Below are 55,882 nucleotides of genomic sequence, written 5' to 3' on the forward strand. Positions count from 1 at the left end.
AGGCCATGGGCCGGGTTCCTGTGCGGTTGCGACGACTCGCCTCAGTCGGCCCACGCCTCGACAAGCCCCGAACGCAGAGAAAACCAAACAGACGCGGCACTCATTCACCACGCAGTGTCGTGCCCATAGCGTGCTCTCCTAAGCGGACAACCACGGTCAACAGCGGTGCCACCAGACCCTCAGGCCTGCCACAGATCAACCGATACACCCAGGTCAGCAGCCGTACAGCCGCGCAAGCGCCGTCGCTTCCCGAGTTGAGGGCGCGAGTTCGGTTCTCGTCACCCGCTCCGTGATGGAACCCCCGGGTCAGTGGCCTGGGGGTTCCTCTCCTGTGCTTGCGTGGGAGTGGTCGTCTCCGCACAGCGGCGGTCCGCGGAGCCGCCACCGTCCCCGTCGCCGGCGGGGGGGCGGTGGCGGCTCCTGCGGCGTCAGCGAGAGCGTGGGCGTTGCCCCGGCAGTGAGGGCGGGGCCGGGCCGGCCGCCGCCCTCACCCGAGGTGTCAGGGGTTTTCGATGGTGATGAAGGGGTCCCATTGGAAGTACCCCTTCAACTGCCGGTGGCGGTCCAGGATCTGGAAGGAGAAGTGGTACACGACCTTGCCGGCCCTTTTGACGGTCGTCCGCCAGTAGTGATCCTGGTAATTCTGCGTCACGAACTCCGGCCTGCCCTCGGCTCCCTCCTGCGGCATCGGATAGACGCCGTCGATCACCTCGATCTCCGGCGTCCTGATGAGCACGTGACTGCTGTCGCTGCTCACGTACTTGTACAGCAGTGCCTTGTAGTCGCTGCCGAGCGACAGCGTCGTCTCCCGCCACCTGACGCTGTCCCCGGGTTCGGCCCGGAGGTTCAACTCGGCCCCCGACGTGCCGATGATGTGGTCCTGACGCGTCGTCATGTAGATCAGGCGGTGGTCGACGTACGTCGGCGCGTCGGGGTTCCTCGACGCGTTGGGATTCTGCTCGAGGATCGTGGCCGCGTCGAACGCGATCAGTACGTTGAGATCAGCCATTTCCTGCCCCTTCGAACACGAGCGAACACGAGAACTACCTGAGACGCGCCGTCTTGACGCGCCTTTTCCCTCTCACCTCTCCGGCCCCTCAGGCCGTCGCGGTGGGCTTCGGCACCTTGTACGCCATCACTCGCGGGTAGTCGTGCCGGCGCAGGCGGACGCGGACCAGCAGCGGTCCGGCGTTGACCGGGTCGGCCGGGTCGGCGAGGCGGGCCAGCAGGGCGTCCATCTCGGAGGTGTCCGCGACGACGACCCCGTTCGCCGGGGTGTCCTTGCCGGCGAAGAGGGCCGCGAGGCGGTCGTAGTGCCACGGATGGAGGACGTTGTAGAAGTCCGGGCCGGTGGGTCCCGGCTCGGTGTAGTAGGACGGGTGGACCAGCATCTGCTCGATGCCGTAGAAGTGTCCGTTGTCCATGACGAACACCACCGACCGCAGTCCGAGCCGGGTGTGGGTGGAGATCTCCTGGCAGGTCTCCTGGAAGGCGCCGTCGCCGACGAAGCGGCCGGCGACGAGGCCGGTGATGCCGGCGCCGATGACGAGGATCTTCTTGCGCGGGTGCCGGGTGGGGCCGAGGTGGCCCGTGTCGATCAGGGTGTGGAGACAGCCGAGCTTGAGGTCCTCGTCGCCCGGCCCGACGAGAAGGAGTTCGCGGGCAAGCCTGAGACAGGTCTGCCAGCGGGCACGGATGGCCGAGTTCTCCCGTGGAATGTCGGTCATGACTTGCGATCGTAGAGACGGAGAAACGGTTTTCCGGTTTTCCCGGCAGATAAAGTCCAAAAAACGCCGATCGCACCGTCCGACGAAAATTCGGCTTTCTCGGGTCCCTCTTGACGGACGACAGATCCAGCAGGGACGGATGAGGAAAGAGAAAAGAAGCCGAATCGATAATTCACTTACGGAGTGCAGAAATACCGGTGCCTCAATGAGGGCGGCCTCGCCGGCCGGCAGGGTCGGAAAGGACGCCAGGACGGCGATTTTCCGCCCGGCCGTCGCCGCTGCGGCCGTGCTCGGCGCCGCCGACGCCCCGGAGCCGTGGATCCGGGCCGCCCGGCGGATGACGGAACCCCTGCGTCCGCCGGGGACCGGTCAGCGGTGCTCGGGGTTGTCCGCGTCCGGGCGGCAGCCGGCGTCCCACTGCGAGCGCTGGTTGCCGTGGGCGGGGACGCCTCCGGCGCGCTTCAGCAGGGCGGCGAGGTGCATCAGGTTCCAGGTCATGAAGGAGGTGTTGCGGTTGGTGAAGTCGTTCTCCGGGCCGCCCGAGCCCGGGTCGAGGTACGACGGCCCGGGGCCGGCCGCGCCGATCCAGCCGGCGTCCGCCTGGGGCGGGATCGTGTAGCCGAGGTGCTGGAGGCTGTAGAGGACGTTCATGGCGCAGTGCTTCACGCCGTCCTCGTTGCCGGTGATCAGACAGCCGCCGACGCGGCCGTAGTAGGCGTACTGCCCCTGGGAGTTGAGCAGCGAGGAGCAGGCGTAGAGACGCTCGACGACCCGCTTGGTGACGGAGCTGTTGTCGCCCAGCCAGATCGGGCCGGCGAGCACGAGGACGTCGGCGGCCATCACCTTCTCGTACAGTCCGGGCCAGGCGTCGGTGGCGAAGCCGTGCTCGGTCATGTCCGGGTACACGCCGGGGGCGATGTCGTGGTCCACGGCGCGGATCAGGTCCGTGGTCACGCCGGCGGCGTCCATGACGGCCCGGCTCCTGTCGATCAGGCCCTGGGTGTGACTGAGCTGCGGGGACGGTTTGAGGCTGCAGTTGACGTAGAGGGCGGTCAGGTCGTCGTAGCGGTACGGGGTGTCGGTGGAGGGTGAGGCCGTCATGGGTGACAGCCTCTCGCACGGCTTCCGGTTTGCCCTGGTTTGACGCACCCGCGTACGCCTTGCGGAGTCGTGGCGTACGGGCGCGCTCCCGTGATGCGGCGCCGGTTCGGGCCTAGCGTGGCCGTATGCGCGTACTGGTCACCGGCGGTGCCGGGTTCATCGGGTCCCGTGTCGTCGCCGCGCTCCGGGAACGCGGACACGAGCCGCTCGTGTTCGACGTGCGGGAGGATCCCGGAGCCGACGTGCGGGACCCGGCAGCCGTCGGCCGCGCCCTGTCCGGTGTGGACGCCGTGTGCCACCAGGCCGCGATGGTCGGGCTCGGCAACGGGGTCGCCGACGCGGCGGATTACGTCTCGCACAACGACCTGGGCACCGCCGTGCTGCTCGCCGCCATGGCGGAGGCCGACGTCGGGCGCCTCGTGCTGGCCGGGTCGATGGTCGTCTACGGGGAGGGGCGGCACGAGTGCCCGCGGCACGGGACCGTACGGCCCGGGCCGCGGGCCGTCGCCGACCTCGACGCGGGCCGGTTCGAGCCCGCCTGCCCGGCGTGCGGGGACGACCTCTCCCCCGGCCCGGTCGGCGAGGACGCCCCGGTCGATCCCCGGAACGTGTACGCGGCGACCAAGCTCGCCCAGGAGCACCTGGCCGCCGCCTGGGCCCGCTGCACCGGCGGATCGGCGGTGTCGCTGCGCTACCACAACGTGTACGGCCCCGGAATGCCCCGCGACACCCCGTACGCCGGTGTCGCCTCCTTATTCCGCTCGGCGCTCGCCCGGGGTGAGGCACCACGCGTGTTCGAGGACGGGCGGCAGCTGAGGGATTTCGTGCACGTCCGGGACGTGGCGGCGGCCAACGCGGTGGCGCTGGAGGCGGAGGCCGCCCGGGGTGTGCTCACGGCGTACAACACCGGCAGCGGTGAACCGCGCACCGTCGGCGAGATGGCACGGGCGCTGGCCGCCGCGTACGGCGGGCCCGAACCGGTCGTCACCGGTGAGTACCGGCTCGGGGACGTACGGCACATCACCGCGGACTCGTCGCGGCTGCGGGCCGGGCTGGGGTGGAGGCCGGAGGTCGGTTTCGAGGAGGGCATGGCGGAGTTCGCGCGGGCCGGAACGCGGGGGGCGTAGGACCGCGGTGGACCGGTGGTGCCGCCCGCGCCCGGGAAGCGGCGGCAGGCGGCACCACCTCGACACGGCGATCGCCGGGAGCGTTGCGTACGGCGGCCCGGCCCTGATGCGCCTGCACGATCCCCCGAACGCCACCCTGGCTCCGGCGGCCCGCGTTCCACAAGGAGCGGAAGTCCGGTATGCACCGGTTCGCGCTCGTAGGGTACGACCGTGACAACGACTCCTTCGGACGTCGACGTGGTGCTGCCCTGCCTGAACGAGGCCGAGGCCCTTCCCTGGGTGCTCGAACGGATCCCGCAGGGCTGGCGCGCGCTCGTCGTCGACAACGGTTCCACCGACGGATCGACCGAGGTCGCCCGCGCGTGCGGTGCGACCGTCGTGCACGAGTCGCGCCGGGGCTTCGGCGCCGCCTGCCACGCCGGGCTGACCGCCGCCACCGCCGACGTGGTGTGCTTCTGCGACGGCGACGCCTCCCTCGACCCGTCGCTCCTCGTCCCCTTCGTCCGTGAAGTTCGCAGTGGCGAGGCCGACCTGGTGCTCGGCCGGCGGCGTCCGCGGGGCCGGGGCGCGTGGCCCGCACACGCCCGCGCCGGCAACCTGGCGCTCACGCGGATGCTGCGCCGCCGCACCGGGCTGCACCTGCACGACCTCGGTCCCCTGCGCGCCACCCGCCGCGAGCCCCTGCTCGCTCTCGGCCTCACCGACCGGCGCAGCGGCTATCCGCTCCAGATGGTCGTCCGCGCGGCCGACGCCGGCTGGCGGATCGCCGAGCACGACGTGCCGTACCTGCCGCGCACCGGAGCCTCGAAGGTCACGGGCACCTGGCGCGGCACCTGGCAGGCCGTACGGGACATGAGCCGCGTGTTGAACGAACCCCCCGTGCACGGGGAACCCGCCGCGCCCGGAGGAGGAACCGTCCGTTGACCACGCTCCTCGTCATCGCCAAGGAGCCGCGGCCGGGCCGGGTCAAGACCCGGCTCACCCCGCCGTTCACGCCCCGCCAGGCGGCTCAGCTGGCCGAGGCCGCCCTCGTGGACACGCTGCACGCCGTGGCGGCCACGCCCGCCTCCCGGCGCGTCCTCGTCCTCGACGGCACCCCCGGCCCCTGGCTGCCGCCCGGCTTCGACGTCGTACCGCAGTGCGCGGGCGGGCTGGACGAGCGGCTGGCGGACGCCTTCGCGCGCTGCGACGGCCCGGCCCTGCTCATCGGCATGGACACCCCGCAGGTGACGCCGGAGCTGCTCACCGTGGACTTCGCCGGCTGCGACGCCCACTTCGGCCCGGCCGAGGACGGCGGCTTCTGGGCCCTCGGCCTGGCGCACCCCGATCCCGCCCTGCTGCGGGGCGTGCCCATGTCGACCTCGGTGACGGGAGCGGCCCAACGGGACCGGCTCCTCGCCGCCGGCCTGCGGGTACGCGACCTGCCGCCCCTGCGTGACGTCGACACCGCCTCCGACGCCCACGCCGTCGCCGCCCTGGCCCCGCACGGCCGCTTCGCGGCACGGCTGGCCCGGTGCACGGCGGTCGCGGGGCCGGATGCGCGGCCGGGCACGGGGGACGACCCACCGAACGACTGACCGGCCCACCACCGCCCTCGCCCGGGCGACTGCCGGCCCCTACGCCGCCGCCCTGCGCAGCCGCAGCAGCCGCAGCGTCAGCAGCAGTGCCGAGCCGCCGAAGAGGACGGCGGTGATCAGCAGCCAGCGGGCGAGGAACACGTCCACCGACAGCCCGGTGCCGAGCCGGTAACGCCACTCCACCCTCCCGCTGATCAGCGGGAACCACACGAGGAGGAGCAGCCCGGAGAGGGCCGCCGGTACGCGCACGTACGGCACCCACTCCCGGCGCCGGACCGCACCGAGCCCCCGCACCACCGCCCGGTCCGCGACCGCGTACAGGGGCAGCAGCACGAGGTCGTGCAGCAGCGCCGCCCCCACGAACCACAGCGCCACGCCGAACCAGTCGTCCGCGAGCAGTCGCACGCCCGCGTAGGCGGCGAGCGCGAACGAGCAAGCGAGCAGCAGGAGTTGCAGGGGGCTGCCGACCGGAACGCGCACAAGCCGAGGAAGCCGCGGACGCATCACAGGTCTCCGAACGTCATCCGGGCCACCCATTTGGTGTTGAGCACCCCGGGTGCGGCGGGCACGATGATCCGCGCCGGGTGGCCGTGGTCGGGGGACAGCTCCTCGCCGTTGACGTACAGGGCGAGCAGGGAGCGCGGGTCGGCCACCTGGTTGGCGCGCAGGGCGGCTTCCCGGAAGGCGCCGCTGCGCTGGAGGGACTCGACGAACGCGTCCGGCGGGTCGTCGTCGTACCCGACGAGCGCCGCGAGGTCGCGCAGCCGCACCCCGCGCCACCACTGGTCCGACGTCGACCAGCCCTCCACGCAGGCGATGGGCAACGCCGCGCTGTACTGGGGGAGCCGGAGCAGCTCGTTCCGGCTCAGGCGGACGGTGCCCGTACGTCCCCTGACGACGAGCCGCCACGCGTCCTCGCCCGTCTCCGCCGCGTCGATCCCGGCGTACGCGGCGGTCTTGTTGATCTGGAAGCCGTTCGGGCCACTGCCGGGATCGCCGCCGCCGTGCGGTGCGAGGAGGGCGGTGCGCCGCAGCGGACCGTCGAAGTTCTGCCCCGCCGTGGTGGCGAACAGCAGCAGCGAGCCGCCCCCGACGAACCACAGGGCACCCCGCCGGGAAAAGGTCGGCTCGGCGGGACGCGGAGACACCAGGTCGTCCTTCTCCTCCCGCAGGTGCCGCAGATTGCGCAGCGCCGTGGGCAGCCTCAGCAGCACGTGGACGACGAACGCGGCGAAGAACACCCACGCCCCGTAGAAGTGCAGCGGGTAGAAGGAGCCGGGGAAGACGTAGTCGAGCTGGATGTTGAGCACACCGGTCACGAACTGGAACAGTGCGCCGCCCACCAGGAGCAGCAGCGAGACCCGCTCCAGGGCGTGCGCGAGCGAGCGGGCCGGCGGCAGCGTGAACAGCCTCGGCACCACGGACCACAGCTTGGCGAGCAGGACGGGGATCAGGGTGATGCCGAGGGTGACGTGGACGCCCTGGTTGAGCCGGTACAGCCAGTGCGGGTCCGTCGGCCAGGCGAAGAGGTAGAAGCCGAGGATCCCCTTGTCCGGTGTCTTGTCGTTCACGGGCGACAGGTCGGGGTTGTAAGCGGCGTACGAGACCAGGCCCGTCACGAACAGCACGGTGATGCCGACGAGCAGGACGAGGCCCAGCACCGAGGTGAACCAGGGACCGCGCAGGGGGCTGCGCCAGAAACCGGGCGAGGAGGGAAGCCGTGGGGCATCGGGGTCGCGCATGTCCCGACGGTAGGCCGCAACCACCCCGCGAAAGGGTGAGCGACCCATGACGAAACGCTGGCATGGGGCCCGGACGGCGGTCCGGGACCGGCCGGGCGGCCTAGCGTTCCGGTGTGATCCGCCCCCTGCCCTCCACCGAGCCCGGCACCGAGCACTCCGGCGTGCCCCGTGGCCCGAGCCGTGACCTGTGCGCGGCCGGGGCCGCCGTGCTGCTCGTGACGACGGCCGTGCTGGTCGGCCGCCACATCCAGGGGACCAGCCGTACGCTGTTCGCCGACTGGCCCCCACTGCTGGCGTCCTGGGAACCCCACCTCGGCCCCGGCACTCCGGCGGCCGTCCTGGTGGCGGTCGCCACCGTGGCGTACGGCCCCGCCCTCGCGGCCCGTCTCCCCTGGCGGGCCCTGGTTCCCCTGACGTGGGGCACGGCCACGGCGTGGACCTCCTCCCTCGCCCTGGTCGACGGCTGGCAACGGGGCATCGCCGGCCGGCTCACCACCCCCCACGAGTACCTCCGGGCCATCGACCGCTTCCACGACGTCCCGGCGGCACTGCGAGGCTTCACCGGGCACATCCTGCTCGGCTCCCCCGACCACTGGCCCGCCCACACCGCCGGCCACCCGCCCGCGGCCACGCTCACCTTCGTCCTGCTCGACCGGATCGGACTGCGGGGCGGGGGCTGGGCCGGGGTGTGGTGCATCACCGTCGGGGCGACGGCCTGCGTGGCCGTGCTGGTCGCGGTCCGCGCCCTGGCCGGCGAGGGACTCGCGCGCGGGGCGGCGCCCTTCGTCGTCCTGGCGCCGGCCGCCGTGTGGATGGGCACCTCGGCCGACGCGTACTTCGCGGCGGTGGCCGCGTGGGCGGTGGCGCTGCTCGCACTGGCGGTCACCGGACGGTCCCTGTGGTGGGCGGGGGTGTCCGGGCTGCTGTTCGGCCTGACCTGCTACCTGTCGTACGGCCTCACGCTCGTCGCGCTGATCGCGGCGGCGGTCCTGGTGCTCGGCCGGCACGGGATCCGGGGGCGTCCCGCCCTGCTGGTGCCCCTGCTCGCCGGGCTGGCGGTGGTCCCGACGGTGTTCACGCTCGCCGGGTTCAACTGGTGGGAGGCGTACCACCTGTTGGTCACGCGCTACCACCAGGGCGTGGGCGGCGTCCGCCCCTACGGCTACTGGGTGTGGGCCAACCTCGCCTGCACGGTACTCGTCACGGGCCTGGCGACGGCGGCGGGCCTGCGACGGACCGGCGCGGTGCTCGTCCGGCACCGCGGCGACGTGCTCTCCCGCCCCGGGGCCGCCGCTGCCGAGGCCCGTCTCGCACTCCTCGTGTCCGCGGCGCTCCTCGCCCTGCTGGTCGCCGACCTGTCCGGCATGAGCAAGGCGGAGACGGAACGCATCTGGCTTCCCTTCGCACTGTGGCTGCTTCCGGCGTGCGCGTTCCTCACCCCCGCCCCGGCTCTCGGCTCCTCCCTCAAGTTCTCGACTTCGCTCGAACAGGGGGGACCCCCACGAGCAGGGAGGACCCCCGTCCGCGCTTGGCTCACCGCCCAGGCGCTGCTCGCCCTGCTCCTCAACCACCTGCTGCTCACCCGGTGGTGACCGCACCCGAGGAGGCGGAAGCCTGAGAGCATGACGGTCGCCGTGACGGCCGGGGGGGGCGACTGTCGACGTGCCGCCGGCACAGCTCTCCACCGGCAAGAGGGGAATGCCGAACGGCACAGTTCGAGGCCGTGTCCCATCCGTGCCCGTAAGCGCGGACAACCAGCTCGACAGCGGTGCGGCCAGATCCATGAAACAGCGGCAGCGCGGCCGAGGCCGGTGAGGGCACGGCGAGGCACCCCGCATGCACAGCGTCCCTCACCGGCACCTGAGACAGCCGACGTGCTCCACGCCCGGACCGACCTCGACGACACCCGCAGCCACGCCGCGCGACTCCCCCAAACGCTGCAAGGCGCTCACCGGGAAGAGTGGCGCGGACAGCCCACCGCACCCGGGGGCCAGGGGCGGCGCGTCGCACGACACGACGGCGCGGGGCAGGTGCACAGGGCCACGGGAGACGGGCCTTCACTTCATTTCCAAGGGACCGTCAGATGACGTCCACCGCGAGCCCGTTACGCCTTTAGGGGTAAATCGTCCCGGGATGCGGCGCGCCTCACCCCGGAAAAAACTGTGGGCGTGGTTCCCCCTCCGGCTGTCTCCCGCTTGTGCGATCGAGGTTCCCGATGAATCCGAGTCATGCTGCCCGTCCACCCCACGGAACGGAGCACCAGCCTGTCCCGCCCGGCCCGAGCGGACACGACAAGGCCTGCGCGCGGCGGGAGCGGATACGGCTGGTGCTGGCGTGTTCGGCAGCGGGCATGCTGCTCACGGGCTGCTTCGCCGCCGGTCACACCACAACCGGTGACCGGGCCGGACGCCCCCCGGCACAGAACCAGGCACCTGTGACGCCGGCGAACAGCAAGCCGGCCCAAGCACCGCCAGGCCTCCCCGGCACGCGGACGCCGGCCCCGACGGAGGTGAACAAGGCGCTCACCCGTCTGCTCGAACCGATCCGAACACAGAGCGGCACTCAGGTGTCGGTCGCGGTTCTGGAGCCCAAGACCGGCCGCCGGGCGGTGTACGGCTCACGAACGCACATCACCGCGAGCGTGGTGAAGGTGAACATCCTGGCGGCACTGCTGCTGCGCGCCCAGCACGAAGGACGGTCGCTCACCCCGTGGGAGACGTCCACCGCCGCCTCGATGATCCAGAGCAGTGACAACGACTCCGCAGGTGCCCTGTGGCGACGTATCGGCGGCGGCCCAGGACTCGCTGACGCCAACAAGGCCCTGGGGCTGACCTCCACCCGATCAGGACCAGGTACCCACTGGGGCCTCACCCGCACCACCGCGGCGGACCAACTGGCCCTGTTGACCGACGTGTTCGCCGACTCTTCACCGCTCAGCGAAGCCTCACGCCACCTGATCCAGACCTTCATGGGCCGGATCGACGCCGACCAGGACTGGGGAGTGTCCGCGGAAGGCAGCCGTTGGCAACTCAAGAACGGCTGGCTGCAGCGCTCCCACTCGCAACGCTGGGTCATCAACAGCATGGGGCGAGTCGAAGCACACGGGAGCACGTTCTACGTGGTCATCCTCTCGCACGGCAGCCCGAGCATGTCTCACGGCATCTCCACGGTGGAGCGAGCAGCGCGAACAGCCGTACACGCCCTTCGCAGCACCGCCCCTCCCGTGTCCCCGATCATCCACTGACCTCTTTCCTGCCGGCCCGAGGCCGCATCCACCGCCCGGGGAGATCTGCTGCCCAGGGAGAAGGAGGGCCCGGTGGGCGACGGTCGTCCGATGACGACCACTCGGTCGCTCATGAGCACCACCCTGAGCAGCCGAAACCCGGCTCACCACGATCCCCGGCAGGAACCGGGGCAGGAAGTCGGCGTTCTGATCGCGCCCACCGCCTACGACCCGCCGTGGAAGAAGCCTGACTTCAGGTCCCCGATGACGGCGTCGAGTGGATGCCCGCTGACGATCAGCGGCCCGCTCCAGGGCGCACTGAGTGCGAAGAGCAACGCCAGGCTCAGCCCGACCACACTCGCCACACCCACGATGAGCAGGGAGGTGCGCAGGCTGCTGCGGAAGACCAGTGCGCCGGAGTTCACGATCAGGGCCAGTCCACTGACCACGAGCGTGACGACGTAGAGCGTGGGAACGTCACGCGAGGCGGCCGCGATGCGGGCGCGACGACTGTTGGTGACACCGTCCAGGGAAACCACCAGCTCCGTGCCTGTCGTGCTTCCCACCTCGGGCCGGGCCGCCTCGGTGCGCACGCTCCGCTCCAGCCCCGCGATCGCGCGAGCGGTGGCCGGTTCGTCACCGGACGCCGCTGCCGGGCTCTTCCATTCCTTGGCACGCGTGGCCTGCAAGTAGTCCAGCAGCGCCGCGTGGATCGGCTCCGACCGGACTCGCGGACTCGTCGCCGCCCATGCCAGGCGGGAGGCCGCGGCCGCCTCGTCGCTCACCAGGCCCTCGGCTGCGCGCAGGTAGCCGGCCTCGCTGGCCAGTGAGAGTGCCGCGAAGATCGCGAAGGCAGCGCCGAGTGTCGGCATCAGGGGTGTGGCGATCTGCGGCACCCGGTCCCGTTCCTCGACCGGTACGAGCATCCGGACGCCGATCCGCGCCACGGCCGCGACCAGTAAGGCGAGCAGGAGCCCGCCCACAACCAGCACCACCGCCGGCAGCGAGGTCAACCAGTCCACCACATCACCCACAGTGCGTTTACACGAGCACCCCGCGGCGGCGACACATCGGCCCCGTGGCCTGGAGCTCCTCGGCGATCACTTTCAATGAGCGCTCCATGGTCACAGGTCGAAGGCTTTTGACGCTCGCGACGCCCGGCACGGCATCTCGCTTCGTCGACCGAACAGCCGAGTACGGCCCGGTACGAGGCCGTACCGGCGACGACCGCCGCGCCCGTCTCGCTCTCCGTCTCGTTCCGCCCGGTTCACCGTCGTTCGGCCGAGACCGGAAGCCGGTCCCCATCCGGTGGCGAGCCGCCCGTGAACGCAGGTGAACGCCCCGTACGCACCCGTGGCGCACCAGACCGAGCGGGCCGGCCACTGGTCACAACACCGGCCGCGGACCTGGAGTCGCCGGAAGAAGCCCCTGGCGCGATGCCGGCCCGAGAGGCGGAGGCCATGCGGTGAGCGGCCCCCACCGACCGTCCGGGGGAGTGCGGGAGTCCGCAGGACGGGCTTCGCACCTGACGGGCCGTCGACATGGACGTGTACCGACGACGGTCCATGTACCGGGTTGCCGTACGTCCGTCACGCGAAGCGGCCGGCAACCCGGTGCACCGCGGTTCAGATCGGTTCCGGTTGCGGTTCCGGTTGCGGTTCCGGTTGTCGTGCTGGTGTGTCCCTCGGTTCCCACGCCCCGGTGGTCCGTACGTAGCCGTGGACCACGGAGGCCATCGCCAGCACGAGCAGGGGTCCGGACACCCACGGATGCTCGGCCATCTGCGACGGCAGGAAGCGGTAGGACAGCAGCAGCGCGGCGAAGACCGTCGCTCCGTGAGCGACCAGCCGGATCCCCGCCCGGTCCCAGCCGCGGTCGAACGACCGCAGAGCCGCCTCGACCGTGAGCACGAACACCACGCCGGCGATGAGGTCCACGCCGTAGTGGTAGCCGAATCCCAGTGTCGCGGCGAGCGTGGCGATCAGCCAGAACGTTCCTGCGTACCGCAGGAGGCGTGGGCCCTTCCGGGTGTGGATGAAGAGCGCGACGGCCCACGCCGTGTGCAGGCTGGGCATGCAGTTCCGCGGGGTGATCCCGTCGAACGGCATGGGGTGCGGGGTACTGATCGGCGGCGGCGTCCGCGGCCACAGGTCGGCCACCGCCCAGTGCTCGCTGGACGGAATGTCCGGCGCCCACAGGCTGACCGTCGCCCAGTACTCGGTGCCGGTGCCATAGGCGAAGAGCGGTCCGACCACCGGGAAGACCATGTAGAAGGCCGGCCCGAGGAGGCCGATCACCAGGAAGGTGCGCACCAGGTGATGGCCCGGGAAGCGGCGCTCGACCGCCACGCCGCGCAGTTGGTACAGCGCGACGACGACCGCGGCCACCGCGAGCTGGCCGTAGACGATGTCGAGGACGTTGAAGCCGATGGGGCCGGTGGCGGTGACGACCCGGCCCACCAGCCACGACGGATCGCCCAGCGCGTGATCGGCTGTCGCCACGTACTGGTCGAGCACCACCGGGCGGGTCTTCGAGGTGATGAGCAGCCAGGTGTCGCCGGTCTTGCGGCCGGCCACCAGCAGCAGGCCCAGCCCGACGCCCTTCAGCAGCAGGACACGTTCCCGGCCGGTGCGGCGGGTGACCGCGATGACCGCGTGGCCCAGGATCACCCACAACGCGCCGTTGCCGAAGGGGTGGCCGCCGGTCGTCCCGGCGTCCACCGCCCACCGGACCAGCGAGAAGACGATGTCGATACCGATCGCCGCACCCACCGCGACGAACCGTTGCCGCCAGGTGAGGACCACCGTCATCAACGCCATGGCGGCGTACAGCAGGCCGCCCGACTTGGGGGCGGCCACCAGCTCTCGCACCTGGCCGGCGATCGGCCCCGGCAGGCCGTGACGACGCGCGGCGAACTCCAGCAGGATGAGGAATCCGAGGGCCGCGACACCCGCCACGGCCCAGAGTCTCGCCCGTGGTCGACGCTCCGCGGAGAACGCGGCCCTCCGGTTTATTCGCGAAAAGTCCCGCGGTGGCATGTGTCTCACTTCTTGGCTGCTTCGTCAGATGTCGGTCATGTCAGGGCGGGTTTCGCTCGTCACCTTCCGGACGGAACCGCTTTCCCTTCATGAAGAGTCGCCCTTCGAAGCAAGACGGAAAGACCACGGCCAGGGTTGCGGCGGGCCCGTCGTCACCGCCGCCTCGCCCTTCAGGCCGGCGTGATCTCGTCGACCAGGTCCTCGACGAGGGCCCTGATCTCGTCCCGGATCGGGCGGACGGCCTCGACACCCCGGCCGGCCGGGTCGTCGAGCTTCCAGTCGAGGTAGCGCTTGCCGGGGAAGACGGGGCAGGTGTCGCCGCAGCCCATGGTGATGACGACATCCGAGGCCTGGACCGCTTCGGTGGTCAGGATCTTCGGGGTCTCGGCGGAGATGTCGATGCCGACCTCGTCCATCGCCTGCACGACGGCGGGGTTGACCGCGTCGGCGGGAGCGGAGCCGGCCGAGCGGACCTCGACGCGGTCGCCGGCGCGATGGGTGAGGAAGGCAGCGGCCATCTGGGAGCGGCCGGCGTTGTGGACGCAGACGAACAGCACGGACGGGCGCTGGACGGCAGAACTCATGAGCAGGGGCTTTCTCGGGAGAACGGACCGGTCAGGAGGCGGCGGATTCCGCTTCGCGGTGCGGGAGGACGACCGCGTCCGCGGAGGGAGCGGGCCGGCCGTAGACCACTGCGAGGGCCCCCAGACCCAGCACGGCTCCGAGCACTTGGGCGACCAGGAAGGGGGCGACGGAGGCGGGGGCGATGCCGGCGAAGGTGTCCGTGAAGGCGCGGCCGACGGTCACCGCCGGATTCGCGAACGACGTGGAGGAGGTGAACCAGTAGGCGGCCCCGATGTAGGAGGCCACTGCGGCCGGGGCGAGCGAGGCTCGGCCGATCCGGTCGAGACCGAGGACCAGCAGGATCAGCCCGGCCGTGGCCACGACCTCACCCAGCCACAGATGGCCGGCGGACCGGTCGTGGGTGGAGAACTTCACCAGCGGCTCGGCGAACATCGCGTCGGCCAGGACCGCGCCCGCGACGGCGCCGACGATCTGGGCGGGTACGTACGCGGTGACGTCCCGCAGGGTGGGGCCGTGCGGATCACGGCGGCCGGTGAACCAGGCGGCGAGGGTGACGGCGGGGTTGAAGTGCGCGCCGGAGACCGGCCCGAGCAGGGCGATCAGCACGCCCAGGCCGAAGACGGTGGCGAGGGAGTTGGCGAGCAGTTGCACGCCGACGTCGCGGGAGAGTTCCGTCGCCTGGATGCCGGAGCCGACCACGACCGCCACCAGCAGTCCGGTTCCGATCGCCTCGGCCGCGATCCGGCGGCCGAGCGGCGCGTTCACGCGCCGACTCCGGCGGGCCGCCCGGTGGTCAGGAACGCGGCGAGCTTGTCCAGGACTCCGGGCAGCACCCAGTAGTACACCCAGGTCCCGCGCCGCTCGCAGTCGACGAGTCCGGCCTGCCGCAGGAGCTTCAGGTGGTGGGAGATCGTCGGTTGGGACAGGTCGAAGGCCGGGGTCAGCTCGCACACGCAGACCCCACCGCCCTCACCGCCCTCACCGCCCTCACCGCGTGAGGCAATCATCGACATCAGGCGCAGCCGGACCGGGTCGCCCAGGGCCTTGAAGACCTTCGCCAGGTCGGCCGCCTGGTCCTCGTCCAGCGGTGCGGTGGACAGGCCGGGGCAGCAGGCGGCGTCCCGGCCGATCACCTCGAGCTCTTGTTTCGACATGCCCCTATGTTGACGTTTTTCGAATCAAGGCGCAAGGTTGAATCAATGAACGTCAATACAAGCCGTTCCGGGGCCTTGCCGCGCCCCGTCACCAGGGAGTGAGTCATGAGCGAGCAGCCCACCGACCTGCGGGAAACCGTCCGCCGACGGTACGCGGCGGCGGCCGTGAAGGTCAGCGAGGGCGGTACCGCCTGTTGCGGGCCCGAGCCGGTCGAGGTCGACGAGAACTTCGGCTCCACCCGCTACGCCGCCGACGAGCGCGACGGACTGCCCGCCGAGGCTGTCGCCGCCTCCCTCGGCTGCGGCAACCCCACCGCCGTCGCCGAACTCCGCGAGGGCGAGCGCGTCCTCGACCTCGGCTCCGGCGGCGGCATCGACGTCCTGCTCTCCGCCCGCCGCGTCGGCCCGACCGGCAAGGCCTACGGGCTGGACATGACCGAGGAGATGCTCGCCCTCGCGCTCGACAACGCGAGGAGGGCGGGCGCCACCGACGTCGAGTTCCTCAAGGGCACCATGGAGGCCGTCCCGCTGCCCGCGAACACGATCGACGTCGTCATCTCCAACTGCGTCATCAACCTGTCCACCGACAAGCCCGCCGTCTTCGCCGAGGCCTTCCGCGTCCTCAAGCCCGGCGGCCGTATCGGAGTCTCGGACGTCGTCGCCGAGGACGGCCTCTCACCCGAGGAGCGGGCCGAACGCGGCGACCACGTCGGCTGCATCGCCGGCGCGCTGTCCTTCGCCGAATACCGGGAGGGGCTCGAAGCCGCCGGGTTCACCGGCGTCGAGATCACCCCGACCCACCCGGTCGCCGACGGCATGCACTCCGCCGTGGTCCGCGCGGTCAAGCCCTCCGCCGCCGGTGAGCCCGGCGGCTCGAACGCGGCAACGGACGCGTGCTGCGGCGTCACCGCCTGCTGCACTCCAAACGAGCGGGCCGCCGACCCCTCCACCACGGTGGTGGCAGCCAAGACCGCCTCGGGCTGCGGCTGCCGGGGCTGACCGACCCAGCAGTTCCCCACCCCTGCCGGACGGCGCGTCAGCGGACCACGGGCAACCGCGGGCGGCGGGTTCTCCTGGGCGGGTGCGGGCGCGGCCGGGCACCTGGCCCGGCCCCCTGCATCCATGACCGGCACAGGCCGGCCCCTGGGCCCGACGTCCTCGTCAGGAAGCGAGACGGGTGGAAGACGCACCGCCCGATGGGCTGTCGGCCGGTCGCCCTTCACCGCACCCCTTCCCTTGTCTGGCCCGCCCCACAGGGTTCCCGCACCCGGTGCCCCGCGGGTCGGCGTACCCAAGTGGAAAGGAGGCAAAGAAAGTTCACGGAACGTCACTCTTCCGTTGCGGTGAATCGAAGATACGATCTTCAAACAACCTCTGGTGCAGAAGTGGTTCCTCCATGAAGACGATGACCGACCCGGGCCATGCCGACGGTGCGTCCGGGGCTTCACGCCCCCGTACCGCCGCTCCCCCGGTCCTCCCTCCATCGCACAGCTCTTGACGTCCTACGCCTCGCGTCCACCGGACACCGACCCACCGCCGACTCAAAGGTTTTCCATGGCTCGTTCCCCCGCGTCCACTCTCGAACCCCGAGGGAGCAGAGCCCTTTGGGCAGTGGCTCTCGTGCTCACGTTCCTCGCGTTCTCGGCGGCCGTGGTGCCCGTCGCCCGCATCGGCGTGGCCGCGGCCGTGATCCATGCGGCCGTTTCCCTTCTGGTCCTCGGCTGCCTGGCCCGCCTGAGCGGGCAGCACCGGGCAAGCGTGGCGGAGGCGGCACGCCTGCACACCGGGATACGTGAGCGGGAGGCGGAGGCCGCGCGCCGCGATGCCCACTGGCACACGTATGTGCGCAAGCAATCCGGTGCGGCCCTCCAGGAAGCGGAGTTCCTCGTGACGAAGCGGCTTCCCGCCGCTCTTGCCAGGGACGAGGTCCCCTCGCCCCCCAAGAGCGAGGAGCCGCTGGCGGTGGAGCTCTCCCAGTGGTTCGACAAGCTGCTCTCGGATGTGTCCGAGGCGATCGACGACCGTGAGGAGTCGCAGCGCGTCGCGCTGGTGGAGCTGGCGAGCCGGATTCAGACCTCGGCGCACCGGATCCAGGCCACGATCACGGGTGTGGCGGAGCGTCACCCCGGCGACTCGGGCCTGCTCGAGGCCACGATGCAGGTGGACCACGCGGCGACGCAGCAGGCCAGGCACGCCCAGAGTCTCAAGGTGCTGTGCGGGGAGTGGCCCGGCCAGCAGTGGCAGAAGCCGCTGGCGCTGGTCGACGTGGTGCGCGCCGCTTCGGGCCGGATCGTCTCGTTCAAGCGTGTCGAGGTGACCGGCGATCCCGACGTCGGCATCACCGCGTCGGTGGTCGAACCCCTGATCCACCTCGTCGCGGAACTGCTCGCCAACGCGACCGAGTACTCACCGCCGAGGACCAGCGTGGCGGTCACCGTGCGCACGGTGCAGCGCGGCGCGGTCATCGAGGTGGACGACGGCGGCCTGGGCCTGGACGAGTACCGGCTGACCGAGGCGCGCGAGATCGTCTCGGGCCGCCGTCTTCTGGGCGTCGGAGACGTCGGCGAGATCCCGCAGACCGGTTTCGCGGTGGTCGGCCGCTTCGCGCACCGTCACGGCTTCGGCGTCGACCTCGGTCCGTCACCGTACGGTGGCGTCCGTGCGGTGATCCTGGTGCCTCTCGAACTCCTGAAGACCCTCGAACCCGCCGGGGCGCCCGGCGGGCGTGTGCTCCCCGCACAGCCCCCCGCTCCACCGGTGCCGACGCCGCCGGCCGCCGCGCCCTCCCCCGAGCCCCCGCCGGCCGCCGCCTCCGATCACGCCGTTCCCGTACGGGCCCCGGAGTCCGCCGCCGAGCCCGCCCCGCCGGCCGAGCCGCCCCCGCCCGCCACGCGCGCTCCGGGCGCCCGTCCCCGCCGGCTGCCCCAGCGCCGCTCGCGGCGTGACGGGTACGTCCCCGCGGTGGAGGAGGCGCCGACCGCCGTCACTCCGCCGGGTTCGCCGGAGGACGCGGGCGACTGGATGGAGCAGTTCTTCGAGGGCGGCCGGACCACGCCCCCCTCGACCGGAGCCGCACCCCCGCCGTCCGGAGCCGTGCCTCCGCACCCCACCTCGTACGGCCCCCCATACAACACCTCCCCCGACACAGATTCCTCGGAAGGACAGAAGTGAGCACGAATTACGTGGAGAACCCCGAGCAGCGCGGCTGGATGATCTCCGAGGTCACCGCGGTGCCCGGCGTCCGGCTGGCGATCGTCTTCAGTTCCGACGGTCTGCTGCTGGCCAACTCGGAGGGGGTGGACCGTGACCTGGCCGACCGGCTGTCGGCCAGCTGTTCGGGTCTTCAGTCGCTCGGCCGTGGTCTCGGGCGGGAGTTCGGTGAGGACGGCGGCACCGTGCACCAGCAGATGGTGGAGTTCAACGGGGGTTTCCTGTTCATGCGCAGTGCCAGCGGCGCGCATCTCGCCGTGGTGACGGGACCGGTGGTCGACCCCAAGCTCGTCGCGCGGCAGATGCAGGCGCAGGTGATGAAGATCGGCGCGCACAACCTCAGCAGCCCGCCGCGCCAGGACTCCGCGTGAGCGGGTCGGGAGCGGGCTTCACGAACGGCGCATTACGCCCGTACGTGATCACCAAGGGACGCTCCCGGCCCTCCCGCAACACCATCGGCGTCGAAACACTCCTGATCGCGGTCGACCCTCCTCGGGCCCTCCCCCTCTCCGCCACCAGGGAGGAGATCGCCCTCGTACGGATGTGCGAGCGGCTCCTGTCGCTGGTGGAGGCCGCCGCCCATCTCCAACTGCCCGTCAGTCTGGTGAAGGTGCTGGCGTCCGACCTCGTCGACAGCGGACACCTGTCCGCGCGCTCCGGTGTTCCACGGGCCGCACAGCCCGACAAGCAACTGCTACAGGAGGTACTGGATGGTCTCCGCCGGCTCCGCTGACCGTTACTTGCCCGACACGGTGCAGCAGGCCGTCAAGATCCTCGTCGTGGGCGCGTTCGGTGTGGGCAAGACGACGTTCGTCGGGTCCGTCAGCGAGATCGAACCGCTGCGCACCGAGGAGGTCATGACGGAAGCGAGTGTGGGCGTCGACGAACTGGCCGGTCTGGAAGGCAAGACGACCACCACCGTCGCCATGGACTTCGGCCGTGTCACGCTCAGCTCCCGGCTGGTCATGTATCTGTTCGGGACCCCGGGGCAGCGGCGGTTCTGGGATCTCTGGGAGGGACTGGCCGAAGGCGCACTGGGGGTGCTCGTGCTGATCGACACCCGCAGACTGGAGGACAGCTTCGACGTCCTGGAGCAACTGGAGATCCGGGGACTGCCGTTCGCGGTGGCGGTCAATCAGTTCCCGGACAGTGAGCTGTACTCCGACGAGGAGCTGCGCGGCGCACTCGATCTGCTCCCGGAGACACCCATCGTGACCTGCGACGCCCGCCAGCAGACCTCATCGGTCGATGCCCTGATCACCCTGGTGCAACACGTGTCGGGCATGGGTGCGGCGGGGGCCGCCTCGTGAGCATGCTGCCGCCGCCGGGGTGCCCGGCGCACGCACACCACGGCACCGGTCCGGTCCCGCTCGCCGCCGTGGTCGGGTCCTCCGATCCGCGTGCGGTGTACCGCGACCTCCGCGAGAAGTGGGGCAGCCTCGCGAAGGTCGAGCTGGAGCCGGGTGTCCCCGCCTGGCTGGTGATGGGGTACCGGGAGATGCTGACCATCACCCGGCAGGAGCAGTTGTACTCCCGCGACGCCCGCAACTGGCGCGATCTCGACGAGGGGGTCGTCCCGCCGCATTCGGGGCTCCTGCCGATGATGGGCTGGCGTGCCAACGTCATCGGGGCCGACGGCCCCGAGCACCGGCGCCTGCGCAAGCCTCTCGACGACGGCATCGCGCGGATGGACCAGCGCAGGGTGCGTCGTGAGGTGGAGGCGCTGTGCACGGATCTGATCGCGGCGTTCTCCGAGCGCGGCAGCGCCGACCTGGTCAACGAGTACGCCACGATCGTCCCGATGCTCTCCCTCGCCTCGCTGTTCGGCCTGGACGGTGAGGAGGGCCGCGAGCTGCTCGACGCGCTCATCGCCCTGTTCGGCAGCGCGGACGACTCCCAGGCGGGTAACCGCACCTTCGAACAGATCCTTCTCGACACGGTGCGCGAGCGTCGGCGGAATCCGGCCGACGACATGACGACGGTCTTCATCAACCACCCGAATCTGCGCAACGAGGCGGAGCGGCTGCAGTCGATCGTCGTGATGATCTCCGCGGGCAACGAGACGGTCACGGCGTGGATATCCCACACGCTCCGTCTCATGCTCACGGATCCGCGGTTCGCCGCCCGGCTGCACGGCGGACAGCTCGGTGTGGACGACGCCCTCGACGAGGCGCTGTGGCGCGATCCGCCCATGAACAACATGCCCGCCCGGTACGCGCTCCACGACACCGAGCTGGGAGGCCGGCTCATCCGCCGCGGCGACTGCCTGGTCCTCGGGCTCGCCGCCGCGAACGACGACCCGGAGGTCCGGCAGGACGGTCCGGACGACGGGTGGGGCAACCGCTCTCATCTGGCCTTCTCCGCGGGCCCGCACATGTGTCCCGCACAGGTGCCGGCACGGCTGATCACCCGTACCGCGGTGCAGACCGCTCTGCATCTGCTGCCGGACATGAGGCTCGCCGTCTCCGCGGACGAGCTGGCCTGGCGCCCCTCTCCCTGGACCAGGGTGCCGGTGGCACTGCCCACGGCGTTCTCCGCGGCCCGCGTATCGGCCCGCGTGCCGACCGGCACGGGGCTGTGAATCCTCGCATCCTCGAACCCCCACATCCGAAGAGGCCCCCGCACGGCGGCGGGTCCTCAAGACCCCAAGACCCCAAAACCTCGAGACCTCGAGACCTCGAGACCTCAAGCCAAGGAGCAGCCCAGCATGACGTCGTCCACGAACTCCTCCGCCGAGGGGCACGTACCTGTCATCACCCTGGATCCGCACGGAAAGGACCATCACGGCGAGGCCGCCAGGCTCCGCGAGCTGGGCCCCGTGGTGCGGGTCCGGCTGCCCGGGGAGGTGCTGGCCTGGTCGGTGACCGACCACGCCCTGCTGAACGACATGGTCACCGACGCTCGTTTCAGCAAGGACTGGCGCAACTGGAACGCCATCATCCGGGGTGAGATAGCGGACGGCTGGCCGCTCATCGGCATGGTGAAGGTCACCAACATGGTGACCTCGGACGGCCAGGAGCACCGCCGCCTGCGCAAACTCGTCACCCAGACGTTCACCCCGCGCCGGGTGCAGGACCTGCGTCCCCGTATCCAGCAGATCGTGGGGCAGTTGCTGGACGACCTGCCGTCGCACGCCGCGGCCGACGGCAGCGTCGACCTCCGCCGGTACTTCGCGCACCCCGTGCCCATGCAGGTCATCTGCGAACTGTTCGGGGTGCCGGTCGACGAGCGTCCCCGTCTGCAGGAGCTGATGGACAACATCTTCCGCTCCGATCTGCGGCCCGAGGAGGTCCAGGCGAGCCAGATCGAGCAGTACGAGCTGCTGGCGCGGGTGGTCGAGAGCCGTAGGCGTGAGCCGGGCGACGACCTCACCAGCGCGCTGATCGCGGCCCGTGCCGCCGACCCGGACGCGCTGAGCGAGGAGGAGCTGGTCGGCACGCTGCTGCTCATGCTCTCGGCGGGACAGGAAACCACGCTGAGCCTGATCACCAACGCGGTCCGCGCGCTGCTGACCCATCCCGACCAGCGGGAGCTCGCCGTACGGGGGGACGCGGAAACCTGGGCGAACGTGGTGGAGGAGACGCTGCGCTGGGACGCTCCGATCGGCAACTTCCCGTTCCGCTACCCCCTGGAGGATGTCAAGATCGCCGGAGTCCGCATCCCGAAGGGCGAGGCGATCATGGCTCCGTTCAGCGCTGTCGGACGTGACACGGTTCAGCACGGCGAGGACGCCGACCGCTTCGACATCACCCGGGAGCAGCGCAGGCACCTGGCCTTCAGCAACGGTCCGCACTTCTGCCTCGGCGCACCACTGGCGCGGCTGGAGGCGGCACTGGCCCTTCCCGCGGTGTTCGAGCGGTATCCGGATCTGTCGTTGGCCGTCGATCCGGACGCCCTCGTGCCGGTGCCGTCCCTGTTCTCGAACAGTTCCTCGACGCTGCCGGTGCGGCTCGGGGGCTGAGCCGCCGCGCGGCCCGGCGGACGGGGGGTCCGCCGGGCCGCGCGTGGATCGCGGGCGGCCACCGGGGCTCCGTCGATCAGATCAGGGCGGCCCAGGTCCGAGGCCCGACCGAGCCGTCGACGGCGAGCTTCTCGCTGCTCTGGAAATCGGTGACGGCCTTCTCGGTCAGCGGACCGAACTGGCCGTCGACCGTGAGCTGGTAACCGTGTGCCACCAGTTGGGTCTGCAGCGCCCGGACGGCGTCGCCCTGCGAACCGCTCTTGACGTCGACCACCAGGCGGGGCCAGGTCCTGGACCCGATCTCGCCGTCCGCCACGAGTCCGTCGGCGTTCTGGAACGCCTTGGCCTGCGCAGCGGTCTTCGGGCCGTAGGAGCCGTCCACGGCCGTGCCGTAGCCGCGGGCACGGAGCAGGTACTGCGCGGTGGTGACGTCCGTTCCCTGCGACCCGACCTTCAGCAGCGGCCAGTCCGCGGCCGGCGGTCCGGGATCGGGCGGGGTCTCACCGGACAGGTTGACCGGACGGTACGGCTTGTACTCGCTGCCCGAGTCGAGCCCGTAGGTGCGCACCCGGTGATCTGTGCCGTGGCCGCCGCGCTGCTCGAAGGCCCAGTAGGCGGTGTGCGAGGAGTCGGTCCACTTCTCGAAGATGACCACGTGCCGGGTCGTGTTGGAGCCGTCCGCGTCGATCAGCAGGTCGCCGGGCTTGAGGTCCCCGAGGGAGATCGGGGTGGTCAGGCTGCGGTTGCTCGCGAGTTCGACGGTGTTCGGACCGGACTTCCACAGGCCGAGCGTCATCGACACGTAGCCGGAACAGTCCTGCCGGTAGCCGTCCGACCAGACCGAGGTCTGGCTGTACGGCACCTGGGAGCCGTTGTCGGCGGTGAGCCAGGTGCCGGCCCGGCGGAGCATCTCGGCCGGGGTGACGGTGCCGGCCTGCGCCTGGACCGAACCGGCCCGGGACAGCGAGGCGGTCGAAGCGGTGGTCGCGGCGGCGGTCGCGGACGGGGGGAGGAGCGTGATGCCTGCGACGGCGAGACCACCGGCGGCGACTGCCGCCAAGGCGAGGCGAGCTCGACGGCTCGCCCTGGAACGAAGTGACACGGTTCGCCCTTCAAGTGGGGGAATGACCGGCCGACGCACGTGGGAGGAATTCGGCCGAGACGCCGGCGGGGTTTCCACCCCGGGCGACAGTCATCATGCTCACCTCAAACTTCTCGCCCCACCCGGCACATGCGGTGAACCTTCACCTTTCCGTCACGCACCGGAGGGCCCGAGAGGCGACATGGCACTGATGTCGGACACCCGGAACCGTGCGGTGGAGAGCAGCGAACCGCTGGAGAAACCCATCCGCTTCCACCGACCCCGACCTCGACACCCGGAGCCGGACTCCGCGTTCCTCGAAGGCGTCCGCCAAGAGCCGGCCCTTGCCGTACGTCCCACCGCGGCCGCCCATGACGCGCACCACCAGCGCACCGGACGGAGCGGTGGCCGACGGGGAGTCAGGGTGAAAGCAGCCGAGGCCGGCGAGTCCACGGCTCGGCCGTCCGCCCGGGTCGGCGCCCGAACCGGCCGCAAGCGATCGCGGCTTCCGAACCGGGAGCGCGAGTTCGCTCCCCCTCACCCGCCCCATGCGACGGTGTCCCTACGGGTGGTGCGAGGGAGCTGAAGGTGGCGTCGCGGGTCGGGGCCGGACGTGCCGCACTGGTCGCAGTACTCACTCGCTGCTTCTCTCTCCGTGTCAGGCAAGAGATCCAGGCCGTCGAGGAAGACGAGAGGCAAGGCCGGGAACACCGGGAGCCACGATGACGAGCACACTCGGCTCGCCTCGTCACCGTGTGCCGACGGCCGGGAGGGTCAGGCTCAGTCGGTAGCCGCCCTCCGTCGTGGGGCCGCAGGTGACGGTGCCGCCGAGCAGTTCGGCACGCTGGCGCAGGCCGACCAGACCGTGGTGGGCGCCGGGAAGGGAAAGAGCGGGACGCGTCGGCGGTGAGTTGGTGACGGTGACGCGGACCGCCGCGTGCTCGTGGCGGATGCGTACGACCGCTGTCGCGCCGGGCGCGTGCTTCCGCACGTTGGTCAGCGCCTCCTGGACGGTGCGGTAGATGGCGCGCTGGACCGGCGGTGGCAGACTGTCCGGCAGGTCCGTCCGCAGCTCGGTCTCGATACCGCTGTTGTCGACCAGCCGCCGGAGATCGGCGAGAGAGGGCTGCGGAACCAGTTCCACCGGATCGCCCCCGGCGGTGCGCAGGACGCTGACCATGTGCCGCAGTTCTTCCAGCGTCTGCACACTCAGCTTCCGGATCGTGGCTGCGGCCTGCCGGACTTCGGGGTCGTGGCTGCCGACCTGGAGGGCCCCGGCCCGCACCGCGATGAGGCTGACCTGGTGGGCGACGACGTCGTGCATCTCGCGGGCGAGTGTCGTGCGTTCCCTGGCCAGCACGGTCTGGGCGGTCAGCTGCCGCTCGTGGTCGCGTGCCCGGGAGATCTCCGCGAGTCGCAACGACAGATCGCGCCGGGCCTGCACGAGCTGACCGAGGAAGACCGGTGCGGCCGCCGTCGCCGCCGTGTAGCCCAGGGCGATGAAGGTCGACGGTGTCGAGAAGTCGAATCCCGGCGAGGGCAACGAGATCAGATCGCTGAAGGTGAACGTCACGGCGCAGACGACCAGCAGAGTGCGGCCACGGGTGAGCGAGGCGAGCGTGTACAGCGCGGCCAGGGCGGCGAAGACCGAGTCGGAGAGGATGACGGCGGGAAGGGTGAGCAGGAACGTGAGCTTCGGCAGGCGCCGGCGCAGGAGAAGGACGAACGCGGCGAGCAGGGCGCAGGCCAAGCGCAGCGGCTCGGAGGCATCGGCATGGGCCCAGACGTCGAGCAGTGCCGCCGCGACGAGGGCGGCGTCCAGCAGCGGGGCGGGCGGGCGGCGGGCGCTCATGGTTCCTCCTGGTCCCTCGGCGGTCTGAGGAAGCCGGCGCGTTCCGCGAGCAGGGCGGCCTGGACGCGACTGCCCACCTCCAGCTTGGTGAGGACGGCGCTCACATGGTCCTTGACCGTGCCGATGCTCAGGTGCATCCGTGCGGCGATGTCGGCGTTGGTCAGGCCCTCGGCAACGGCTGCGAGTACGGCACGCTCGCGGTCGGTGAGCCGGTCGAGGCTGCGGACGGCCTCCTGCTGCGGGCCGGCGTTCAGGTAGCCGTCCACGACGGTTCGGGTGACCTCCGACGACAGGACGGTGCCGCCGTCTGCCAGAGTCCGCACCAGGGAGGGCAGTTGCTCCGGGTCGGTGTCCTTGAGCAGGAAGCCGGCGGCGCCCGAGCGAAGTGCCGCGGTGACGTACTCGTCCATGCCGAACGTCGTGAGCATGGCCACCACCGGAGGGTGCGGCAGTCCGCGGAGGTCGGCCAGGACGGTGAGGCCGTCCACGTCGGGCATGCGGATGTCCAGCAGTACGACGGCGGGGCGTCGCTCCTGTGCCGTTCGGACCGCCTGGCCGCCGGGGACCGCCGCCACGACCTCGATGTCGTCCGCCGCCTCGAGAATGTGCTGGAAACCGGTACGGATCAGCGCCTCGTCGTCGACCACCATCACCCGGATCATGCGTGCTCCACTCGCCATCGGGTCCCACTGTCCGATGTGTACCCGCCACCGGGCGCGCTTCCCGGTGCCGGGACCGACAGCCGCCAGGTGGCGGGGCTGTTCCAGCCGGTCGGCGGGACGGCTCCGGACATGTGCCGGATGGGTTCACGAGCGGCAGTGCCCGACGGTGGAGGCAGCAGTCGGTACCTCGTCGCAGGAAGGAGACCAGCCGGATGCCGATCAGTCTGACGTTTCTCTGTTCGATCGCCGGGGGCGAAACGAGCAGGCCGCTCTTCGGTGACGTTGCGGTGCGCGAGCACGGCCCGGTCGGCGCAGACGCCGTCGCAGCGGTCCTGCCCCGGTACTCGATGGCCGTCCGGGCGCCTTCCCTCCGCTGCGCGCGGACCGCTCATGCCCTCGCCCTCACGACCGAGGTGGAGCCTGCGCTGCGCGACTTCGACTACGGCGAGTGGCGCGGCCGTACCGCTGCCGAGGTCGCCGCCACCGATCCCTACGGGCTCTCCGCCCTGCTGACGGACCCGGACGCCGTACCCCACGGAAGCGAATCCGTGCGCCAGTTCTGCCGTCGGGTCGCGAACTGGCTGGACGGCCTGCCGCCACACGCGGGGCGCGTGGTGGCCGTCACCGAACCGGCCGTGATCCGGGCCGCGCTGGTCCACGCCCTGTCGGAACCGGTGAGCGCGTTCTGGCACGTCACGGTGGCGCCCTCGACCACGGTGTGCCTGTCCTCCCGGAACGGCCGCTGGCACGTGCGCCTCGGTCCCACGCCTCGCGCCGAGCCGGGCCGTCTCCGGGCGACCCCTGTGGCACGGCGTCGGGCTCACCGCGATCCGCTGGGCGCCGCGCTCGGTTCGGTGACCCCCGACGCGTACCCGTAGCGCGCCCACAGCCCGCCCACAGCATGCCCACGAAGCGATGTTCAGCCCCCACCTGACACGTCCCGGGCAAGCGCCCTCTCGGCTCAGGGAGCAGATCGAGCCAGTGCGATGTCCTCGCCGACCGCCCGCACCCGGGCGGCGGTGACGATCGTGCCGTCCAGCAGTGCGGCGGGCGCGCCGGTGACCGGATCGAACACACCGACGACCGCTTGACGGGTCGGCAGCGGCGCCCCGGTCATCGCGCGGGACGAGGGAGACCAGCTTGGTCACGAGCACCCCGGCCGACGGCACGCAGCCCGGCACGGCGGCCGGGAAGCCTCCCGTCCGGGCACGAGCGCCGCGTACAGGTGGTGGGGCCGGCCGTGGTTCCTCGCCCGGCCGGTGCGTACGGAGCCCGTGCGCGATCACCGGTTCCGACCGTCCTCCGCATGTCCCTGGTGACAGCGTGAGGACCGGTCGCCCACGGGTACTCGGGGGCTGAGCGGCGGTGAGAGCACCGCCCACGCCACACGGAAGGGTGGTTCCATGACTCAGCAGGTCAGCGAGGTCATGACGAGCGCCCCGGCGACCGTCGGACTCAGGCCTCGGTGACGGCCGTGGCCCGGACGACGCGGGACCAGGACGTCGGTGCCGTTCCGGTCACCGGGGGCGAGTGGTCGCACCGACCCACAGGCACATGGCAGACGAGCGCCGAGAGGAGCGTGCGCCATGACGACTCCCGATCCCGAACCGGGGCGGACCCCGGGGATCACACCAGGCGGCGGTGTGTCCCCCGGTGAGACGCCACCCGCCGAAGGCGGCACTTCCGGCATCTCGTATCCGGAGCCGCACGAACCGCGCAAGGGGTGGGGGCCGCTGGCACTCGTCCTGATCATGGTGGTGGTGGTGCTGGTGGCGATCGGACTGGTCGCCATGGTGGTGTCCCTGATCGCGTAGCGCTTCGGTCGCCGGTCGACCCCGGCGGCCGAGCCGCTCGGCCGCCGGGGTCGACGGATCCGGCCGTTTCCAGAAGCCGGGGGAAGTCGGGCTGCTCACGAGCTGCCGAGCTGCTCGTCCGGCGCGGCCTCCCGTTTCGCGTCCCGAGTCGTCAGACGGCCGAGCCGGGCTCTTCGGGCCGGATGCGTCCTCGCCAGGCGCCCGTCTCTCCGCCGCGCTGTTCGATGTAGTCCTTGAAGCGGTGCAGGTCTCCCTTGACCCGGCGGTCGATCACGCCCAGCACGTCCGCGCCCTTCTCGGCCATGCCGGTGGGCTCGACGTCCATCGTGAGCTCCACGCGGGTGCGGGTGTCGTCCAGCCGCTCGAACCTGACCGATCCCCGTTGCCGGGTCTCGCCGTCGACCACCCGCCAGGTGATCCGGTCGTCCGCCAACTGGTCGACGATCTCGGTGTCGAACTCGCGCCGCACCCCGCCGATGCTGGTCTTCCAGTGGTTGTGCCGCTCGTCGAGCTGCCGCACCTCCTCGACTCCCTCCATGAACTCCGGGAACTCCTCGAACTGCGTCCACTGGTTGTAGGCGGTGCGGACGGGCACCTCGACGTCCACCGTTTCCTTCACCGTGCTCACTGACTCCTCCTCACGTGCGGTCGTTCGGGCACGACGCCGGGTACCCGGGCCCGGAGACGTGAAGACCCGGATCGAGCCCGGTTCACGTTCGTCGGACACGACGTGCCGGCGCAGGTCGCCCGTGAGCGCCGAAGAGGATTCCGTACGCGGAAAAAACCCTGCCGAACGCCATCCCCCGAGGGAGATCGCACGTATGTCCTAGTGAACCGTGCGAGATGAAGGCAAGGATCATGTCGTTCTCCAGTCACCTGGCACCCGCCAGGAGGCACTCCGAAGACAGGCAGGACACGTCCACCGGGCACAGGAAGGGAAGGATGTCCCAGCACCGCGATCACCGTCGTCATGTGCCCGACTGCACCGGTTGCACACCCCCGCGGACCCCGCTGCCGCGGCTTCCGTGATCAAGGCCTTCCCATGAGCCGTCCCGACGGGATCCACGGGAACAGCCCCGCGCCTCGAGTGGTCCCCCGGCACCGGGCCGCCCCGCCGGCCCCGCCCCTGCCGCCGGGAGCGACCCCGGTCGCCGGCTACGAGATCCTGGCCCACCTGACCAGGACCGGATGGCTCGACGTGTACGACGCCTGGAGCCACGAGCGGGACTGCCGCTGCCTGGTGAAGACGCTGCGTCCGGACCGCCGGCACGAACCACGACTGCGCGAACGGCTCCTGCGCGAGGGCCGCTGGCTGCAGGCGTTCAGCCACCCGCATCTGGTCCGCGCGTACGAGACCGTCGAGACGCCCGAGCCCCTCGTCGTCCTGGAGACACTGACCGGCGAGACCGTCACCCACCTCATCGGCCGCCTGCGGCGCCGGCTCGCCGCCCATGACGTGGCCTTCTTGGGCCTGCACCTGTGCTCCGCACTGCACTACCTGCACGGCCGGGACCTGCTGCACCTGGACGTGAAGCCCTCGAACGTGATCATCGACTGCCGGCGCGCCAAACTCCTCGACCTCAGCGTCGCCCGCCCGCCGGGGCCCGCACCCGCCGGCATCGGCACCCGCTGCTACCTCGCCCCCGAACAGGCACGCGGGGGCAGCCTGTCCGCCGCCGCGGATGTGTGGGGGGTGGGCATCACCCTGTACGAGACCGCCACCGGTGACCTCCCGTTCCCCGAGGTCACCTCCGCCACGACGGACGAAGAGCCCGCCGACAGCCCCTGCGCCCCGCCGGCGTCCGCGAGCCTCGGCGACACCTGCGGCCGACCGCACCGGTACCCGCAACTGGAGGGCAGGGCCGCGCCCGTGGGCACCCGGCGCCGCCTGCCGCGGGCGCTCGCCACCACGATCGACGCGTGCCTGGAACCGGACCCCGCCGCCCGGCCGGGCATCGGTTCCCTCGCCGCGGCGCTCGACGCGCTGCTGCCCTCCCACCGCAGGGACGTGGAGCCACCGGCGCCCGAGCAGACCCTCGGACAATCCCTCCGCAATGATGCTACGTATTAGTGGTATGCGGCATTTGGGGCTTTCCCTGGAGCAGATGCCCGACGACGCGCTGCTGGCGGGACTGACGACCGACGACCCCGAGTTCGCGGTGGCGTTCGTCCGTCGCTTCCAGCACAAGGTCTTCGGGGTGGCCATGACGGTCACCGGCGACGCCCAGCTCGCGGAGGACGTGGCCCAGCAGACCTTCGAACAGGCCTGGCGCCACGCCCAGGTCTACGACTCGCGCCGCGGATCGGTCCGTACCTGGTTGGCGGCCATCGCCCACAACCTGGCGATCGACGCCGTACGCTCCCGCAGGGCTGTTCCCGTGGACCCCACCCGGATGGCGCCGCTGCTGGAAGGGACCACCGACACCCCTGAGCGGCTGGCGGTGGCCGACGAGGAGTCGGCCGAGTTGCGGCGGGCCATCGCGGAGCTGCCGCCGGGCCAGGCCCGCGCCATCGTCATGGCCGGCATCTACGGCATGACCGCACAGCAAGTGGCGGACCTGGAGCAGATCCCCCTCGGCACCGCCAAGACCCGGATCAGGACGGCGCTGGCCAAGCTGCGCGCGACCCTGACGCACAGGCAGGACACGACATCATGACCGGCGACGACACCTTCGCATGCCGACGGCTGCGGGACAGCGCCGCCGAAGTGGCGCTGGGAGTACTGCCCGCCCAGGAGCGCGCCGAGGCCCTGGCCCACCTTCAGCGCTGCCCCACCTGCCGGGAGAACGTCCGGGAGCTGGCGCGCACGGCCGACGAACTGCTCCACCTGATTCCCGGACACGAGCCGCCGGAGGGGTTCGAGACCCGCGTGCTCCAGCGCATCGGACTGTCGCCCCGACGCCGTCGCCGGACACTGCGCCAACGGTTCGCCCTCGGCCTCGCAGCCGCTGTGGCAGCCGCGGCGCTGGCCGTGGGCGGATGGGCGATCGGCGTCACCTCCGCGCCCTCACCGTCCGACACCGGACCCGCCCGGCCCGACCGGCTGCTCAGCGCCGACCTCACCTCCCACAGCCGGGACGTCGGACGCGTCTTCGCCTACACGGGTCAGCCGCACTGGCTGTACATGTCGGTGGACGTCGCCGACTTTCCCGCACACGCCCGGGCGGCCCTGCACGGCACACTCACCTGCCGGATAGAACGGGCAGACGGTTCCACCACCACCATCGGCACCTTCTCCCTGACCACCGGCTACACCCATTGGGTCGCCCCCTACCCCGCCGGCTCGTCGCCCGTGACCGAGGTGCACCTGCTCGCGGCCGACAGGTCGGTCGTGGCCGGCGCCACCCTCCACCCGTCCGACTGAGCTGCGCCGGCCGGAGCCCTGCCCCGGCCGGCCCCGTGCCCGCGCCCCTCTCGGCCCTACGCCACGGTTCAGCCTCCAACGGGTGAATCCGGCCGCCCGGTGGCCGACGGCCGACGTGGCAGCGGGAAGGTCACTCTGCACACCGACAACCGATGAGTACGGAGCGTCCCCATGCCGAAGTTCCTCATCCAGGCCACCTACACGCCCGAGGGCGCGAAAGGCCTGCTCAAGGACGGCGCGAGCGGCCGCCGCGCCGCCGTCGACCAGGTCGTCACCGGCCTCGGCGGGAAGGTCGAGACCATGTACTTCGCCTTCGGGGAGAGCGACACCGTGCTCATCGTCGACTTCCCCGACGCGGTCTCCATGGCCGCCGTCAGTCTCGCCGTCAAGGCCAGCGGCGCCCTCCAGACCCGGGCCACCCCGCTCCTCACCCTCGACGAGATCGACGAGGCCACCCGCCGAGAGGTCACCTTCCGCGCCCCCGGCAGGTAGCCGAGAGCCACGAGTCGTCTCCGGCACGCCCCCGGGTTTCCCCCGGGGGCGCGGCGCCCACGACCCCGGGCCCGCCCACGCCCGCCGCACCGCCGACAAGGCCGTCCCGGCCCGGCGCCGGGCAGCCCTGCCGGCCGCTGAAGCCCCTCTCTGTCGCCGGATGCTCGGACACGCCTCCTCCGCACCGGCCCACCGGCCCGGGCGGAGCCGAACGCCGACCGGCGGGGACAGTCGCTGAGCGATCCCCCACTCGAGGACCGTCCCCACCTGGCTGGCCCATGAGCGGCCTCGCGCCGAGCGCCTCCCCGTGGACAAAGGCTCGGCAACCGAGTGCCCGGGTAATTCGATGGCGCGCGTCGGGCGGGTTCCGCACGCTGTCACCGTGGAAGAACCCAAACACCGGATCCGCGCCCGCCACACCGACTCCACGGTCGTCGTCCACCAGGCGTATCCACCGGAGATCGGCCTGCCCGCGGCCCGGGAGGGCCGCTTCCCGGCGGCCTGGAAGCGGGACCGGATGACGTGGATCAAGCCGTCCTTCCTCTGGATGATGTACCGCTGCGGGTGGGGGGCCAAGGAAGGGCAGGAGGTCGTCCTCGCGGTCGAGATCACCCGCGAGGGCTTCGAGTGGGCGCTGGAGCACGCCTGCCTGTCCCACTACGAGCGCGGACTGCACACCGACCGGGCCGCCTGGAAGCGGCAGTTGCAGCGGGCCCCGGCCCGGGTCCAATGGGACCCCGAGCGCGACGTGCACCTGCGGCCGCTCGCCCACCGCTCGCTGCAACTCGGGCTCGCCGGCGAAGCGGCACGCCGTTACGCGGACGAGTGGACGGTCTCCGTCACCGACACCACCGCTCTCGCGCACGAGATCCACGGGCATGTCCGGGGCGGCGACCTGGAAGCCGCCCGGCGGCTTCTTCCCCGAGAACTCCCCTACCCGGTTCCCGAGGGGCTCCTGGATCACCTGCGCCCCTGAGGGCGGTCGCCGGTCGAGACGTCCGCCACGGCCCGGAGCCGGGGTGGCGTCGCAGGGGGCCGCCCGGGGCGGGCCGGTGTCTTCTCCGAGCTCGTTACGTCCGGTGCCACGGGGTACTCGTGGGGCGCTGCCGGTGGATGTGCGCGCAGCGGGCCACCTGTCCCCGACGTCGGAGCGGTCGTGAAAGCACTCGTCGTCAACTGCACTCTCAAGCGGTCCCCCGAGCCTTCCGACACCGAGACGCCGGCCTCCGTGGTGGCGAAGCGGCTCTCTGAACAGAACGTGCAGGTCACGTCCGTACGGGCCGTCGACCTCGACATCGCCCCCGGCGTGGTCACCGACGCCGGCGACGGCGACGAGTGGCGCCGGGTCCACTCGAGACTCCTGGAGTCCGAGATCCTGATCATCGCCTCGCCCACCTGGCTGGGCCGGCCGTCCTCGGTGGCGCAGCGCGTCCTCGAACGCATGAACGCGATGATGTCCGAGACCGACGACGAGGACCGTCCCGTCGCCTACAACCGTGTGGCCGGCGTGGTCGTCACCGGGAACGAGGACGGCGCGCACCACGTCATCAGCGAGATCTCCGGGGGCCTCGCCGACATCGGCTACACGATTCCCGGCCAGGCCTGGACGTACTGGCACCTCGGCCCCGGCCCGGGTCCCGACTACCTGGACGAACAGCGGGGCCGCGACTGGGCGCACAGCACCGGTCACGCCATGGCCGACAACCTCCTCGGTGTCGCGCGGGCCCTGTCGGCGCTGCCCTTGCGGGCAGGTGGCTGAGAGAGGCGCCCATGACAGCCCCCCTCCCGGCCTCCGAGCAGGCCGAACCCCCCACCGCCGCTCCCCGTCTCCGCTGCTGGGTCCCCCGGGGCGTGTACACCCCGCAGACCGACACCGGGCTCCTGAAGCGGGCGTTGGGTCGCGAGCGGATCACGGGAGGCACGGACGTGCTGGACCTCGGCACCGGAAGCGGCCTGCTCGCGGTGGAGGCGGCCCGGCTCGGCGGCCGGGTCACCGCGGTCGACATCTCGTGGAGGGCGCTCGCCACCGCCTGGTGGAACGCCCGGCTGAACGGGCAGTCCCTGCGGGTGCGCCACGGCGACCTGGCGACGGCCGTGCCCGGCCGCCGCTTCGACCTGGTGATCACCAACCCGCCCTATGTGCCCGCTCCGAACACCGCTTCGCCGCGGGGCCCGGCCCGGGCCTGGGACGCCGGATCGGACGGCCGGCTGTTGATCGACCGCATCTGCGACAGCGCGCCGACGGTCCTGCGGCCGACGGGGACGCTCCTGATCGTGCACTCGCACCTGTGCGGCGTCGACGCCACCCTGACCCGTCTGGAGGAAGCCGGTCTGCGCCCGGAGGTGGTCGACCGGACCCGGCTGCCCTTCGGCCGGGTGCTGCGCTCACGGCTCGCCTGGCTGCGCGAGCAGGGTCTGGCGGCCGACGGAACGACGGAGGAACTGGTGGTCATCCGTGCCGAACACGCCTGAACGCCCCCGCCGCGTCCGCGTCCAGCGCGACGGGCCGCTGCTCATCGAGGGGCCGGTCGAAGTGGTGGGCGAGGACGGCGAGGTGACGGTCTCCCGGCGCTTCACCGTGGCTGTCTGCACCTGTCGCCGGAGCCGCGTCTTCCCCTGGTGCGACACCAGCCATCGGCGCCGCTGCAAACCCTCCGACCCGGGCTCCCGTACCGAGCGGAAGGAGGGCGACACCCCATGACCGGCCCCGCCCCCCGGCGCCGGCTCCGGCTGCTGCCTCCGCCGCTGCCCGAGCCGCGCGGCCCGCTCTCCGCCGCGGTGACCGCTCTCCTGCGGGGATCGGCCCCCGGGAGCACGGCCCCCGGGAGTGTGCCGTCCTCCGAGCGGTGTCCCGCCTACGGCGACGACCTGCAACTCGCCCTCTACGTCCTCTACGAACTGCACTACCAGGGCTTCCAGGGCGTCCCCGACAGCCTTGAGTGGGACGGTGGCCTGCTGGCCTGTCGCGGTGCGCTCGAGCGTCGCTTCCTGAGCGCGCTGCGCGAGGACGTGCCGGTGGACGGCACGGACACGGCCCGGCAGGCGCTGGACGAACTCCAGCTCGAACCGGTCGGCGACGACGGCGGCGTCTCCCACTTCCTCCGCGACGAGGGCGGCCTCGAGCACCTGCGTGAGTACGCCGCGCTGCGCTCGCTGTACCACCTCAAGGAGGCGGATCCGCACGCCTGGGTCCTCCCGCGGCTGCACGGGCGGGCCAAGGCCGCCATGGTCGCCGTCGAGTTCGACGAGTTCGGTGCGGGCCGCGCCGACGAGATCCACGCGGAACTGTTCGCCGACCTCATGGAGGACCTGCGGCTGGACACGGCGTACGGCCACTACGTCGACGCCGCCCCGGCCGAGGCGCTCGCCACCGTCAACCTGATGTCCCTGTTCGGTCTGCACCGAGCCCTGCGCGCGGCGCTCGTCGGGCACTTCGCCGCCGTCGAGACGACCTCGTCCCCGGGTTCGCGCCGCCTCGCCGAGGCGCTGCGCCGCGTGGGCGCGGGCCCTGCGGCCGTACGGTTCTACGCCGAGCACGTGGAGGCGGACGCGGTGCACGAGCAGGTCGTACGGCACGACGTCGTCGGCGGTCTCCTGGAGGGCGAACCGCACCTGGACGCCGAGGTGGTGTTCGGGATCCGCGCGACCGTCCATCTCGAGGCCCGCCTGGCGGCCAGGCTGCTCGGCGCCTGGCGCGAGGGTGCCACGGCACTGCGCGGGGACAGGCCGCTGGAAGCCGACGTCCGCGCTTCGGCTTAGCGGCTCCGGCTCCGGCCCCGGGGAGGCCGCGGCCGGTCACAGGCTCGTCAGGATCTGCGGGGCGAGGGTCTTGATCAGGGTGTTGGTCCAGCGCATCTGCCGCAGGGTCTGCGGATGGCACTCGGAGACCACGGCGAGCAGTCCCTCGTCCTTGGTGGCCTGCGCGACCTGCGCGAGCATCTCCCAGTGCAGGGAGTTCTCCGCGGCGCCCAGGTGCAGCTCCCGGAGGTCCCGCAGGAGCAGCAGACCGGGCTCGGGGTGTCGCGGCACCGCCCCGGCGGCCCGGGCGGCTCCCGCCCGGGGGTCGAGGGCGAGGTCGAGGTGGTGGGTGCGGGCGGCGTCGGCCAGGCGCTCGATGTGCCGGTGGGACCACTCGGCGAGGTCGGTGGCGACGTGGTGGACCTCGTGCTCGGCACGGTGGCGTTCGGCCACGGTCGTCAGTTGCTCGGCGAGGCGTTGCTCACCGAGATGGAGCGTGCGGAGGGTGAGGGTGAGACCGTTCACCGGGCGCCCTCCTCACGGTCCGGGGAGATGTCGCCCGACTGGGTGACGAGGGCGGGCGTCCCGCCGGTGGTGGGAGGTACGGAGTCGGCGCGGGAGGCGGCCGAGGCGGTGGTGGTCGGCGCGGGGGCGTGATGACCGTCCGCGCGTTCCACCAGGCGCAGCGCGGCCGCGGCGGTCTTGAACAGCGGCTGCTTCGACGCGGGGTCCCAGTCGGTGACCGTCGTCTCGTTCGCGGCGCGCCCGGGTGGCCCGTCGTCCGGGCCGTGCCCGGCCTCGGTGTCCCAGTAACCGTAGTGGAAGGGGACGAACAGCAGCCCCCTGCGGATGTCGGTCACCCGTAGCCGCCCCCGCAGGGCGCCACGGGGTGTGGTGACCTCGACCAGGTCGCCCTCGCCGAGTCCGAGCGCGGCCGCGTCGGAGACGGAGGCCTCCACCCACACCTCGGGGGCCGCGGCGTTCAGTTGGGGCGCACGCGCGGTCTTCGTCCGCGTGTGGAAGTGGTAGAGGGTGCGGCCGGTGGTCAGCTGGAACGGGTGGTCCTCGTCGGGCGCCTCGTGGGGCGGCAGGTAGTCGGCCGCCTTGATCACGGCCTTGCCGTCCGGGTTGAGGGAGCGGTATTCGACGGCCTCCGCGGTCGCGCCCGTCAGCAGGTCCTTGCCGTAGCTCTCGCAGACGTCGGGGTGTGCCCAGCTGATCCCGTCGGTGTAGAGCCGTTGCGTGCCCTCGGGGGCCTGTTCGTCGCACGGCCACTGGATGCCGCTTCCCCCACGCAGCTTGTCGTAGGTGAGGCCGGTGTAGTCGCACGGCCGGCCGGCGCTGCAGCGTTTCCACGCCTCGAACGCGGACTCCGGGTCGTGCCAGGTGACCAGCGGGCCGCCGTCCTTGTCGCGGAAGTCCATCCGGGCCGCGTAGTCGAGGAAGATGTCCAGGTCCGGCCTGGCCTCGCCGGGCGGTTCGACCGCCTTGTCGGACAGGTGCACGGTGCGGTCGGCGTTGGTGAACGTCCCGGTCTTCTCGCCCCAGGTCGCGGCGGGCAGGACCACGTCGGCCAGCTGGGCGGTCTCGGTCAGGAACAGGTCCTGCACGACCGTGAAGAGCCGCTCCTGCGCCAGGATCGAGCGGATGCGGGACAGCTCGGGCAGCGACACCGCCGGGTTGGTGCCGCTGATCCACAGCATGTGGATCGAGCCCTGCTCGGCGTAGCGGAACATCTGCAGGGCGTGCGTGGGCGGGGCGTAGTGCGGGATGGCCGACGGCTCGACGTTCCACACCCTTGCCAGGTCGGCGACATGGCCGTCGTTCTGCCAGTTGCGGAATCCCGGCAGGTCGCCGTCGGCTCCGCACTCGCGGGTGTTCTGGGCGGTGGGCTGCCCGTTCATCTGCAGCACGCCGGCGCCGGGCCGCCCGAGCATGCCGCGGATCAGGTGCAGGTTGTTGACCTGCACCGCGGCGGCGGTGGCCTGGTGGGACTGGTAGACGCCCTGGAGGACCGTGGACAGCAGCCGGTCGGCCGTGCCGAGGAGCTCCGCCGCCTCGCCGATCCGCGCGGCCGGTACGTCGCAGATCCGCGCCGCCCACAGCGGGGTGCACTCCTTCACCCGGGACGCCAGCTCCTCGAAGCCGACCGTGTGCGCCGCGATGTAGTCGTGGTCGACGCGGTCGGTACGGATGATCTCGTGGAGCAGCGCGTTGAGCAGGGCCACGTTGGTGCCGATCCGCGGAGCCAGGTGCACGGCCGCCCGGCGGGCCGGCCGGGTGGGGCGCGGGTCTATGCAGACCAGGCGGGGCGGACGGGGGCCCTCCAGCCGGTCGAGGACGCGCATCCACTGCACGGGCTGCGTCTCGGCGGTGTTGTGCCCGAACATCCCGATCACGTCCGCGTGGTCGATGTCGTCGTAGCAACCCGGCTGCCCGTCGCAGCCGAAGGACTCCTTCAGCGCCTCGGCGGCGGTGGACGTGCACAGGCGGGTGTTTCCGTCCAGGTGGTTGGTGCCGATCCCGGCCCGCGCCAGCACGGCGAGCGTGTAGTACTCCTCCAGATACAGCTGCCCGGAGGTGTAGAAACCGAGCGATCCCGGGCCGCGGTCCTCGAGCAACTCCCGCGAGCGGGTGACGATCCGTTCCATCGCGGTGTCCCAGTCGCACTCCACCAGCCGCCCGCCCTCGCGGACCAGCGGCAGGGTGAGCCGGTCCGGCGAGGCGTTCGCCTGCCAGCCGAAGAGGTCCTTCGGTCCCAGGCGGCCCCGGTTGACGCGGTCGCCCGCCCGTCCGCGCACCCCCACCATGCGCCCGTCCACGACCGCGATGTCCATCGCGTCGCCGTCGGAGTGGAGGATCGACGCGGCCTGTACCCATCGCTGCACCCGGCTCGCCTCGACCCCCGGTTCGAGATACGTGTCCACGCGTACGGGCCACGGCTCGTGCGCGCCGTAGGGGGTACGGCCGCCCCAGGGGTGGGCGATCCGGTCCACCGAAGCCTCCGAAGCCTCCATGTACGCCTCCCGACACACCGACGGCGTCCGCCGCCTCGTCGTCCTCGGTACCCCTCGCCCCACTCCCGTAACGCCGTCAGGGACGTCTCGGGCGCTTCCCGGCTTCCCGGCCCTTCCCGGTGACCGGATCCGCCGGCGACGGTGTGGGGAACGGACTGCGACGGGTACCCGGCAGGCCGAGCGGCGGTGAGAGCACCGCCCACGCCACACGGAAGGATGGTTCCATGACTCAGCATGTCAGCGAGGTCATGACGAGTGCCCCGGCGACCGTCGAACCCCAGGCCTCGGTGACGGCCGTGGCCCGGATGATGCGGGACCAGGACGTCGGTGCCGTTCTGGTCACCGAGGGCGAGCGGCTGCGCGGGCTGGTCAGCGACCGTGACCTGGTGGTGCGCGCCCTGGCCGAGGGCGGCGACCCCAACCGGACCACGGTGGCCGAGGCGTGCAGCGAGGACCTGGTCACCGTGGGCCCCGACGACGACCTGACCCTCGTGGTGCAGGTGATGCGCGAGCACGCGGTCCGCCGGGTCCCGGTCGTCGACGACGACCAACACGCGGTGGGCATCGTCTCCCTCGGAGACCTGGCTATCGAACGCGACCCCGAGTCGGCTCTCGGCGACATCAGCGCCGCGAAGCCCAACCAGTGATGCCGACGGCATGGGGGCCGGGCCCGAGGGAACCCGGCCCCCATGGGTGCGAACCACGCCGAGGCCCCGATCCTCGAAGCTCTTGCCCGGTACGGGAACGCGGACGAGTTGGGATTCACGCCACCGGGCCACAAACGGGCACGCGGCGCGGACCCACGGGCCCGTGCGGTCCTGGGCGACGCCGTCTTCTTCGGTGACGTCCTGGCCAACGGCGGTCTGGACGACCGGCTCACCCGGGGCGGGGTCCTGGCGCGGGCCGAGGACCTCATGGCCGACGCGGTGCACGCGGACCACACGTTCTTCTCGACGTGCGGAAGTTCACTGTCGGTGAAGGCCGCCATGCTGACGGTGACCTGCCCGCACCACACGCTCCTCGTCGGACGCGACGCGCACAAGTCGGTGGTCGCCGGGCTCATCCTGTCGGGCGTCGAGCCGGTGTGGGTGGAGCCCCAGTGGGACGCCTCCCGGCACCTCGCCCACCCCCCGTCGGCGGCCGCCTACGACAGGGCGTTCACGGAACATCCCCATGCCGACGGCGCCCTGGTCACCAGCCCGACCCCGTACGGAGCCGCGGCCGACCTCGCGGGCATCGCCGACGTCTGTCACCGCCGCGGCAAACCGCTCATCGTGGACGAGGCATGGGGAGCGCACCTGCCCTTCCACGACGACCTGCCGTCGTGGGCCATGGACGCGGGCGCCGACATCTGCGTGACGAGCATTCACAAGATGGGCAGCGGACTGGAACAGGGCTCGGTGTTCCACCTCCGGGGCGACCTCGTCGATCCCGCCGAACTGGCCTCGCGGGCCGACCTTCTCGGCACCACCAGCCCCAACGTCCTGATCTACGCCGGCATCGACGCGTGGCGTCGGCAGATGGTCGAACACGGGCAGGAACTCATGGGTAGTGCACTGGAGTCGGCCGAGCGTACGCGTGCGGCCATCGAGGCGGTCGACGGCTTCCACGTCAACGACGCGAAGGACTTCTGCGGTCCCGGTCGCGCAGCCGACTTCGACCCGCTCCCGGTCGTCATGGACATCAGCGACCTCGGCACCAGCGGCTACCGCGCCGCCGACTGGCTGCGGGCGCACCATCGCATCGACACCCATCTGTTCGACCACCGGCGCGTCAGCGCGCAGCTCACCCACGCCGATGACGAGCAGACCACCGCGCGCCTCCTCACCGCCCTGCGTGATCTCGCCGACCACGCCGACGAACTGCGGGACCCCCCGCACGTGGCCGTGCCGTCCCCGGCCGATCTGCGGATGGACCAGGCCCTCCTGCCCCGGGACGCCTACTTCGCGCGGCATGCGAAGGTCCCCGCGGCCGAGGCCTCCGGCAGGATCGCCGCCGAGATGATCACTCCTTACCCGCCCGGCATCCCGGTGGCCCTGCCCGGTGAACGCCTGACCGAGCCGGTACTGGAGTACCTGGTCACAGCGGTCGAAGCCGGTGTGTTCCTGCCGGACGCGGCCGACCGGCGCCTGAACACCGTACGGGTCGTCGTGGACGACTGACCCGTACCGCGCGCGCCGTGCCCGCATGCCGTGCCCGCGTCCCCTGTTAGGCCTCGTGCCACCGGGTACTCGGCGGTACGTTCCCCGATCGCCACACGCTCCACATGGGAGACGGGAGAGACGATGGCCGACTTCGGATACTTCCTGTCGTGCGAGGAGCACAGCCCGGCTGAACTCGTCGAGCAGGCCAGAATGGCCGAACAGGCCGGCTTCGGCTCCCTCTGGATCTCGGACCACTACCATCCGTGGAACGACCGGCAGGGCCAGAGCCCGTTCGTGTGGACGGTGATCGGCGCCCTGTCACAGGCCGTCTCGCTGCCCGTCGAAACGGCGGTGACCTGCCCACTCGTACGGACCCATCCCGCGGTGATCGCCCAGGCGGCCGCCACCTCCGCCGTCCAGCTGGGTGGCCGTTTCCGACTGGGGGTGGGCACCGGCGAGGCGCTCAACGAGCACATCCTGGGCACCTCCTGGCCCGAGGCACCGGTACGCCTGGAGATGCTGGAGGAGGCACTCCAGATCATCCGGCAGCTGTTCACCGGCGAGCAGACGAGCCACCGCGGCAAGCACTACACCGTGGAGAACGCCCGGCTGTACACCCTGCTCGACGAACCGGTGCCCATCGACGTCTCCGCCTTCGGCCCGCAGGCCGCCGAGGTCGCGGCACGCATCGGCGACGGTCTGATCACGATGGCGCCCGACGCCGCCGTGGTCGAGCGCTTCCGCCGCGGTGGCGGCGGCACCAAGCCGGTGTACGGCGGACTGAAGGTGTGCTGGGGCGCGGACCGGCAGGAGGCGCTGCGCACCGCGCACCATCTGTGGGCCAATGAGCAACTGCCCGGGGAACTGCCGCAGATCCTGCCGACTCCACGCCATTTCGAGCAGGCGTCCGAGTTGGTCACCGAGGACCGGGTGGCGTCCGCCGTACCGTGCGGTGACCACCCGGACACGCACGTCGAGGCCCTGTCGGCGTTCGTCGACGCGGGATTCGACACCGTGTACGTCAACCAGATCGGCAAGGACCAGCAGGGCTTCTTCGACTTCTACCGCACGAAGGTCCTGCCGCGACTGCGCGACTGACCCGTGCCGAGGGACGGCGGTGGAGCCATGGAGCGGCCGGCGGACGCGACGAGCCTCGCCCTCGTCGTGATCGACATGATCAACACCTATGAGCACGAGGACGCCGAGCTGCTCGTACCGTCCGCCCGACGCGTCGTACCCGTCCTGGCGGAGCTGGTCGAACGGGCCCGCGAGGCGGACGTGCCGGTGATCTACGCGAACGACAACTTCGGCCTGTGGCGCTCCCACCAGGGGGAACTCGTGGACACCGCGCTGGCCGGGCCCCATGCCGACCTGATCGAGCCGATAACACCCGACGACGAGTCGCTCTTCGTGGTGAAGGCCCGCCACTCCGTCTTCTACGAGACACCCCTGTCCTACCTCCTGTGGCGGCTGGGCGTCGGACACGTGGTGCTGAGCGGTCAGGTCACCGAGCAGTGCGTCCTGTACTCCGCCCTGGACGCGCACATCCGCCACCTGGAGGTCACCGTGCCCAGGGACGCCGTCGCCTCCATCCATCCCCATCTGGAGTCCGCCGCCCTGGAGATGATGGAGCGCAACATGGGCGCCCGGGTCACCACGGCGAAGGAGATCGACTTCTCGTGACGGGAACCGTGCTTCCCGCCGCGCCCCCGAGCGCCGGGACCGCCCACCCCTCGACCACGGGGGCCGGTCAGCCCAGGGGGCGGCAGTACAGCGCGTCCGGGGTCCGGAAGGAGCCGATGCGGCCGGTGTAGGCGATGCCGGCCGCGTACTCGCCGTCCGCGCACTGGCCCTTGTGGTGGCCGTGCCCGAAGTCGCCGCCGCCGGGGGCCGGACCCCTGTTGTCGCCCCGGTCGAACCAGACCGTACGGCCGGCCGCGGCGGTGATCGCGCCGGGCCGGGCGGCCGCGCACAGGGCGGCCGAGACGGCGGAGCCGCGGACGCTGTAACCGGTGAGGAAGTACCCGTCGGGGCACTGGAGTTTGGTGTAGCCGGACGCCCAGTCGCCGCCCGGAGCGACGTGCCGCTCGTCGGTGACCACCTCGTGTCCGCGGGTCGGGTCCCACAGGGGCCCGGCGGTCACGTCGGAGCACAGGCCCCGGTTGCCCGTGTGGCTGAGGCCGAGGAGGCGCTGTCCGTCGGGGCAGACGGCCTTGCGGGCGCCGGAGTCCCAGTCGGGGAGCGCGCGCATGCGCCGCGAGGCGACGAAGTCGGCGTGGTCGGGGCTGAGCATCGACCAGTCGGCCACGGGGCTGATGCGGCCGGTGCGGCCGGAGGCCCCGATGAGCCGGGTCCAGGCGGCGGCACGCCAGTCGTCGCCGTCGTGGAGGCCCATGCGGTGGCCCGCGGCATCCCAGTGCAGCAGCGCCCAGCCGTTGCCCGCGCGGTTGTCGTGCCAGCCGACGAGCGGCCAGTACGCGAAGTCGGCGTCGGTACGGATCAGGTGGTCGACGAAGTTCTCGAACCAGGCGCGCTGCTCGGCGCCCGTCTCCCCGCGGCCTCCGACACCGAACTCGCTGATCCAGACGGGGGCGGTGAAGTGCCGGTCCTGTTCGGCCGACACGTAGAAGGCCTGACGGTTCAGCACGTCGATCAGTTCGGCGGGGGTGAGGTCCTGGTAGCGGGGGTCGGTGGTCTCGCCGACTCCGGTGGCACCGCTGTGGTTCGGGCCGGTGTAGCCGTAGAAGTGGGCGGAGTACACGAGCTTGCCGGAGTCGACGAGGGTGTGCGAGAGCCGGCGTACGGGCTCCAGCGTGGGGCGTTCGTGCGCGAAGCCGTCCACGGGGATGCCGGTCCAGTTGATGCCCTCGACGATGATGAGGAGGTCGGCGTTCGCCTCCGTCAGGATGCGGTCGCCCAGGCGCTGGGAGGCGGTGAACCAGTCGTGCCGGTCGCCCAGACCCCAGTTGGGGTCGTCCCAGACGGTGCGGCGGACCTCGTTGTACAGGTCGGCGCCCACCACTCGTTGGTTGTCCTTGTAGCGGCGGGCCATGAACAGCCAGTCGTTCTCCCACTTCTGGGTGGACTGGCTCGCGTTCCAGCGTTCGTTGCCGTCGACGCCGCAGCACCAACGGGTCGTGTTGGTGTGGTTGTTGAGGATCACCGCGAGTCCGGAGGCGGTGAGTTCACGGATCACGACGTCGTAGACCTGGAGCGGCGTCCTCCCGCGCAGGACGGGGTTCGCGGCGACGGAGTCGTCCGTGACGGGACGGCCGTCGTGGATCATCTCGTTGGAGAAGGGCAGCCGGACGCTGTTGATCCCGATCTCCCGGAAGCCGGCGATGATCTCGGCCATGGGGGCGCGGTCCAGGCCGAGGGGTATCCGGCCGGCGTTCTCCCCGGCGTGGTGGTCGGCGTCCTCGTCCCTGCTTCCCGAGCCGTTCCAGGTGCCGCTGGCTCCGTGCCAGTTGCCGGACCGCAGCTTGAAACGGTCACCGTCCGCGTCGACGATCCAGCGGCCCCGGGTGCTGAGGGGCGCCGTCCAGTCCTCGGCAGAGGCGGACGCCGGCCCGGGGGCGGGCTCCCGCGGCGCCGCGGTCGCGGCGGCGGGCGTCAGGGGCGCCAGAAGGAGTACGGCGGCCAGAGCCGCCCTGCCGAAGAGTCCGCGCACGGCCACCACCCGAGAATTGGATTGTCATGCCCATTCCCATGTCGCGACCATCATGAGGGCCGGAGCAGCATTGGTCCAGTCCTACGTGCGGCCGAGCCAGCGCGCACCGGGGCCGTGCTACCGTGAAGAGTTGCAGTTTCGGTTACCAGAGACTTCGATTCTTCGACTCCTCGCCACTTCGAGACGTCGAGTGAGACTTCGAGTGCTCTTCCGGCCTTCCGTCGACGAGCACTCTTTTTTGTTGCTGGAAAGCTTCACGGCTCGCCAGGAATACGGCCGGGTGGATCGTTGCTGCAACGACGGGCCCACAGGGTGTGGGCCCCGATCACTGCCCTCAAGGGAGATTCAATATGGCATCTGGCACCGTGAAGTGGTTCAACGCGGAAAAGGGCTTCGGCTTCATCGAGCAGGACGGCGGCGGCCCCGACGTGTTCGCCCACTACTCGAACATCGCCACCTCCGGCTTCCGCGAGCTTCAGGAGGGCCAGAAGGTGACCTTCGACGTCACGCAGGGCCAGAAGGGCCCGCAGGCCGAGAACATCGTTCCCGCCTGACACCGACGTCGACGCCGACGCGCGCCGCGTGGCCGGGACCCGCACTTCTGTGATGCGGGCCCCGGCCCACTGCGTTCTCCCTCTCCCTCTCCCTCGGCCCTCGGCCCGGCAACGAAGCCGGCGCCGTCCCCGCACCCGCGGCGCGCCCCGCTCCCGCTCTTGCGATCCGCCGCTCCCGGCCGCCGGCCGATTCTCCGTCTCACTGTCACTTCGGCTCATTCTTGCGAATCCTCATGCGGCCGTGCAGGTCCCCGCTGGGAGGAATTCCTCGATACGTGCCGCATCGAGGAAGGTTCCGCATGAACCGCAACCACACAGCCCGTTCGAACAACAACTCCTCCCGCTCCCGTACGGAGAAGGCCTCCACGGGCTCCGGCCGGGGCGGCCGCGTCCGCTCGCAGGGGTCGGGCCGCCCGGGCGCCGCTTCCCGTTCGGGCAAGGCCGGGCGCGGCGGCGGCCGTGGAGGCCGCGGAGGCCGTCCCGCCGTGTCCGGTGGGGAGTTCGCCCCGCCGGTCACCCTCACCCCGGCGCTGGACCCGGTCGAGTCCTTCTCCGAACTCGACATGCCCGAGCGGCTGTTGACCGCCCTCGGAGCCGAGGGCGTGACCACCCCGTTCCCGATCCAGGCCGCGACGCTGCCGAACTCGCTGGCCGGCCGGGACGTTCTGGGCCGCGGGCGCACCGGCTCGGGCAAGACGCTCGCCTTCGGCCTCGCCCTGCTGGCCCGCACCGACGGGCAGCGGGCCGAGCCCCGGCAGCCGCTGGCCCTCGTCCTCGTCCCCACCCGGGAACTCGCCCAGCAGGTCACCGACGCCCTCACCCCCTACGCACGCGCGCTGCGCCTGCGCATCGCCACCGTGGTCGGCGGGGTGTCGATCGGCCGGCAGGTGAGCGCTCTGCGCGCCGGGGCCGAGGTCGTCGTCGCGACGCCCGGCCGACTCAAGGACCTCATCGACCGGGACGACTGCCGCCTGGACCAGGTCGCCGTCACCGTCCTGGACGAGGCGGACCAGATGGCCGACATGGGCTTCATGCCGCAGGTGACCGCCCTGCTCGACCAGGTGCGTCCCGGGGGTCAGCGCATGCTGTTCTCCGCGACGCTGGACCGCAATGTCGACCGTCTGGTGCGCACCTACCTCCACGATCCCGTGGTCCACTCGGTCGACCCGTCCGCGGGCGCGGTCACCACGATGGAGCACCACCTGCTGCATGTGGACGACGACGACAAGCACGCCACCACCACGGAGATCGCCGCCCGCGACGGACGCGTGATCATGTTCCTGGACACCAAGCACGCCGCCGACCGGCTGGCCAAGAAGCTCCTCGCCGTCGGGGTGCGTGCCTCGGCCCTGCACGGCGGGAAGTCCCAGTCCCAGCGCACCCGGACCCTGACCCAGTTCAAGGACGGCCACGTCACGGTCCTGGTGGCCACCAACGTCGCGGCCCGCGGCATCCACGTCGACAACCTGGACCTCGTCGTCAACGTCGATCCGCCCAGCGACCACAAGGACTATCTGCACCGTGGCGGGCGCACCGCCCGGGCCGGTGAGTCCGGCACCGTCGTCACCCTGGTCCTGCCGCACCAGCGCCGCGACATGACCCGTCTGATGAGCGACGCCGGCATCACCCCGCAGACCACCCGGGTACGCCCCGGCGGGACCGAACTGAACCGCATCACCGGAGCCCAGGCACCCTCGGGCGTGCCCGTCGTCCTCGCTCCGCCGCCCGCCCAGGCCAAGCCCGCGCGTTCCGGTTCCTCGTCCCGCGGCCGACGCGGCCGCCCCGGCCAGGGCCGCCGCCGCCCGTCCGCCAAGGGGTAGGGCGGGCTCGGCCACGCAGGTCGAGCCCGGTCAGGATGCGCGATGCGTCCGGGCGCAGCCGCCGCGCCGAGCCCAGGACCAGGACCTGGGCCTGGGCCTGGGCCTGTCGGCACATTGCCGAACCGTGACCTCCCTGGTGCTACCGCGAGTAACTTACTCCTAGGTAAGTTCGGGCCGAACCACCCCCCGAGCGGCGCGGAGGCCGCTTCCCGCCTGTTGCTTCACAGGAGGTTCGCCATGCCCCCACGCCCGCGCACCAGGCTTCTGGCCGCGACGGTCACCGCCGCCGCCTCCCTCGGCGCCCAAGCGGTCGCCGCCACCCCCGCCGCGGCGACGGACGAGGTCGTGTCCCGGGGGGTCACCATCCCCGCGTTCTACCACCCGCCCGCCCGCCTGCCCGCCGCCGACGGCACCCTCGTCCGGAGCGAGCCCCTCCCCCTGGCCCTGAGCCTGCCCGGCCTCAAGGGTCCGCTGCCGGGAAGCGCGACCCGGCTGATGTACAAGTCCACCGACTCCAACGGGCAACCGGTCGCCGTCACCGGCGCCTACCTCGAACCGGCCGCCCGCTGGAAGGGCCGCGGTCCTCGCCCCCTGGTCGCGGTGGCACCGGGCACCATGGGGCAGGGCGACCAGTGCGCCGCGTCCCTGGGGCTCGAACGCCCGCTGACGCTCAACGGCGAGACGGTGTCCGTCGGTTACGAGAACCTGGCGATCCACCGCCTCCTCGCGAAGGGCATCGCCGTGGTCGTCACCGACTACGCGGGCCTGGGCACGACCGACCGGCTGCACACCTACGTGAACCGGGTCGACGAGGCCCACGCGGTCCTGGACGCCGTCCGCGCCGCCCGCTCGGTGCGCGGGGCCTCGGTCACCGCCGACTCCCCGGTCGGGCTCTTCGGATACAGCCAGGGCGGCGGGGCGAGTGCGGCGGCCGCCGAACTCCAGCCCTCCTACGCCCCTGACGTCCCCCTCGCCGGGACGTACGCCGGAGCACCGCCCGCCGACCTGGCCTCGGTCACCGAGGCCATCGACGGCAGTGAACTGGCGGGAGCGCTGGGCTGGTCGCTGAACGGCTTCCTCCAGTCCGACCCGTCCCTGAGACCCATCGCCGAGGCGCGTCTGAACGCCGTCGGCAAGGCCGCTCTCACCGACCTGTCGACGATGTGCGTCGGCGACGCCCTCTTCGGCCACGGCTCCACCAGGAGCACCGAGTGGACCCACGACGGACGCTCCATCAGCGACATCATCGCCGCCACGCCGGCCCTCCGGGCGTTCCTGGACGGCCAGCGCATCGGCACGCTGAAACCCTCCGGTCCCGTCCGCCTGGCGACGGGCGTCAGCGACGACCTCGTACCGCACGGACAGGCCCGCGACCTCGCCGTCGACTGGTGCCGCAAGGGCGCCGACGTCACCTACAAGGCCGTCCTCCTGCCCGACGTCGGCAGCGAACTGCTCAACCACTTCGCACCGCTGCTGACCGACCAGGGCAGCGCCGTCGACTGGCTGACCGACCGGCTGTCCGGCAAGCGGGCCACCTCCGACTGCCGGAGCATGCCCGTACAGCCCTGACGGCGGCACCGGTCCTGGTGCCCGGCTCCCGGGAGCCGGGCACCACCACCGCGAGTGCCGCCACGTCGAAGTGATCCGGGCCGCCGGCCCCCCGCGGGGCCGGGGCTCGGCTACGCTCTTCGAGCATGTCGCACCCTGACGATCTGCTCGTCGCCGTCGCCGCGATGGTCGAGGCGGACCGGGACAGCCAGATGTCACTCACCGTGGTGGTCCCCGGTGCCGTCATCACCGGACGGCTGGCCCCCGAGGCCCTGTGGAGAGAGCGGGTGGCGGAGGTGCTGCGCGACTCCGCGCGGCTGACCCACTTCGCCGTCCCGTTCGCGGAGGCCGGCGGAGGCGGGGACCCGTCACGCCCCTCCCACCTCCACTTCCACGTCGCCCGCATCCTCCAGGGGAGCTACGGCATCCCCGACACCGGGGGGATGTACCGCGTCGCCCTCTCCGAGGTGAGCGCCTGGACGGTGGGGGACATCGGCTACGCGGACCAGTTGACGTAGCGCGCGGACGGGGCCGGCCGGTGGTCTACGGGGTGAGGCCGATCGAGGCGCAGGCCGCCCGGTACTCGGCGGTGCAGATGTCCTTGACGTCGTAGACGTCGTCCCGGATCACCGTGTCCTTGATGTTGTCCCGCGTCAGGGCGACCACCGGTATCAGCATCGTCGGGATGTCCTTCCGCGTCGCGCTGTCGACGCGGTCGCCGGTCAGCGAGTCGAACTGGATGTCCCGCCCCTGGACCCGGGCCACCGCGATCTCCGCGGCGCCGCCCGCCGCGAGCAGGAACGACTTGTACACCGTCATGTGCTGTGTGCCCCCGACGATCCGCTGCACGGCCTCCAGGTCGGCGTCCTGCCCGGTCACCGGCGGGAGGTCGGAGACGCCCGCCTCCTCCAGCGCCTCGATGACGGCTCCGGCCATGCTGTCGTTCGCCGAGTAGACGGCGTCGACGTTGTCGGCTCCGACGGCGTCGATCGCCTTCTCCATGTTCGCCTTGGCGACCTCGGGCCTCCACTTCTCGGTGTCGTACGTCTTGACCATGTCCACGTTCCCGTTCAACTCGTTGAACGCGCCCTTCTTGAACAGGGCCGCGTTCGGGTCGCCGGGCGCGCCGTTCATCACGACGACCTTGCCTTTCTCCCCCTCGCCACCGAGCTCGTCGACGATCGCGCGGCCCTGCACCTCGCCGACGAGCTCGTTGTCGTGCGACACGTACGCGTCGATCGGGCCCTCGGCGAGCCGGTCGTAGGCGATGACGGGAATGCCCGCGGCCTTGGCCTTCTTCACGTCCGACCCGACGGCCTCGGAGTCCACCGCGTTCACCAGGATCACGTCGACCTCGTCGGCGATCATCCGGCCGAACTGCCGACTCTGTTCCGCCGTGCTCCCCCCGGCGTTGGCGTAGACGACCCTGCCCTCCTTGCCGGTGAGAACACCGACCCGCTCCTCGATGAGGGGGCGGTCGAACTTCTCGTAGCGCGCCGCGTCCTTGTCGGGCAGGAGGAGACCCACCGTGATGTCGTTGCGCTCGCTCGGTGACGCGGAGTCACTGCTCCCGTCGGTGTCGCCGAGCGCACCGCACGCGGAGAGCGAGAGGAGCGAGAGAGCCGTGAGGCCGACCGTCACAAGAGTGGTGCGGCGGGTACGGGTGGTGCGAGAAGTGCAGGGGTTCACATCAGGTGCCTTCCGGGCGAGGGTGCAGCGTGGCAACCGGTGAGGGGCAGCCAACGCCGCGCGGCCCGGCAGCGTCAAACCGTGCCCGCCACGCGGCCCCATCCGTCGGTTCCACGTCCTGAGCGGCTGCCACCGGTCCGATTTGTGGCTGCGACGACCCGAATGGGCTGTGCGCTCCGCTCCGGAACCGCCGTCGTGTCAGGGAATTCTCGATGAACATCATTCCGTCGGGAGCGTCCCGGGCACCGAGCGCCGCACATGCTCACGGCATTCACGCGAAGCGGGCAGAGAACGTGCGCAGGAGTGACACACGGACTGCACACAGCGGCTCGCGGGTGTGGTTAGCGTTGCCTGTTCCTGCTCCACTCGCTCTCGCGTGCGAACACGAACGGGCCGTCTCCGGCTCGGCGGGTGCGTGCATGCCGACTCAGGAAGACAACGGATGGACTACTGCTCCACGTGTCGCCGGCATCTGAACGGCGCCCTGGTGTGCCCCGGATGCGGCGCCTACGCTCCCGACATCGCGCCGAGCGCCATGGGCGGCCGCACGGCCCCCGGCCCGGCGACGAGGACCGCATCCCCGGACGCGGAAGCCACCGGGGGCGCCGAGTTCACGGAGCGTGTCGACACGGGTGTCGGTACGCTCCATGGTCTCGACCTCGGCCCCGACCCCGGCCCCGGCCCCGACCTCGATCCCGTGGCGGCGTCCGCATCCGTGTCCGCGGTGTCCGCAGCGTCGGCGATGTCCGCGCCCACGGGGCGGGCGGCGCGGCGACGGCAGCTGGCGCGGTGGAAGAAGACCCAGCGCCGCGCCCTGGTCGCCACGGCGGTGGCCCTCGTCGGCGGTGGTCTCACCGTCGCCTCGATGGACCGGGGTTCCGGCGACCGCACCCAGGCCGCGTCGGCACCCGAGGTCACCGGTATGGGTGGCGCGAAGGGGCCCGCGGAGCAGTACGGCGACCCCGCGCCCGTGGCGACCCCGCCCGGCACGCACCGGTCCTCCCCGGACCGGCCCGCGCAGTCGGCCTCGGACGACGCCCCGGACCCGCAGTCGACCGGCGCCGCGTCGACCCCCACCATCGCGTCGGACACCCGGCCGGACGGCGCGACCGGCGCGCCCACGACGGCGACGTCCCCGCCGCGGACCACCTCGCCGGCCACCGACTCCGGCGCGGAAGCCGGCTCCGGCTCCGCCGGGGGCACCGGTGCCGATTCCGGCTCCGGTGCGGCGACCCGTCCGACGAGCCCGCCCGTGGCGGCCGCCGGCGGCGAGGACAGCGGGAGCGGGAAGCCGGGAGGCCAGAGCGGCTCGCAGCCCGCAGCGCCGGACCCCTCGACGCCCCCGCCCGACTCACCGGGCACGTCCCGCTCCGAGCTGTGCCTGCTGGTGATCTGCCTCGGCTGACCGCCCCCCGCACGTGTTCCGCGCCGTGCTGCGGAACAATCGGAACATGAGCATCGTCAAGATCAACGTACTCACGGTCCCGGAAGAGCAGCGGGAGACGCTGGAGCAGCGGTTCGCCGCGCGGGCGGGAGCGGTGGAGGGCTCGGACGGCTTCGAGTGGTTCGAGCTGCTGCGCCCGGTGGAGGGCACCGACACCTATCTCGTCTACACCCGCTGGCGGTCCGAGGAGGACTTCCAGCGCTGGATGGAGGGCCGCGCCCAGGCCGCGCACGGCGGTGAGGGCGCGCAGGGCGACCGCCCGAAGCCCGCGGCCACGGGAGCGACGCTGTGGTCCTTCGAGGTGGTCCAGCAGACCGGCCCCCAGCAGGCCTGACCCGCCGCCACGGCGTCCCCGCGTTCACCCGAACCGCGTACACGGCGGTCTCCCGTCCGGCGGGGAGGCCCGTCCTGTGGGGAGGCGTACGAGCCGACGAGCGGGCACTCGACGGAATGGGCCGGGCTCGATCCGCCGGCCCTTCTTTCCCGGGCAGCGGAAATACGTGCGGGAGCCGGAGTCCGGAACCCGGGAAACACAGAGCAGGGGCCCCGCACCGATGTGCGGGGCCCCTGCTGAAATCCCTGCGTACTCGCGTACGTACGGGTCAGGCGGGAACGATGTTCTCGGCCTGCGGGCCCTTCTGGCCCTGCGTGACGTCGAAGGTCACCTTCTGGCCCTCCTGGAGCTCACGGAAGCCCGAGGTGGCGATGTTCGAGTAGTGGGCGAACACGTCAGCGCCGCCGCCGTCCTGCTCGATGAAGCCGAAGCCCTTTTCCGAGTTGAACCACTTCACCGTACCGGTGGCCATATCAAATCTCCTGAGACAGTGCTGGGAAAACGCACTTCACGAATTCCCTCATCGTCGCGATGATCACCTGCCCGGAGAACCGGTAGCAAACTGGCAACCACAACTGCAACTGACGTCAGCCTAGCATGGCCCATATCCACGGCAAGCGAGGAAAATCACCGAGAAATAATGCCGGCAACGCGTTTAAGGAAATAGATTTCCCTGACGGACGCCGGATTTCTGTTCCGGCGGTAGCAGATTTTCAGTGGTACTGGTGCACGGTATCCGCACCCCGTCGGCGCAGCTCCTCGTTGAGCCGCTCGACCTGCTCCAGCCGCTCCTCCAGGTCGATGATGCGACACGCGGCGTCGACCGGAGTCCCCTGGTCGACGAGCTCGCGGGCCCGGGCGGCGAGCTTCAACTGGTGGCGCGAGTAGCGGCGGTGGCCGCCTTCCGAACGCGTCGGGGTGATCAGTTCCGCCTCGCCCAGGGCGCGGAGGAAGGCGGGTGTCGCTCCGACCAGTTCGGCGGCCCTGCCCATGGTGTAGGCCGGGAAGTGGTCGTCGTCGAGCCGGTCGGCGACGGGCAGCCGGGCGTCGTCCGACTGCGAGGCGCCCGCATACGGCTGACTCTCCGAGGGCATGCGCACCTTCCTGCGGACCGCAGGGGACACGGACCGCCACGGGGACGGGTTCCCCACATCGGAACTCTAATCGCCTCGGCGGAAAAACTGTCACGGCGCACACAGATGTCCCCGTCTGCCCCTGTTCCGCCCACGGGGAGACAGGACTCCCCCTCTCACGAGGGGGAGCGCTCACACGTGCCCGGGACCTCCACTGCCGAAGCCGCCGCTGGAACCGGGCAGCCAGCGCCGCCGCTGCTGGTCCTTCCCGGTTCTGGTCGCGGCGTGATGGAGCTGGTAGGGCATGAGCCGTTCGCCGTCCCTGGACACCATCGAGATCTCGTCCGGCTCCCGCATCTCCCGCGTCTCGTGGACCGCGCCGGTCTCCGGCAGCTTCGGCTGGTCCTCGGGGTCGGGGCGGGGCTCCTCTTGATCCATGACCTTCATGCCGACACGTACGGCCCAGATCAGCGCGCCGGCCACGACCAGCCCGCCGACGAAGGCCGCGAGCAGACTCAGCACTTGCTGGCTCGCGGCCAGCAGTTCATACGATGCCGTGTTCATGGTCCGATTATGGACGAGAAAGTGAGATAAAGCACACGAATGCCCTACTTGTCCGTCCCGGGGGCCTCGGTGGGCGCCCCCCGCTCATTCGGCCGCTCCGGCAGGCGGTGGCCTCCGCGCCATGACAAGTTACTGACGGTGGGAAGGCCGGGACGGGCCGTCGCGTCCCCACGTGTGCAGCTCGGGGCCCGCCCCCGGCCTTCCCGCTCACCCCACCCCGGCGCGGGGGCTCGGGGTGGGGGGTGTCTCGGGGAGCAGCCAGGCCGTGGTGTCCGGGCCCAGGTCGCCGCCGGTCAAGGGTGCGCTGGACAGCAGGACCTCGCCCGCGGGGAGGGGGACCGGGTCGGGTGACAGGTTGGCCACACAGCGCCAGCCGTCGTTGCGGTCGAACCGCAGCACCCCGGCGGGGGTGTCCTCCGCCCAGGTCAGCGTCTCGCCCTCCTGGAGCTTGCGGCGCAGGCGCAGGGCCGCGCGGTACAGCTCCAGGGTCGAGCCCGGCACCCCCTCCCGCGCCTGCGCCCCGTCCTGCGCCTCGACGGCGTACGCGCCGAAGCCCGGCGGCTGCGGCAGCCAGGCGCCGCCCGGGCCGAAGCCGTACGACGGTCCGGTCGTCGTCCAGGGCAGCGGCACCCGGCAGCCGTCGCGGCCCTTGCGGACGTGGCCGGTCTGCTCCCAGATCGGGTCCTGGAGGACCTCGGTGGGCAGGTCGGCGACCTCGGGCAGGCCGATTTCCTCGCCCTGGTAGACGTAGGCCGAGCCGGGCAGCGCCAGCATCAGCAGGGTCGCCGCGTGGGCGCGGCGCAGCCCGGCGTCGGTGTCGACGGCCGGGGCGTGTCCGCCGGACAGCAGCCAGGCGTTGTCGTCCGTGCCCGGCGGCAGCATCAGGCGCGAGGCGTGGCGTACGACGTCGTGGTTGGAGAGCACCCAGGTCGCCGGGGCGCCGGCCGCGCGGGCGGTCGCGAGCGAGTCGGTGATGACCCGGCGGAGCGCCTCCGCGTCCCAGGGAGCCTGCAGATACTCGAAGTTGAAGGCCTGGCCCAGTCCGTCCGGCCGGGCGTACAGGGCGCGCCGGGCACCGGGGACCCAGGCCTCCGCGACGGCCGTGCGGGGCGGGGAGTAGGCGTCGAGGATCTTGCGCCAGTCGCGGTAGATCTCGTGCACCTCGTCCCGGTCGTAGAACGGGTGGGTGCCGGGCGGGAACTCGGTGAGGGCGGCCTCGCCGCTCAGTCCGGGGGCGCCGAGGTCGCGCAGCGGCTCGCTCAGGTCCTTGGCGAGGGCGTGCGCGACGTCGACGCGGAAGCCGTCCACCCCCCGGTCGGCCCAGAACCGCAGGGTGGTGCGGAAGTCGGCGCGGACGTCCTCGTTCGCCCAGTTCAGGTCGGGCTGTTCGGCGGCGAAGAGGTGCAGGTACCACTGTCCGTCGGGCACCCGCCGCCAGGCGCTGCCGCCGAAGACGGACTGCCAGTCGGTGGGCGGGTGTTCGCCCCGCGGGCCGCGCCCGTCACGGAAGACGTAGCGCTCGCGGGCCGGGGAGCCGGGGCCGGCGCGCAGCGCCTCCTGGAACCAGACGTGCCGGTGGGAGGTGTGGTTGGGGACGATGTCGACGATCACCTTGAGGCCCAGGCGGTGTGCCTCGGCGACCAGCGCGCCGAAGTCGTCGAGGGTGCCGAGGCGCGGGTCGACGTCCCGTGGGTCGGCGACGTCGTAACCGCCGTCGGCGAGTTCGGAGGGGTAGAACGGGCTCAGCCAGAGGGCGTCCACACCCAGGGCGGCGAGGTGGATGAGGCGCCGGGTGACGCCGCGCAGGTCGCCGAGACCGTCGCCGTCGGCGTCGGCGAAGCTGCGCGGATAGACCTGGTAGACGACGGCCTGCCGCCACCAGTCGGGATCGCGCGAGGAGAAGTCGGGCGCGGCGTCGGACGGGACGCCGGTGACGGGTGCGGCCGGGGCGGAGGTCGGCGGGGCGGGCCGGGGGGCGGGCGGATCGGTGCGGTCGGTCACGCGGTCTCCTCCGAGTGAGTGCGGGTGACAGCATGAATCTGTCCAGAACGCCGCAAAAGTGAACACACGGGCGGAGCGGAGGCATTCCTTCCTGGTGTGACGGAGACGTGAAGAGTGCACAACTCCCCTTGCGTCGACGCAGGTTGACAGGGTGATGCGGCGCGGCCACCATGAAGGCGCACTGAGGCACATGTGACCGATGAGCCTCGTGTTTCTTCGACCACTCATGCCCGGGACGGCCGGCCGCCGCGTGCTGCCCTGCCGCCGTGCCCCGGTTTCCGGCACACGCCAAGAATGGGATCCGCATGTCCATAGCGAGACGTGTCCTCACCCGCCGCCTGCTGGGGACGGGCGCCGCGACCCTCGCCCTCTGCGCGGCCACCGCCGTCGCCGCGACCTCCGCCTCCGCCCACGGCGCTCCCGGCGGGGACGGCTGGAAGTCGGGCGGCGACTACCGGCCGGGGACCGGTGCCGGCACGGTCACCGAGACCGACCGCTGCCAGTTCTCGCTCGACGGCAAGAACTTCTTCGACTCCGTCAAGGTCGACGACCAGAACCTGCGGCCCAGTGAGGACG

General features: G+C 71.6%; 57 protein-coding genes (1 of these 57 cut by a window edge). 34 read left to right on the plus strand and 23 right to left on the minus strand.

The genetic code is table 11. From position 1 onward, the window contains the following. Positions 1–499: 499 nt before the first annotated feature. The 3 genes from JL475_RS02415 to JL475_RS02430 all read right to left on the minus strand — a co-directional run bounded on the left by JL475_RS02415 (position 500) and on the right by JL475_RS02430 (position 2,828). Positions 500–1,009, minus strand: coding sequence for an inclusion body family protein (locus JL475_RS02415; RefSeq protein ID WP_202274637.1), 510 nt, complete (start codon positions 1,007–1,009; stop codon positions 500–502). A gap of 88 nt (positions 1,010–1,097) precedes the next feature. After that, a complete protein-coding gene (locus tag JL475_RS02420) occupies positions 1,098–1,727 on the minus strand; it encodes a thiamine pyrophosphate-dependent enzyme (protein WP_307824955.1) in 630 nt (209 codons plus the stop codon). Positions 1,728–2,096: 369 nt separating this feature from the next. After that, complete coding sequence (locus JL475_RS02430; protein ID WP_202274639.1) at positions 2,097–2,828, minus strand: flavodoxin family protein; 732 nt, start codon at positions 2,826–2,828, stop codon at positions 2,097–2,099. Between the two features lie 125 nt (positions 2,829–2,953). Between JL475_RS02430 and JL475_RS02435 the strand changes: the two genes are divergently transcribed. The 3 genes from JL475_RS02435 to JL475_RS02445 all read left to right on the plus strand — a co-directional run bounded on the left by JL475_RS02435 (position 2,954) and on the right by JL475_RS02445 (position 5,532). Beyond that, positions 2,954–3,955, plus strand: a complete 1,002-nt coding sequence (locus tag JL475_RS02435; protein WP_202274641.1) for an NAD(P)-dependent oxidoreductase — start codon at positions 2,954–2,956, stop codon at positions 3,953–3,955. 210 nt (positions 3,956–4,165) lie between these two features. After that, entirely contained in the window at positions 4,166–4,879 is a 714-nt protein-coding gene (locus JL475_RS02440) for a glycosyltransferase family 2 protein (RefSeq protein ID WP_202274643.1), read from the plus strand. After that, positions 4,876–5,532 carry a DUF2064 domain-containing protein gene (locus JL475_RS02445; RefSeq protein WP_202274645.1) on the plus strand — a complete coding sequence of 219 codons (657 nt, stop codon included), beginning with the start codon at positions 4,876–4,878 and terminating at the stop codon, positions 5,530–5,532. The genes JL475_RS02440 and JL475_RS02445 overlap by 4 nt, the downstream gene beginning before the upstream one ends. Before the next feature lie 39 nt (positions 5,533–5,571). On the opposite strand, the gene JL475_RS02450 is transcribed toward JL475_RS02445, so the two are convergent. Both JL475_RS02450 and JL475_RS02455 read right to left on the minus strand, forming a co-directional pair. Beyond that, a complete protein-coding gene (locus JL475_RS02450) occupies positions 5,572–6,069 on the minus strand; it encodes a hypothetical protein (protein ID WP_202274647.1) in 498 nt (165 codons plus the stop codon). Then, positions 6,036–7,274: a molybdopterin-dependent oxidoreductase gene (locus tag JL475_RS02455; RefSeq protein WP_202274649.1), complete on the minus strand. Its 1,239-nt coding sequence runs from the start codon at positions 7,272–7,274 to the stop codon at positions 6,036–6,038. Before JL475_RS02455 ends, JL475_RS02450 begins: the two co-directional genes overlap by 34 nt. A 161-nt stretch (positions 7,275–7,435) precedes the next feature. Between JL475_RS02455 and JL475_RS02460 the strand changes: the two genes are divergently transcribed. Further along, a complete protein-coding gene (locus JL475_RS02460; protein WP_202275345.1) occupies positions 7,436–8,866 on the plus strand; it encodes a hypothetical protein in 1,431 nt (476 codons plus the stop codon). Positions 8,867–9,783: 917 nt separating this feature from the next. Further along, positions 9,784–10,518, plus strand: coding sequence for a serine hydrolase (locus tag JL475_RS02465; protein WP_202274651.1), 735 nt, complete (start codon positions 9,784–9,786; stop codon positions 10,516–10,518). A 203-nt stretch (positions 10,519–10,721) separates the two neighbouring features. On the opposite strand, the gene JL475_RS02470 is transcribed toward JL475_RS02465, so the two are convergent. From JL475_RS02470 to JL475_RS02490, 5 genes are all read right to left on the minus strand, one after another. Beyond that, positions 10,722–11,522, minus strand: a complete 801-nt coding sequence (locus tag JL475_RS02470) for a hypothetical protein (RefSeq protein WP_202274653.1) — start codon at positions 11,520–11,522, stop codon at positions 10,722–10,724. A 600-nt stretch (positions 11,523–12,122) separates the two neighbouring features. Next, positions 12,123–13,454 (minus strand): phosphatase PAP2 family protein, encoded by a 1,332-nt coding sequence (locus JL475_RS02475; protein WP_307824956.1) that lies wholly within the window; start codon positions 13,452–13,454, stop codon positions 12,123–12,125. A 251-nt stretch (positions 13,455–13,705) separates the two neighbouring features. Next, on the minus strand, positions 13,706–14,119 hold the full coding sequence (locus JL475_RS02480) for an arsenate reductase ArsC (RefSeq protein WP_202274657.1): 414 nt from the start codon (positions 14,117–14,119) through the stop codon (positions 13,706–13,708). Between the two features lie 31 nt (positions 14,120–14,150). Next, a complete protein-coding gene (locus JL475_RS02485) occupies positions 14,151–14,885 on the minus strand; it encodes an MIP/aquaporin family protein (RefSeq protein ID WP_202274659.1) in 735 nt (244 codons plus the stop codon). Next, on the minus strand, positions 14,882–15,274 hold the full coding sequence (locus JL475_RS02490) for a helix-turn-helix transcriptional regulator (RefSeq protein ID WP_202274661.1): 393 nt from the start codon (positions 15,272–15,274) through the stop codon (positions 14,882–14,884). The genes JL475_RS02485 and JL475_RS02490 overlap by 4 nt, the downstream gene beginning before the upstream one ends. Positions 15,275–15,379: 105 nt before the next feature. Here JL475_RS02490 and arsM point away from each other — a divergent pair, with 105 nt between their 5' ends. From arsM to JL475_RS02525, 7 genes are all read left to right on the plus strand, one after another. Further along, the gene (gene arsM / locus JL475_RS02495; RefSeq protein WP_202274672.1) at positions 15,380–16,273 is read left to right on the plus strand and encodes an arsenite methyltransferase; all 894 of its coding nucleotides are present in this window, start codon (positions 15,380–15,382) and stop codon (positions 16,271–16,273) included. 555 nt (positions 16,274–16,828) lie between these two features. After that, a complete protein-coding gene (locus tag JL475_RS02500; RefSeq protein WP_202274674.1) occupies positions 16,829–18,445 on the plus strand; it encodes an ATP-binding protein in 1,617 nt (538 codons plus the stop codon). A gap of 38 nt (positions 18,446–18,483) precedes the next feature. After that, positions 18,484–18,855 carry a roadblock/LC7 domain-containing protein gene (locus JL475_RS02505; protein WP_202275347.1) on the plus strand — a complete coding sequence of 124 codons (372 nt, stop codon included), beginning with the start codon at positions 18,484–18,486 and terminating at the stop codon, positions 18,853–18,855. Then, a complete protein-coding gene (locus tag JL475_RS02510) occupies positions 18,852–19,217 on the plus strand; it encodes a DUF742 domain-containing protein (RefSeq protein WP_109377082.1) in 366 nt (121 codons plus the stop codon). The genes JL475_RS02505 and JL475_RS02510 overlap by 4 nt, the downstream gene beginning before the upstream one ends. Continuing rightward, a complete protein-coding gene (locus JL475_RS02515) occupies positions 19,195–19,794 on the plus strand; it encodes an ATP/GTP-binding protein (RefSeq protein ID WP_202274676.1) in 600 nt (199 codons plus the stop codon). The genes JL475_RS02510 and JL475_RS02515 overlap by 23 nt, the downstream gene beginning before the upstream one ends. Further along, entirely contained in the window at positions 19,791–21,065 is a 1,275-nt protein-coding gene (locus JL475_RS02520) for a cytochrome P450 (protein WP_202274678.1), read from the plus strand. Before JL475_RS02515 ends, JL475_RS02520 begins: the two co-directional genes overlap by 4 nt. Positions 21,066–21,191: 126 nt before the next feature. Continuing rightward, positions 21,192–22,445, plus strand: coding sequence for a cytochrome P450 (locus JL475_RS02525; RefSeq protein WP_202274680.1), 1,254 nt, complete (start codon positions 21,192–21,194; stop codon positions 22,443–22,445). 76 nt (positions 22,446–22,521) lie between these two features. Here the strand turns inward: JL475_RS02525 and JL475_RS02530 are convergent, their stop codons facing one another. The 3 genes from JL475_RS02530 to JL475_RS02540 form a co-directional block, all read right to left on the minus strand. After that, positions 22,522–23,547: a peptidoglycan-binding protein gene (locus tag JL475_RS02530; RefSeq protein WP_202274682.1), complete on the minus strand. Its 1,026-nt coding sequence runs from the start codon at positions 23,545–23,547 to the stop codon at positions 22,522–22,524. Positions 23,548–24,274: 727 nt separating this feature from the next. After that, complete coding sequence (locus tag JL475_RS02535; RefSeq protein ID WP_202274684.1) at positions 24,275–25,378, minus strand: sensor histidine kinase; 1,104 nt, start codon at positions 25,376–25,378, stop codon at positions 24,275–24,277. Then, the gene (locus JL475_RS02540) at positions 25,375–26,040 is read right to left on the minus strand and encodes a response regulator transcription factor (protein ID WP_202275349.1); all 666 of its coding nucleotides are present in this window, start codon (positions 26,038–26,040) and stop codon (positions 25,375–25,377) included. Before JL475_RS02540 ends, JL475_RS02535 begins: the two co-directional genes overlap by 4 nt. Positions 26,041–26,252: 212 nt before the next feature. On the opposite strand from JL475_RS02540, the gene JL475_RS02545 reads away from it, so the two are divergent. Beyond that, a complete protein-coding gene (locus JL475_RS02545; RefSeq protein ID WP_202274686.1) occupies positions 26,253–26,918 on the plus strand; it encodes a histidine phosphatase family protein in 666 nt (221 codons plus the stop codon). Between the two features lie 83 nt (positions 26,919–27,001). On the opposite strand, the gene JL475_RS39720 is transcribed toward JL475_RS02545, so the two are convergent. Then, positions 27,002–27,157: a hypothetical protein gene (locus JL475_RS39720; protein WP_237406050.1), complete on the minus strand. Its 156-nt coding sequence runs from the start codon at positions 27,155–27,157 to the stop codon at positions 27,002–27,004. A 469-nt stretch (positions 27,158–27,626) separates the two neighbouring features. Between JL475_RS39720 and JL475_RS02555 the strand changes: the two genes are divergently transcribed. Further along, positions 27,627–27,854, plus strand: coding sequence for a DUF6480 family protein (locus JL475_RS02555; RefSeq protein ID WP_202274688.1), 228 nt, complete (start codon positions 27,627–27,629; stop codon positions 27,852–27,854). Positions 27,855–28,005: 151 nt separating this feature from the next. Here the strand turns inward: JL475_RS02555 and JL475_RS02560 are convergent, their stop codons facing one another. Further along, positions 28,006–28,482, minus strand: a complete 477-nt coding sequence (locus JL475_RS02560) for an SRPBCC family protein (protein WP_202274690.1) — start codon at positions 28,480–28,482, stop codon at positions 28,006–28,008. A gap of 414 nt (positions 28,483–28,896) precedes the next feature. On the opposite strand from JL475_RS02560, the gene JL475_RS02565 reads away from it, so the two are divergent. The 9 genes from JL475_RS02565 to JL475_RS02605 all read left to right on the plus strand — a co-directional run bounded on the left by JL475_RS02565 (position 28,897) and on the right by JL475_RS02605 (position 35,469). Further along, a complete protein-coding gene (locus JL475_RS02565) occupies positions 28,897–29,925 on the plus strand; it encodes a serine/threonine-protein kinase (protein ID WP_202274692.1) in 1,029 nt (342 codons plus the stop codon). Positions 29,926–29,929: 4 nt separating this feature from the next. Then, positions 29,930–30,511, plus strand: coding sequence for an RNA polymerase sigma factor (locus JL475_RS02570; protein ID WP_202274694.1), 582 nt, complete (start codon positions 29,930–29,932; stop codon positions 30,509–30,511). After that, positions 30,508–31,218: a hypothetical protein gene (locus JL475_RS02575; protein ID WP_202274696.1), complete on the plus strand. Its 711-nt coding sequence runs from the start codon at positions 30,508–30,510 to the stop codon at positions 31,216–31,218. The genes JL475_RS02570 and JL475_RS02575 overlap by 4 nt, the downstream gene beginning before the upstream one ends. 171 nt (positions 31,219–31,389) lie before the next feature. Then, positions 31,390–31,710 (plus strand): GYD domain-containing protein, encoded by a 321-nt coding sequence (locus JL475_RS02580; RefSeq protein ID WP_202274698.1) that lies wholly within the window; start codon positions 31,390–31,392, stop codon positions 31,708–31,710. A 382-nt stretch (positions 31,711–32,092) separates the two neighbouring features. After that, the gene (locus JL475_RS02585) at positions 32,093–32,686 is read left to right on the plus strand and encodes a DUF4291 domain-containing protein (RefSeq protein ID WP_307824957.1); all 594 of its coding nucleotides are present in this window, start codon (positions 32,093–32,095) and stop codon (positions 32,684–32,686) included. 180 nt (positions 32,687–32,866) lie between these two features. Next, complete coding sequence (locus tag JL475_RS02590) at positions 32,867–33,469, plus strand: flavodoxin family protein (protein WP_202274702.1); 603 nt, start codon at positions 32,867–32,869, stop codon at positions 33,467–33,469. 11 nt (positions 33,470–33,480) lie between these two features. Further along, positions 33,481–34,182 (plus strand): HemK2/MTQ2 family protein methyltransferase, encoded by a 702-nt coding sequence (locus JL475_RS02595; RefSeq protein ID WP_202274704.1) that lies wholly within the window; start codon positions 33,481–33,483, stop codon positions 34,180–34,182. Beyond that, positions 34,166–34,411: a CDGSH iron-sulfur domain-containing protein gene (locus JL475_RS02600; protein ID WP_202274714.1), complete on the plus strand. Its 246-nt coding sequence runs from the start codon at positions 34,166–34,168 to the stop codon at positions 34,409–34,411. The genes JL475_RS02595 and JL475_RS02600 overlap by 17 nt, the downstream gene beginning before the upstream one ends. Beyond that, a complete protein-coding gene (locus JL475_RS02605; RefSeq protein WP_202274716.1) occupies positions 34,408–35,469 on the plus strand; it encodes an iron-containing redox enzyme family protein in 1,062 nt (353 codons plus the stop codon). The genes JL475_RS02600 and JL475_RS02605 overlap by 4 nt, the downstream gene beginning before the upstream one ends. A gap of 36 nt (positions 35,470–35,505) precedes the next feature. On the opposite strand, the gene JL475_RS02610 is transcribed toward JL475_RS02605, so the two are convergent. Next, the gene (locus tag JL475_RS02610; RefSeq protein WP_202274718.1) at positions 35,506–35,973 is read right to left on the minus strand and encodes a hypothetical protein; all 468 of its coding nucleotides are present in this window, start codon (positions 35,971–35,973) and stop codon (positions 35,506–35,508) included. Further along, positions 35,970–38,465, minus strand: a complete 2,496-nt coding sequence (locus tag JL475_RS02615) for a molybdopterin oxidoreductase family protein (RefSeq protein ID WP_202274720.1) — start codon at positions 38,463–38,465, stop codon at positions 35,970–35,972. Before JL475_RS02615 ends, JL475_RS02610 begins: the two co-directional genes overlap by 4 nt. 224 nt (positions 38,466–38,689) lie before the next feature. Here JL475_RS02615 and JL475_RS02620 point away from each other — a divergent pair, with 224 nt between their 5' ends. From JL475_RS02620 to JL475_RS02635, 4 genes are all read left to right on the plus strand, one after another. Continuing rightward, positions 38,690–39,112 carry a CBS domain-containing protein gene (locus JL475_RS02620; RefSeq protein WP_202274722.1) on the plus strand — a complete coding sequence of 141 codons (423 nt, stop codon included), beginning with the start codon at positions 38,690–38,692 and terminating at the stop codon, positions 39,110–39,112. Between the two features lie 42 nt (positions 39,113–39,154). Beyond that, a complete protein-coding gene (locus JL475_RS02625; protein ID WP_202274724.1) occupies positions 39,155–40,627 on the plus strand; it encodes an aminotransferase class I/II-fold pyridoxal phosphate-dependent enzyme in 1,473 nt (490 codons plus the stop codon). A 123-nt stretch (positions 40,628–40,750) separates the two neighbouring features. Further along, a complete protein-coding gene (locus JL475_RS02630; protein WP_202274726.1) occupies positions 40,751–41,707 on the plus strand; it encodes an LLM class F420-dependent oxidoreductase in 957 nt (318 codons plus the stop codon). A 27-nt stretch (positions 41,708–41,734) separates the two neighbouring features. Continuing rightward, positions 41,735–42,292 carry a cysteine hydrolase family protein gene (locus tag JL475_RS02635; RefSeq protein WP_202274728.1) on the plus strand — a complete coding sequence of 186 codons (558 nt, stop codon included), beginning with the start codon at positions 41,735–41,737 and terminating at the stop codon, positions 42,290–42,292. A gap of 67 nt (positions 42,293–42,359) precedes the next feature. Here the strand turns inward: JL475_RS02635 and JL475_RS02640 are convergent, their stop codons facing one another. Further along, entirely contained in the window at positions 42,360–44,288 is a 1,929-nt protein-coding gene (locus tag JL475_RS02640) for a glycoside hydrolase family 5 protein (protein ID WP_202274730.1), read from the minus strand. Between the two features lie 341 nt (positions 44,289–44,629). Here JL475_RS02640 and JL475_RS02645 point away from each other — a divergent pair, with 341 nt between their 5' ends. From JL475_RS02645 to JL475_RS02660, 4 genes are all read left to right on the plus strand, one after another. Then, positions 44,630–44,833, plus strand: a complete 204-nt coding sequence (locus tag JL475_RS02645) for a cold-shock protein (RefSeq protein WP_109379033.1) — start codon at positions 44,630–44,632, stop codon at positions 44,831–44,833. A 299-nt stretch (positions 44,834–45,132) separates the two neighbouring features. Beyond that, on the plus strand, positions 45,133–46,653 hold the full coding sequence (locus JL475_RS02650; RefSeq protein WP_202274731.1) for a DEAD/DEAH box helicase: 1,521 nt from the start codon (positions 45,133–45,135) through the stop codon (positions 46,651–46,653). 237 nt (positions 46,654–46,890) lie between these two features. Then, complete coding sequence (locus tag JL475_RS02655) at positions 46,891–48,222, plus strand: alpha/beta fold hydrolase (RefSeq protein WP_202274732.1); 1,332 nt, start codon at positions 46,891–46,893, stop codon at positions 48,220–48,222. A 125-nt stretch (positions 48,223–48,347) separates the two neighbouring features. After that, positions 48,348–48,719 carry a hypothetical protein gene (locus JL475_RS02660; RefSeq protein ID WP_202274733.1) on the plus strand — a complete coding sequence of 124 codons (372 nt, stop codon included), beginning with the start codon at positions 48,348–48,350 and terminating at the stop codon, positions 48,717–48,719. A 25-nt stretch (positions 48,720–48,744) separates the two neighbouring features. On the opposite strand, the gene JL475_RS02665 is transcribed toward JL475_RS02660, so the two are convergent. Further along, entirely contained in the window at positions 48,745–49,890 is a 1,146-nt protein-coding gene (locus JL475_RS02665) for a substrate-binding domain-containing protein (protein ID WP_307824958.1), read from the minus strand. Between the two features lie 442 nt (positions 49,891–50,332). Between JL475_RS02665 and JL475_RS02670 the strand changes: the two genes are divergently transcribed. Then, positions 50,333–51,295: a hypothetical protein gene (locus JL475_RS02670; protein ID WP_202274735.1), complete on the plus strand. Its 963-nt coding sequence runs from the start codon at positions 50,333–50,335 to the stop codon at positions 51,293–51,295. Between the two features lie 46 nt (positions 51,296–51,341). Continuing rightward, positions 51,342–51,668, plus strand: coding sequence for an antibiotic biosynthesis monooxygenase (locus tag JL475_RS02675; RefSeq protein ID WP_202274736.1), 327 nt, complete (start codon positions 51,342–51,344; stop codon positions 51,666–51,668). A gap of 268 nt (positions 51,669–51,936) precedes the next feature. Here the strand turns inward: JL475_RS02675 and JL475_RS02680 are convergent, their stop codons facing one another. From JL475_RS02680 to JL475_RS02695, 4 genes are all read right to left on the minus strand, one after another. Next, the gene (locus tag JL475_RS02680) at positions 51,937–52,140 is read right to left on the minus strand and encodes a cold-shock protein (protein ID WP_004985680.1); all 204 of its coding nucleotides are present in this window, start codon (positions 52,138–52,140) and stop codon (positions 51,937–51,939) included. A gap of 241 nt (positions 52,141–52,381) precedes the next feature. Further along, the gene (locus JL475_RS02685; protein WP_202274737.1) at positions 52,382–52,762 is read right to left on the minus strand and encodes a MerR family transcriptional regulator; all 381 of its coding nucleotides are present in this window, start codon (positions 52,760–52,762) and stop codon (positions 52,382–52,384) included. A gap of 171 nt (positions 52,763–52,933) precedes the next feature. Continuing rightward, positions 52,934–53,305, minus strand: a complete 372-nt coding sequence (locus JL475_RS02690) for a DUF6479 family protein (RefSeq protein WP_202274738.1) — start codon at positions 53,303–53,305, stop codon at positions 52,934–52,936. Between the two features lie 207 nt (positions 53,306–53,512). Then, positions 53,513–55,306: a glycoside hydrolase family 13 protein gene (locus JL475_RS02695; RefSeq protein WP_202274739.1), complete on the minus strand. Its 1,794-nt coding sequence runs from the start codon at positions 55,304–55,306 to the stop codon at positions 53,513–53,515. Between the two features lie 305 nt (positions 55,307–55,611). On the opposite strand from JL475_RS02695, the gene JL475_RS02700 reads away from it, so the two are divergent. After that, a protein-coding gene (locus JL475_RS02700; RefSeq protein ID WP_202274744.1) for an LAETG motif-containing sortase-dependent surface protein crosses the window boundary here: on the plus strand, positions 55,612–55,882 show its beginning. It continues 698 nt past the right edge of the window; only the first 271 of its 969 coding nucleotides appear in the window; the start codon lies at positions 55,612–55,614; the stop codon falls past the right edge of the window.

This window comes from Streptomyces sp. M2CJ-2, assembly GCF_016757295.1.
Lineage (GTDB): Bacteria > Actinomycetota > Actinomycetes > Streptomycetales > Streptomycetaceae > Streptomyces.

Bases quoted from the DNA above. Each gene is read 5' to 3' on its own strand.
- JL475_RS02630 (WP_202274726.1), top strand. From the start codon at position 40,751: ATGGCCGACTTCGGATACTTCCTGTCGTGCGAGGAGCACAGCCCGGCT.
- JL475_RS02655 (WP_202274732.1), top strand. From the start codon at position 46,891: ATGCCCCCACGCCCGCGCACCAGGCTTCTGGCCGCGACGGTCACCGCC.
- JL475_RS39720 (WP_237406050.1), bottom strand. From the start codon at position 27,157: ATGACCGGGGCGCCGCTGCCGACCCGTCAAGCGGTCGTCGGTGTGTTC.
- JL475_RS02680 (WP_004985680.1), bottom strand. From the start codon at position 52,140: ATGGCCACCGGTACGGTGAAGTGGTTCAACTCGGAAAAGGGCTTCGGC.
- JL475_RS02490 (WP_202274661.1), bottom strand. From the start codon at position 15,274: ATGTCGAAACAAGAGCTCGAGGTGATCGGCCGGGACGCCGCCTGCTGC.
- JL475_RS02430 (WP_202274639.1), bottom strand. From the start codon at position 2,828: ATGACGGCCTCACCCTCCACCGACACCCCGTACCGCTACGACGACCTG.
- JL475_RS02450 (WP_202274647.1), bottom strand. From the start codon at position 6,069: ATGGGTGGCCCGGATGACGTTCGGAGACCTGTGATGCGTCCGCGGCTT.
- JL475_RS02660 (WP_202274733.1), top strand. From the start codon at position 48,348: ATGTCGCACCCTGACGATCTGCTCGTCGCCGTCGCCGCGATGGTCGAG.
- JL475_RS02535 (WP_202274684.1), bottom strand. From the start codon at position 25,378: ATGAGCGCCCGCCGCCCGCCCGCCCCGCTGCTGGACGCCGCCCTCGTC.
- JL475_RS02685 (WP_202274737.1), bottom strand. From the start codon at position 52,762: ATGCCCTCGGAGAGTCAGCCGTATGCGGGCGCCTCGCAGTCGGACGAC.
- JL475_RS02555 (WP_202274688.1), top strand. From the start codon at position 27,627: ATGACGACTCCCGATCCCGAACCGGGGCGGACCCCGGGGATCACACCA.
- JL475_RS02570 (WP_202274694.1), top strand. From the start codon at position 29,930: ATGCGGCATTTGGGGCTTTCCCTGGAGCAGATGCCCGACGACGCGCTG.
- JL475_RS02575 (WP_202274696.1), top strand. From the start codon at position 30,508: ATGACCGGCGACGACACCTTCGCATGCCGACGGCTGCGGGACAGCGCC.
- JL475_RS02505 (WP_202275347.1), top strand. From the start codon at position 18,484: ATGATCTCCGAGGTCACCGCGGTGCCCGGCGTCCGGCTGGCGATCGTC.
- JL475_RS02415 (WP_202274637.1), bottom strand. From the start codon at position 1,009: ATGGCTGATCTCAACGTACTGATCGCGTTCGACGCGGCCACGATCCTC.
- JL475_RS02675 (WP_202274736.1), top strand. From the start codon at position 51,342: ATGAGCATCGTCAAGATCAACGTACTCACGGTCCCGGAAGAGCAGCGG.
- JL475_RS02435 (WP_202274641.1), top strand. From the start codon at position 2,954: ATGCGCGTACTGGTCACCGGCGGTGCCGGGTTCATCGGGTCCCGTGTC.
- JL475_RS02650 (WP_202274731.1), top strand. From the start codon at position 45,133: ATGAACCGCAACCACACAGCCCGTTCGAACAACAACTCCTCCCGCTCC.
- JL475_RS02565 (WP_202274692.1), top strand. From the start codon at position 28,897: ATGAGCCGTCCCGACGGGATCCACGGGAACAGCCCCGCGCCTCGAGTG.
- JL475_RS02670 (WP_202274735.1), top strand. From the start codon at position 50,333: ATGGACTACTGCTCCACGTGTCGCCGGCATCTGAACGGCGCCCTGGTG.
- JL475_RS02615 (WP_202274720.1), bottom strand. From the start codon at position 38,465: ATGGAGGCTTCGGAGGCTTCGGTGGACCGGATCGCCCACCCCTGGGGC.
- JL475_RS02580 (WP_202274698.1), top strand. From the start codon at position 31,390: ATGCCGAAGTTCCTCATCCAGGCCACCTACACGCCCGAGGGCGCGAAA.
- JL475_RS02620 (WP_202274722.1), top strand. From the start codon at position 38,690: ATGACTCAGCATGTCAGCGAGGTCATGACGAGTGCCCCGGCGACCGTC.
- JL475_RS02625 (WP_202274724.1), top strand. From the start codon at position 39,155: ATGGGTGCGAACCACGCCGAGGCCCCGATCCTCGAAGCTCTTGCCCGG.
- JL475_RS02480 (WP_202274657.1), bottom strand. From the start codon at position 14,119: ATGAGTTCTGCCGTCCAGCGCCCGTCCGTGCTGTTCGTCTGCGTCCAC.
- JL475_RS02645 (WP_109379033.1), top strand. From the start codon at position 44,630: ATGGCATCTGGCACCGTGAAGTGGTTCAACGCGGAAAAGGGCTTCGGC.
- JL475_RS02515 (WP_202274676.1), top strand. From the start codon at position 19,195: ATGGTCTCCGCCGGCTCCGCTGACCGTTACTTGCCCGACACGGTGCAG.
- JL475_RS02525 (WP_202274680.1), top strand. From the start codon at position 21,192: ATGACGTCGTCCACGAACTCCTCCGCCGAGGGGCACGTACCTGTCATC.
- arsM (WP_202274672.1), top strand. From the start codon at position 15,380: ATGAGCGAGCAGCCCACCGACCTGCGGGAAACCGTCCGCCGACGGTAC.
- JL475_RS02455 (WP_202274649.1), bottom strand. From the start codon at position 7,274: ATGCGCGACCCCGATGCCCCACGGCTTCCCTCCTCGCCCGGTTTCTGG.
- JL475_RS02690 (WP_202274738.1), bottom strand. From the start codon at position 53,305: ATGAACACGGCATCGTATGAACTGCTGGCCGCGAGCCAGCAAGTGCTG.
- JL475_RS02545 (WP_202274686.1), top strand. From the start codon at position 26,253: ATGCCGATCAGTCTGACGTTTCTCTGTTCGATCGCCGGGGGCGAAACG.
- JL475_RS02540 (WP_202275349.1), bottom strand. From the start codon at position 26,040: ATGATCCGGGTGATGGTGGTCGACGACGAGGCGCTGATCCGTACCGGT.
- JL475_RS02635 (WP_202274728.1), top strand. From the start codon at position 41,735: ATGGAGCGGCCGGCGGACGCGACGAGCCTCGCCCTCGTCGTGATCGAC.
- JL475_RS02595 (WP_202274704.1), top strand. From the start codon at position 33,481: ATGACAGCCCCCCTCCCGGCCTCCGAGCAGGCCGAACCCCCCACCGCC.
- JL475_RS02420 (WP_307824955.1), bottom strand. From the start codon at position 1,727: ATGACCGACATTCCACGGGAGAACTCGGCCATCCGTGCCCGCTGGCAG.
- JL475_RS02605 (WP_202274716.1), top strand. From the start codon at position 34,408: ATGACCGGCCCCGCCCCCCGGCGCCGGCTCCGGCTGCTGCCTCCGCCG.
- JL475_RS02500 (WP_202274674.1), top strand. From the start codon at position 16,829: ATGGCTCGTTCCCCCGCGTCCACTCTCGAACCCCGAGGGAGCAGAGCC.